The sequence below is a fragment of the Terrabacter aerolatus genome, from assembly GCF_007991735.1.
GTDB classification, from domain to species: Bacteria; Actinomycetota; Actinomycetes; order Actinomycetales; family Dermatophilaceae; genus Terrabacter; species Terrabacter aerolatus.
Genome location: NZ_BJYX01000006.1, coordinates 115344 through 173014 on the forward strand (window position 1 = coordinate 115344; position 57671 = coordinate 173014).

A 57671-nucleotide genomic window follows, 5' to 3' on the forward strand; every position below is an offset into this window, starting at 1 on the left:
GCGACGCCCCTCGGACGCCTGGCCCTGTCCAAGGCGCGGATGGACTGGCTCAAGGCCTCCCCCGAGGCGGCCCTGACCTTCGCGCTCATCTCGGTCATCGGCCGCTTCCCTGCGGCGTTGGAGCGCAGGGTCGTCGACTTCTTCGCGGACAAGGCGATCGGGGTCACGACCAACGTCGCCGGCCCGCGGGAGGTGCGCCTCCTCGCGGGGGTGCCCGTGACCGGCGTGCTCGGCTGGGTGCCCGGATCGGGCCGGCACACGCTCGGCTTCTGCATCGTCACCTACGACGACGCCGTCCGCGTCGGGATCATGGCCGACGAGTCGGTCGTCCCCGACCCGGAGTCGCTTCTGGTCGCCCTCGAGGACGAGGTCGCGCTGCTCGTGCGCATCGGAGCAGCGGGCCCCACCACCCCGAGACGCAGGCGACGCCGGACGTAGGCTGGCGAGCATGATCCGAGCGACCAGCGTCTTCGTCTCCGAGCCCGGCGACCGCAGCGTCCTGCAGGTCCGTGACCACGACCTCCCCGACCCGGCCGAGGGCGAGGTGCAGGTCGAGGTGGCCGCCGCGGGCGTCAACTTCATCGACGTCTACAAGCGGCAGGGCGTCTATCCCGTCCAGACGCCGTTCGTCCTCGGCGAGGAGGGCGCCGGCACCGTCACGGCGCTCGGTGCCGGAGTCTCCGGCCTCTCCGTGGGCGACCGCGTCGCCTGGTGCCAGTCGTCGGGCAGCGAGTCCACGGTCGTCAACAAGCCCGCACGGCTCCTCGTCCCCGTCCCCGACGGCGTCGACCTCGAGATCGCCGCCGCAGCCATGCTGCAGGGCCTGACCGCCCACTACCTCGTCACGAGCACGTATGCCGTGGGCCCGGGGACCGTCGCCCTCGTGCACGCCGCGGCGGGCGGGGTCGGACAGCTGCTCGTGCAGATGGTCACGGCTCGTGGCGGCGTCGTCGTCGCGACGGCCGGCTCCGACGAGAAGCTCGAGATCGCCAAGGCGCTCGGCGCGCAGCGCCTCATCAACTACTCGGAGGTCGACGACCTGGCCGGCGCCGTCCGCGACGCGGCCGGACGGGGCGTCGACGTGGCCTACGACGGCGTCGGCAGGTCGACGTTCGACGCCTCGCTCGCCTCGCTGCGCCCGCGCGGGATGATGGTCCTCTTCGGCGGCGCGAGCGGGCAGGTGCCGCCCTTCGACATCCAGCGGCTCAACAGCGGCGGGTCGCTCTTCCTGACCCGTCCGACCCTGGCGAACTACGTCGCGGAGCGCGAGGAGTACGAGTGGCGCGCCGGTCAGGTGCTCGGCGCCGTGGCCGACGGCTCGCTGAAGATCGAGGTGGGCGGCCGCTACCCGCTCGCCGAGGCGCCAGCGGCCTACGAGGCCCTCGAAGGGCGCCGGACCACGGGCAAGCTCATCCTGGTGCCCACCGCATGAGCCGCACGCTCCTGCGTCACGAGCGCATCTGGACCGGCGACACCGAGAACCCGTGGACCGACGCCCTGCTCGTGCAGGACGGTCGGATCGTCGCGGTCGGCTCCGACGCGGTCGAGGCGGCCGGGGCCTCCGGTGACGCGGACGCCGTCCGCCTGCCCGGTGCGGTCGTCATGCCGGGGTTGCACGACGCCCACATCCACACCGAGTGGCTCGCGCGCGACCTCTCGTCGGTCGACCTGCGCGAGGCGCGGTCGCTCGAGGAGACGCTGGAGCTCGTGCGGGCGCACGCCCAGGGGCTGCCCGAGGGAGAGTGGCTGCACAGCGGGCGCTGGAACCACAACCGGTGGGCCGTGCCCGCGCAGCCCGACCGGCATGCGCTCGACACCGTGTCGGCAGGTCGCGTCGCCGCGCTGTCGAGCGTCGACGGGCACACGATCTGGGCCAACTCCCTTGCGCTGCAACGGGCGGGTATCAACCGCGACACCCCGGACCCCGTCGGCGGCGAGATCGTCAGGGACGCCGACGGCGAGCCCACCGGCATCCTGCGCGAGTCGGCTCAGGAGCTGCTCGACGTCATCCCCCGGGAGGAGTCCCCGCTGCGCCCGTGGCTCGAGCGGTGCCAGGACTGGCTCCTGTCGGTCGGCCTGACGAGCATCACCGACATCGACGGCGAGGACGCCAGGGCGGCCTACGCCGAGATGCACGCCGACGGGGCGCTGCGCCTCCGCGTCACCAAGTGCACCCGCGACCCCGACCTCGAGCTCGCGATCTCCGAGGGCCGCCGGTCGGGCCAGGGCGACGACGTCTTCCGTGCCGGGCCGGTCAAGTTCTTCAGCGACGGCGCGCTCGGGTCGCACACGGCCCACATGACCGAGCCCTTCATCGGCCACGAGGGCTGCGGCATCGCCGCCATGCCCTACGAGGTGCTCCTCGAACGCACCCTCCTCGCCGCCCGCAACGGCCTCGACGTCGTGACCCACGCCATCGGCGACGAGGCCAACCGCCTCGTGCTCGGGACGTTCGAGGCCGTGCGCGCCGACGGGCTCGACACGCGGCTGCGGGTCGAGCACGCGCAGCACGTGCTGCCGGTCGACATCCCCCGTTTCCGGGCCCTCGACGTCGTCGCCTCCATGCAGCCGACGCACTGCACCGCCGACCTCGAGCTCGCCGACGAGATCATCGGCCCGCGCCGGCTCGCGTCCTACGCCTGGCGCAGCTTCCTCGACGCCGGCGTGCGCGTGGCGTTCGGTTCCGACGCGCCCGTCGAGGACCCCAACCCCTTCTACGGGCTCCACGCCGCGGTGACGCGTCAGCGACCCGACGGTCAGCCCATCGGCGGATGGCGGCCCGAGGAGCGTGTCACCCTCAGCGAGGCCGTCCACGCCTTCACGGTGGTCGCGCACGAGTCGGTGGGCCGGACCGACGTCGGCCGCCTCGTGCCCGGTCAGCTGGCCGACCTCGTGGCGGTCGACCGCGACCTGTGGGCCCTGGAGGAGTCCTCCCCCGCCGACATCCGGGGCGCCGTCGTGATCCAGACCTGGGTCGGCGGCGACCTGGCCTACGAGCGGTCCTGAGGCACACGGCATACGCCCTCGGGTGTCCGACGTGCCGAGGGACGACCGTTGGCCCTCGACCCACGGCGACACGCCACGGGGACACGCCGCGGGCTCGGTCATCGGCCACCAACGGTCGTCCGTCGGCGGAGCGGTCCACGGCGGCCCAGCAGCTCGCCTCCCAGCGTGACGTCCTGCAGGGTCGCCGCGCGGCTCAGGACGGACGCGACCCATTCCTGGTCGAACATCGCCTGCACCCACGACACCCGGATGACCAGCCAACCGTCGAGGACGAGCTCGTCGTAGCGCCAGCAGTCGGCGTCGATGGCCCGCGCACTCGTGTGGAACTCGTGGCTGTCGCCCTCGACGACGAGCCGGAGCTCGCGGTCGACGAGGTCGGGACGGATCCGGCGCCCTCCGACACGGAGTCTCACCTGGGGCCGCAGGCGCAGGCCGGGCACGTCGATCGAGATCGCCCGGATCACGGACTCGAAGGCGTTGGCCGGGCGGTCGCTGGCGAACCAGGCCACCTCGAGCGCGGCATCACGCCCGCGTCCGGGCAGACGGTCGGCGGCGCGCATGAGCTCGGGGTGAGTGACCCGTCCCGACCTCAGCGCCGAGTCGGCCACGGCGAGCGCCTCGTCGAAGGGAAGGGTCGTGGCACAGTCCATGACCGTTCGCAGCGGTGTCGTGCGCCAGCCGTCGACCTCGCGGGGCAGGAGTCGCTGCCATCTGATCCGCGTCGACTGCTGGTCGTCGACCCTCACCTTGCGGCCCCGCGGCACGACGAGCTCCGGTCGGTCGGGAAGGGTCTTGAGTGACCAGCCGTACGAGGCCGCCGCGCTCCGGAGCCCGGCGACGGCGGTCAGGCGATGGGCCTGCACCCGGGCGTCGTCCACCACGTCCGGGAGCACGTAGCGGCCCCGCGCCACCCGCCGGACCTGGCCGGTCCGCAACGCATGGTCCAGCGCCGCCCGTCCGGTGGCAGCCTTGAGCTGGCCATGGTCGGCGACCCCACCCAGCCGATGCATCGCCGTGATGATGTCCACCCCGGCAGCGTGCCCCGGGCAGGGCCGCCTGCGCAGACGCCATCCACAGCCGCGCGACGACCGTTGGTCCCCGACCCGCGACGACGCGCCGTGGAGACACGCGTGACGTAGCTGGCTGCGGCGACCAACGGTCGTCCGTCGGCGATCGGCAACGAGCGGCAGGTCAGCCGGGGACGACGGCGAGGAGCAGCGTCGCGAACCAGGTCAGCCCGCCGACGACGAGCAGGAAGATGCCGATGACGGCCATGTTGCCGGCGCCGTCGGCACGCGACACACGGCGCCGCCGGCGACCGACCACGACGAGGGTGAGGCCGACGACGAGCCACACGAGCCCGATGAGCAGACCGGCGAGGACGCCTGCGTCCCAACGCATCTCAGTCGCTCTCGCCCGAGTGTGACGTCACCAGATGGCGGCGACGAGGACGTTGACGACCGCGGCCCCACCGGCGATGTCGAGCAGGTTGCCGGTGTCCTTGCCCTTGCGGCCCCGTGCGGCGCCCATCTCGGCGGCGGCCAGCACGACGATCGCCACGACGAGCTTCACGGCGATCTTCGCGTGGTTGACGGTGTGGTCGGCGTCGTTGATCGCCTCGGCGATGCCCACGAGGGCCAGCCCGGTGACCAGCTGCGCCCGTGCGCCCCAGACGATCGGCGCGATGACGGTGCGGCCGCTGCGGACGGCGATCCAGCCTCCGACGACCGCGGCCATGCCGAGCAGGTGCAGGGCGACGAGGAGGTTGTAGACGAAGTCCATGGCCGACATCCTACGGAGCGTCGTACATCCCGGGACGACGCCCCTCCGGCTCAGGCCTCGGACGGCGGCACGAGGGCGTGGAGCGCGGCGAGGTGCCGCCAGGACGAGCTGAGCCGGTAGTCGGGAACCTGCTCGACCGGCACCCACCGGGCGTCGGACGTCGTGCCACCCACGTCGTGGATGACGACCTCGGTCGGCTCGGGACAGGTCGCCCCGTAGACGATCCGGACCGCGTGGAAGTCCTCGAGCACACCCGACGGGGCACGTCCCACCCAGTGCTGGGACTGCACCGCGAGGAGGTCGCCGAGCTCGATCCGCTGCCCCGTCTCCTCCCACACCTCGCGATGCACCCCGTCGACCGGCGACTCACCGTCGTCGAGGCCACCACCCGGCAGGCCCCAGTCGCCGACGACGTGGGTCTGCGAGCTGAACTGGGTCAGCAGCACCCCGCGCACGCTCGTCACGACGGCGTAGGCCGCGACCCGCTGGAACGGCTCCCCCACCTCGTGCTCACCGACGCCGTCGTCCCGCGGGACCCTCTCGAGCCGAGGGCGTATGCCGTCGAGCCGGCGCACGCGGTAGGCGACCTCGAGCGTCCCGTCGTCACGCAGGCCGGTGGAGACCGGTGACTCGATGATCCACCCGGCGGCTCCGAGCACGACGTCCGGGTGCTCGCCGTGGCCGAGTGGCGCCTCGGTCAGACGACGCCCGTTCGCGTCGAGGGCGACGACGACGAGGCCGCCGGGCACGTTGGTCCTCATCGCGTCATCACCTTCGCCAGGTCGATGGCGCGGTCGTACTCCGCCACGGCGAGCGCGGCGACCTGTGACCACTCCTGCGCCGGCGGGTTGGCGAGGTTCCATGCCCTCATCCGGGCGACGTCGTCCGGAGCTTTGACCAGACGTGCGATTGCGGACGACATCTGCGAGTCACTCGACACGACAAGACCGTTCACGCCGTCGATCACGAACTCACCCACACCGGAACCAGATCGGCCGATCACCGGCAGCCCGACGGTCCGCGCCTCGAGGGCTGCGATCCCGAACGACTCGAGACGCGCCGGTGACAGGTAGACGTCGGCTGCGGCATACAGCCCGCGCAGCTCGTCGCGGGGCACCCGGCCCGGCAGGGACACCCAGTCGAGCCGGCGATCGCGCACCAGCGCCTCGACCTTGCGCCGGTCGGGCCCGTCCCCGAGCACCGTCAGCGAGACCAACCCCGGGCCGGCGGCCCGCTCGGCCTCGGCCACGAGCTCGACGAGCGCCGCGGGACGTTTGCGGGCCGCGAGACGCATCGCGGTGACGAGGCGCAGCGGCCCGGGCTCGCGCACGGCCGGCTCGACGGACCAGCGCGTCACGTCGATGCCGTTCGGGAGCACGCCGACGCAGGCTCCGGGTCCGACCAGCCCGCGCAAGGGCTCGGCCGCGACGTCGGAGACGGCCGACATGGCCACCCCTCGCGACGCCCACCCGCGCACGAAGCGGGCCGCCCGGAAGACGGGCGTGACCCCGGCGAGCATGCAGTGCCACGTCATCGCCGTCGGCAGGCCGAGACCGACGGTGACCCGGGTGCTGTCCCAGGCGAACGGCGAGACCACCCCGGTCTGGACGTGGGCCACGTCGAACCGGCCGGCGACCAGTCGGCGCCGCAGCTCCGTCGGAGCGAACGGGTTGACGGGGAGCTCCCACGGCATCCGGGCCGCGAGCCGGTGCACGGGCACGCCGTCGACGACCGTGACGGCTCCGTGCATCTCGCCCGCGGCGCCCCGCGTGGCCGTGAAGACCTCGACGTCGTGGCCGGCGGCGACGAGGTGCTGCGCGAGGTCGTGCGTCTGGACCTCGATCCCGCCCAGCCGGGGCAGGTAACAGTCCGAGAGCAGCGCCACCTTCACGGAAGACACTGTGCCATGGGACAAGATGGGTGACTGTGCCCCACACCCTGCTCGCCTTCCATGCGCACCCTGACGACGAGGCCCTCCTGACCTCGGGCACCATGGCGCGCGCCGCCGCGGAGGGCCACCGGGTCATCGTCGTCGTCGCCACCGACGGCGAGCTCGGTCTGGCCGCGAGCGAGTTCACCGGCGAGGGCGCCCTGGCGGCCACCCGGATGCACGAGCTGCGCGCGAGCGCAGCGGCCCTCGGCGTCTCGCGGGTCGAGCACCTCGGCTACGCCGACAGCGGTCTCGGCCCCGAGGTGGCGCCCGACCCTCCGGGGGCCACGCGGTTCGTGCGCGCCGACGTCGAGGAGGCGGCCCGACGGCTCGCCGCGATCCTGCGCGAGGAGCAGGTCGACGTGCTCCTGCACTACGAGCCCAACGGCGGCTACGGCCACCCGGACCACCGTCAGGTGCACCGGGTGGGCCAGCGAGCAGCCGAGCTCGCCGGGACCCCGAAGGTCCTGGAGGCGACGGTCCCCCGCGACACGATCTGCCGCGCGATCGACCTCGCCGCGCGGGTCTACCGGTTCCCTCCCGAGTTCGACCGGTCGAGCTTCGACGGTGCCTTCTCGGCGCGGAGCGAGATCACGCACCGCATCGGCGTGCGTCGCCACATCACGGCGAAGCGGGCCTCGATGCGCGCCCACGCGTCACAGGCCACGGCCGACGGCGGCGCGGACCGCACCCTCGCCGCCTTCCTGCGCATCCCTCGCCCGCTCTACGACCTCGTCTTCGGGCGCGAGTGGTTCGTCGACCGGTCGTTGCCGCCGGGGTCACCGATCCGCCGCGACGTCTTCGACGGGCTCGCCTGAGCCCGTTCGTGGCCTCGACGGTTCCTCGCGGGCCGTTCGTGGCCTCTCGCCGGGTGGGCTGTGATGCCGGTCCCCAACGTCGTCCGCCCGGTCCGCAGGGGCGGATGATGAGGGTGTGACCTGGTGGCGCGGCCGCTCACCGGCGGTGTTCTTCGTCGCCTCGGCCGTCCTGCTGGCCGGTGGCGCGATCGCCGCCGTCTCGGGTGCCGATGCCGTGTCGCGGGCCCTCTGGGTCGCCGCGACCGTGCTCGGTCTGGGGCTCTCGCTCCTGTGGACCGTGCGGTCCGTGGCCGAGCGCCGCGCGAGCGTCGACGTCATCGCCGTCCTCGCGCTGGCCGGCGCCCTGTGGGTCGGTGAGGAGTTCGCCGGCGCGATGGTGACCCTGATGCTGGCGAGCGGACGGCTGCTCGAGGACCGGGCCGCCGCCCGCGCCGACCGGGAGCTGCGGCTGCTCGTCGAACGCACCCCGCGCACGGCCCGACGCCGCACCGGCGACCGGGTCGACGGCATACCGGTCGAGGCGGTCTCTCCCGGAGACGTGCTCGTCGTCGGCACCGGTGAGGTCGTCCCCGTCGACGGGCGGCTGCTCGCGACCGGGACCTTCGACGAGTCGGCACTCACCGGCGAGCCGATGCCCGTCGAACGCCCGAGTGGCGACGACGTGCGCAGCGGAGTGGTCAACGCCGGACCGCCGGTCGACCTCGTGGCCACCTCGTCGGCGTCGGAGTCGACCTACGCCAACGTCGTCCGTCTCGTCGAGCAGGCCCAGGCGACGTCGGCGCCGTTCGTGCGGACCGCCGACCGCTTCGCGGTGCTCTTCGTGCCGCTGACGCTCGTGCTGGCCGGACTCGCCTGGGCCCTGGCGGGATCCCCGGTCCGCGCCGTCGCGGTGCTCGTCGTCGCGACCCCGTGCCCACTGCTGCTCGCCGCTCCGGTCGCGATCATGTCCGGCCTGTCACGCGCCTCCCGCATCGGCGTCGTCGTCAAGGGTGGGGCGGCGCTCGAGGCCCTGGCCGCCGGCGAGGTCGTGCTCTTCGACAAGACCGGCACGCTCACGCACGGCCGGCCGGAGCTCGCCTCGGTGGTCACCGCACCGGGCGCACCACCCGCGCAGGACGTCCTGCGCCTCGCAGCATCCCTGAACCAGGTCTCGCCCCACCCGCTCGCGAGCGCGCTCGTCGGGGCCGCGCGCCGCCGCGACCTGGACCTCGAGCTGCCGACCGGCGTTCGCGAGGTCCACGGCTACGGCCTCGAAGGCCTCGTCGGCGACGTCGTGGTCCGGCTCGGCAAGGCGCGCTGGATCGTCGGCGACGACGACCCCACGTGGCTCCGACAGGTGCGCCGTCGCGCCGCGCTCGACGGTTGCCTGACGGTCTTCGTCGCCGTCGCCGGGCGACCGGCCGGCGCCTTCCTCCTCGAGGATCCCGTGCGGCCCGACGCACCGCGCATGCTCGCCGCCCTCAAGGAGGTCGGCATCCGCCGCACCGTCCTGCTCACCGGCGACCGGGCGGACATCGCCGAGACCGTGGGGCGCATCGTCGGCGTCGACGCCGTGCTGGCCGACCGCGACCCCGCCGACAAGCTGGCCGCGATCCGCGACGAGTCGGCGGCGGCGCGCACGATCATGGTCGGCGACGGCGTCAACGACGCCCCCGCCCTCGCGGCGGCGGGGGTGGGGGTCGCCCTGGCGGCGCGCGGGGCGACCGCCTCGTCGGAGGCCGCGGACGTCGTGCTCACCGTCGACCGGGTCGACGCGATCGCCGACGCGATCCTCATCGCCCGGCGCTCGCGGCGGATCGCCCTCGAGGCGGTGCTCGTCGGCATGGGCCTCTCGCTCGTCGCCATGCTCGCGGCAGCCGCAGGGCTGCTCCCGCCGGCGGCTGGTGCGGTGCTCCAGGAGGGCATCGACGTGCTCGCCATCGGGATCGCGCTGCGGGCCCTGCTGCCCAGCCGCCTGCACTCCGTGCCCATGTCGCAGGAGGACGTCGCCACGGCACGTCGTCTCCGCAGCGGTCACGACGTCGCCATCGCCGCCGTCGAGCAGATCCGCACCGTGGCCGACGACCTGCGCACGCGCGACTGCCGCCTCGAGCCCGTGCGCACGCTGCTGTCCCGTCTCGAGGAGGACCTCATCCCGCACGAGAGGGACGACGAGGAGGAGCTGATGCCCCTCGTGGCCCGGGCGCTCGGTGGTGCGGCCACCGCGACCATGCGCCGGACCCACGCCGAGATCGAGCACCAGGTCTCTCGGCTGCATCGTCTCCTCGACGGCATCGACCCGGAGCACGTGGCACCCGAGGACGTCACGGAGCTGCGCCGGCTGCTCTACGGCCTCTACGCCGTGTGCCGCCTGCACAACAGCCAGGAGGAGGAAGGCGCGTTCGCGCTCGTCCCCGCCGGACCCTCCCCGACGCGCAGGAGCGGCAGGCGTCGTGCGCCCGGCTGACCTCGCCCGGTGCGTATGCCGTGTCGTGCCGACGCTGCCGCCGGGCCACGGGTGCCCCGCGGTCCCGCGAGGGAGCAGCCGGGACACCTGCCCCGTCCCCACCGCCATACTGGGCGTGCCGCACCACGCGGCGTCAGCAGACCGGCGACGGAGGCTCGGATGACGGCTGAGCTGGAGCACACGTGGGTGGCCCACTACGCCAAGGGGGTGCCCGCCGAGATCGATCCGCCCACCGAGTCGCTCGTGGACCTGCTGGACACGGCCGTCGCCACCCACGGCCCCCGCCCGGCGCTCGAGTTCTTCGGCGCCGAGGTGACCTACACCGAGCTGGGGCGGCGCGTCGGGCTGGCGGCGGAGGGGCTGCGACGCCTCGGGGTGGAGGCGGGCGACCGCGTGGCCCTCGTGCTGCCCAACTGCCCCGACCACATCGTGGCGTTCCACGCCGTGCTCCGGCTCGGGGCCGTCGTCGTCGAGCACAACCCGCTCTACACGCCCACGGAGATGGCCCACCAGTTCGGTGACCACGGGGCGCGCGTCGCCATCGCGTGGGACAGGGTCGCCGGTGCGGTCGCCGGTCTGCCGGGAGTCGAGCACGTGGTCGCCGTCGACCTGACGGCCTCGATGCCGTGGACGAAGCGGATCGCCCTGCGGCTGCCGGTGCGCCGTGCCCGCGAGCTGCGGGCCCAGCTCACCGCGCCCGCACCGGGGACGACCCCTTGGGCCGACCTGGTCGCGCACGGCTCCCTCGACCCGGAGGCGCCCCGCCCGGTCGTCACAGACCTCGCCGCCATCCAGTACACGAGCGGCACGACCGGCCATCCCAAGGGCGCCATGCTCAGCCACCGCAACCTCATGGCCAACGCCGCACAGGGGCGCGCCTGGGTGCCCGGCATGCGGCCCGGCCGGGAGGTCGTCTACGCGGTGCTGCCGATGTTCCATGCCTACGGCCTCACCCTCTGCCTCACCTTCGCCATGAGCGCGGGCGCGCGGCTCGTGCTCTTCCCGCGGTTCGACGTCGACCTCGTCCTCACCGCCGCCGAGAAGCACCCGCCGACGTTCCTGCCGGCCGTGCCACCGATCTACGAACGACTCGCCAGAGCTGCGCGTGACCGTGGGATCGACCTGACGGCAACCCGATTCGCGATCTCCGGCGCCATGGCACTGCCTCGCGAGACCCTCGAGCTGTGGGAGGAGGTGACCGGCGGCCTGCTCGTCGAGGGCTACGGCCTCACCGAGACCTCGCCCATCGTGATCGGCAACCCCATCGGCAGCGAGCGACGCCCCGGCGCCGTCGGGGTGCCATTCCCGAGCACCGACATCCGCGTCGTCGACCCCGACGACCCCACCCGGGACCGGCCGGCCGGCGAGCGGGGTGAGCTGCTCGTCCGGGGCCCACAGGTCTTCGCGGGCTACTGGGACAAGCCCGAGGAGACGGCCGTGGCCCTGCTCGACGGCGGCTGGTTCCGCACCGGCGACATCGTCGTCGTCGACGCCGACGGTTTCGTCTCGGTCGTCGACCGGATCAAGGAGCTCATCGTCACCGGCGGCTTCAACGTCATGCCCTCGGAGGTCGAGGCCGTCGTGCGCACCGTCCCCGGCGTCACCGACGCCGCCGTCGTCGGGCTGCCCCGGTCCGACGGCAGCGAGGACGTCGTCGCCGTCGTGACGACCGAGCCGGGCGCAGACGTCGACGTCGAGGTCGTGCGAGCGCGGTGCCGGACCGACCTCGCCGCCTACAAGGTGCCCCGCCGCGTCGTCGTCGACGAGCTGCCGCGCTCCCAGATCGGCAAGGTGCTGCGCAAGCAGGTGCGCCAGTCACTCACCGAGGAGTGAGGCCGGCTCCGGGAGCGGGTGACGGCACCCCGGCTCCGCGCGCTGCCCGTGGGAGGGACGTCACGGCATACGCGAAGAGCCTTCAGGCGGAGGGCGTCTCGAAGACGACGGCCATCGGCGTCTGCTCCGAACCCTGCCCCAGCGGGTTGTCCGCGAACATCAGCTCGTACCGCTCCCTGGTGCCCGGCGCGTCCTTGCCGAGGACGTTGCGGCCGATGTCGTTGGCGTCCATGACGACGGTGCCGCCGAAAGTCTCACGGTAGGCCGCGGGCACGCGAGCGCGGATGCCCGCCGACAGGTGCGCAGCGACGACGTCGGGGTCCTTGGGGCCGAGCTTCGCCGACACGTTGGCGGGATAGACGGAGTACTCGGTGGGACCGTCGATGGCGCGGATGTCGCCCCCGACGAGGTCGTAGAAGAGCCCGCGCCTGCCGAGCACCTTGCCCACGGCGCCTCCGGCCGACGCGAAGAGCACGCGTGGGAGCCCGGCCTCCTCGATGGCCAGCTGCATGGTGAAGGGCGAGCCGAGGCCGATGCCGGCCGGCGTGCGCGTGACGTAGCGGCTCAGCAGCCGCGCGGGCCGGCCCACCTTGATGTCCCAGATGAAGTACGAGCGTCCCTGGGTGATGGCGACGATCTTCTCGGAGATGAAGAAGTACCAGCGGCCCCCGGTGGCGGCGGCGTGCTCGGTCCCGGCGTCCGGCAGACCGTCGAAGAAGCGTTCGACGTAGCCGAGCGTCTTGGCCTCGAGGTCGTCCTCGCGGGCGTAGAGGTCGGTCCGGAGCGGGTAGCGGCGGACGGCGGTCCCGTCGGCGGTCACGAGGTCGAGCTGCTTGCGGGCGTTGGGCTCGTAGTCGGTCTTGACCGGTTCGACGTGGTCGGGGTCCTCGGGAGCACGCTCGTCGAAGAACTCCTGGAGCCACAGCTCGAGGTTGAGCATGCGCCAGACGGTCATCGAGTCGATCGAGCTCGTGCCCTTGATCCAGCCCTCGAACATGTGGAGCACGGCGGTCTGGTCGAAGTAGGGGCGGCCCGCGAAGGACTCGGAGAGGAACTCCCCGTAGATGTGGTTCTTGAGGCGCATGAACCACTCGCTCTGCGGCGTGGTGGCGCCCACCTTGTCGCGGCGGTCGACGACCGAGTCCGGGAGCAGACCACGCATCGCGTCGCGCAGGACGCGCTTGCCGACGCCGTCCTTGACGAGGGCGTCGTCGCTCAGGCCGAAGACGAAGCGCACGAGGTCACGGTCGACGAAGGGCAGCCGCACGGCGACCCCGAACCGGCGGGCGTTCTTGTCCGTGTAGCGCAGCCGGGCCGGCAGCGAGCCGGCGAAGACGTCGTCGACGAGGCGGGCGCGCAGGTCGGACGTCTCGACGTCGTAGGACTCGGAGGCGTGCTCCCGCGCGAAGTCGTCGGCGAGCAGCGAGGTGACCGGGACGTCCTTGCGGCCGTGGAGACGGTCGCCGATGAGGGGCCGACCGCGGCGGTAGAGCACGTCGAGCGAGTGCCCCAGCTCGGTGACGGCGCCCATGGCGTTGCGGCTGCGCAGCTCGCGCAGGTGGATGAGGTGGTGGGGGCCGAAGCCGGCGAGAGTCTCGTCACCGCCGTGGCCGTCGAGCACGACGGCGTCACGCCCCGCCGCCTCGCGCAGGACGCGGTACTGCGTGTAGGCGCCGGTGGAGACGAGTGGCTCCTCCTGGGTGCGCACGAGGTCGCGCAGGTCCTGCTTGAACTCCGTCGGGGTCGGCTCGACCCGGTGCTGTCGCACGCGGTCCCCCAGCGCTGCGACCACCGCGTCGACGTGCCGGCTCTCGTCGTTGTGCGACCCGGGGTAGACGGCTGACCAGGTGTCCTGCGCGCCGTCCGCGGTCGATCGACCGGGCTCGTGCTCGACGACGTCGAGGAGCGCGGCGACGGCGGCCGAGTCGAGGCCGCCGGACAGGGCCGTCCCCACGGGGCCGGACGAGCTCGAGCGGCGGCGCACCGCGGCCGTCAGCAGCTCGCGGAACTCGGCGGCATCGGCCGGGGAGTAGGCCCGGGGCGTGCGGGCGAGCGCCGTGAGCTCCTCGCGCAGCCGGGAGTACGGGTGGCGCTCGACGCCCTGGGGCAGGTCGGCGCCGAGGGTGACGACCTCTCCCGCGCCCACGCGCTCGATGCCGGCGAAGAAGGTGGCCGGCCCGTCGTCGTGGACCCGGAACTGGAGGTAGCGGTAGATGGTGCGGTCGTCGGGACGGCGCTCGTGCACCCCGCTGTCGAGGATGCCGCGGATCTCGCTCGCGACGAGCCAGCCGTCACCGGCCCGGGCCACGTAGAGCGGACGCACCCCGAACGGGTCGCGCGCCAGCATGAGACGCCGGGTGTCGCGGTCCCAGACGACGATCGCGAAGGCGCCGTCGAGGCGGTCGAGCCCGTCGGTGCCCCACTCGGTGAAGGCTGCGAGCACGACCTCCGCGTCGCTGCCCACCCCGAAGTCGTGGCCGAGCGTCTCGAGGTCGGCGCGCAGCTCGGCGCGGTTGTAGAGCTCACCGTCGAGGGCCAGCGTGAACCGTCCGCCACGGGAGACCGAGAGCCGCGCGACGCCTGCGTCGGGGTGGTCCCCGGCGTGCTCCGGCCGTCCCTCGCGGACCGCGAGGCCGGCGTCACCGTCGCGGGACGTCGCGGCGGCACCCGCGCCGGGGTGCGTCGCCAGCAGTCGGTCGAGCAGGGCCTCGTCGGCCTCGAACCCGCAGTAGGCCGCGATTCCACACATGGCGACAACCCTAACGGGCCGTCGGTGGCCCCTCGTCCTGCCACTGCGCGCCGACGACCCGCCCGAGACGCAGCGGCCACCGGAGCAGCAGCCACAGCACGAGGGACCCCAGCAGGAGCGACGCCACGACGTCGCTGACCCAGTGGAAGTGCAGCCACAGGAGAGACGCCACCACGAGCCCGGTCCACACCAGGGCGGCGGCCCACGCCATCGCCTTGCGGGGCGGCCACAGTCGCGACACCAGCACGGCGGCGACGCTTGCACACACGAACGCGGTCGCAGTGTGGCCGGACGGGTAGGAACCGTCGCCGCCTGCCATGTCGGAGACATTGGGCAGTGTGCGGTCGATGTGGGCCTTGCCCAGGAGCACGGTCGTCGCCATCATCACGATCGCGGGTCCGGCGAGCCACAAGGGGGTCCAACGCCCCGTCCGGAGGCAGACAGCCATCGTGACCGCGCCCACCACGGCGACGGAGAGCACCGGAGTCGCCAGCTGCACGACGGCTCGGGCCAGCAGATCCGGGACCACCGGACCGTTCCCCCTGCCCGGGGTCAGGGCCAGCACGCGATCGTCGAGCCGGATGGCCGCCCCGCCCCGTTCCACGCTCAGCGTGAGGACCACGAGTCCGGCGAGGAGCAACAGGGCCACCAGCGGGCCGGTCAGGCGACGCCACGAACCCCCTGGAGCAGCCGCGGAGAGGTACCCGGCTGACGTCGGCGGCTCCTCCCGGACCGGGCGCATGCTGGAGCGGTGCGTCATGACGACCACGGTAACGGGGAGATCTGTGTCGGACCTGCCGCATCCGTGACAGCGGTCTGAACCCACGCGGCTGAACCCACGGGTCTGAACTCACTGGGGTGTCACCGACGTCTTCGCAGGAGGGGCCCTCCACCGTGCCCACCACGACCACTCCGCCACCGCGGTCCCGACCACCACCCAGGAGCACGACCATGCACGCGATCTCCCGAACCGCAGCCTTCCTCGCCGGCGCCGTCATCGGCGTCTCCGCCCTCGCCGCCACGTCGAGCGCGTCAGCCGACAGCGGCGGCGGGCAGCGCAGCGACCTCCTGCGCGCCCCGCTGCAGGGCAGCCAGCTCGCCGACCCACCCCTCTTCGGGCTCGTCCGGGGCGGCGCCCCGTGGGTGATCTCGGAGGGCACCGCCCGGCTGCGCGCCGACGGCCGCCTCTCGGTCGAGGTCCAGGGACTCATCATCCCGGCTCGCGGGAACAACCCGCTGGCCACCCTCTCCGCCACCGTCGTCTGCAACGGCAGGGACCTGCGCATGACGGCGGCCGTGCCGTTCAGCGCCACCGGCGCCGCGCAGATCGAGACCCGCGTCGACCTGCCCGCCCGCTGCCTGGCGCCGGCGGTCCTGCTCAACCCGCTCAGTAACGCCGGCACCTACATCGCCGCGACCGGACGCTGAGCGCCCGCCGGCCACCCGAAGGGCCGTATGCCGCGTGGCCCGCCACGCGGCACACGCCCGCATCACGCGGGTGGGGTCACTCCCACTCGATGGTGCCCGGCGGCTTGCTCGTGACGTCGAGCACGACCCGGTTGACCTCTTCGACCTCGTTGGTGATGCGGGTCGAGATCGTGGCGAGCACGTCGTAGGGCACCCGGGCCCAGTCGGCCGTCATCGCGTCCTCGGAGGCAACCGGTCGCAGCACGACCGGGTGGCCGTAGGTGCGCCCGTCGCCCTGGACGCCCACCGAGCGGACGTCGGCGAGCAGCACGACGGGGCACTGCCAGATGTCGCGGTCGAGGCCGGCCCGGGTCAGCTCCTCACGGGCGATGGCGTCGGCCCGGCGCAGGATCTCGAGGCGCTCGGCGTCGACGGCCCCGATGATGCGGATGCCGAGGCCCGGGCCCGGGAAGGGCTGGCGCCACACGATGACCTCGGGCACGCCGAGCTCGAGGCCGACCTGTCGCACCTCGTCCTTGAAGAGGGTGCGCAGCGGCTCGATGAGGGAGAACTGCAGGTCGTCGGGCAGGCCGCCGACGTTGTGGTGGCTCTTGATGTTGGCCGCGCCCTCGCCGCCGCCGGACTCGACGACGTCGGGGTAGAGCGTGCCCTGGACGAGCCACTTGACGGGGTGCTCGACGTCGCCACGGTCCTCGACGACGTCGCGCGCCGCCTGCTCGAAGACCCGGATGAACTGCTCGCCGATGATCTTGCGCTTCGTCTCGGGGTCGGTGACGCCGGCGAGCGCCTCGAGGAAGCGCTCGCGGGCGTCGACGACGACGAGGTCGACGCCGGTCGCCTCGACGAAGTTCTGCTCGACCTGCTCGGCCTCACCCTCGCGGAGCAGCCCGTGGTCGACGAAGACACAGGTGAGCTGGCTGCCGATCGCCTTCTGCACCAAGGCCGCTGCCACGGACGAGTCCACACCGCCGGAGAGGGCGCAGAGGACCCGGTCCTCGCCGACCTGCTCACGGATCGCCGTGACGAGGTCGTCGACGACGTGGCCGGGGGTCCAGTCGGGCGCGATGCCCGCGCCCTTCCAGAGGAAGTTCTCGAGGACCCGCTGGCCCTGCTCGGAGTGGAGGACCTCCGGGTGCCACTGCACGCCGTAGAGGCGACGCTCGTCGTCCTCGAAGGCGGCGACCGGCGTCCCGGCGGTCGTGGCGGTGACGGCGAAGCCCTCGGGAGCGGCGCTGACGGAGTCGCCGTGCGACATCCACACCGTCTGGCTCGGCGGCTGGCCGGCGAAGAGCGTCGACTCGACGTCGCTGATGGCGGCGTCGGTCTTGCCGTACTCGCGGGCGCCGGTGCGGGCGACGGTGCCGCCGAGGGCCTGGGCCATCGACTGGAAGCCATAGCACATGCCGAAGACGGGCACACCGGCCTCGAGCAGCGCCGGGTCGAGGCGCGGGGCGCCGTCCTCGTAGACCGAGCTCGGCCCACCGGACAGGATGATCGCCGCGGGCTCCTTGGCGAGGATGTCGGCCGCCGTCATCGAGTGCGGCACGACCTCGCTGTAGACCTGCGCCTCACGCACGCGCCGCGCGATCAGCTGGGCGTACTGCGCGCCGAAGTCGACGACGAGGACGGGGTGGCTCTGCAGGTCGGTCGGGTGCGCTTCGCTCACGGGCGCCAGCCTATCGGCCCTGCAGGTGCTCCTCGGACGACGTCCCGTCGCCGGCGGCGTAGGCCCGGGAGAGCAGCGCCTCGGTCTGGGCGGTGTTGCGCCGCTCGGCGATCCACGGCACGACGGGGACGAACCCGGCGAGGAGGTTCTTGACGATGCGGAGCGGGCCCCACGCGGCCTTGAGGCCGAGGTTGGCGACCGACACGGCATACGCGAAGTAGATGATCCCGTGGATCGGGCTCCAGTACTGCGTCAGCAGGTTGGTCTGCTTGAAGCCGTACTTCATCACCATCTCGAGGATGAGGACGAAGAGCGCGATGCCGGCGACGGTCGCGAGGACGCGGTAGGTCGACAGGGCGGACCTGATCTGCTGCGGCTTGGCCAGGGTCTGGGGATACGTGCTCACGTCGTCGCGCCTTCTCTCGGTGCAGCGACGGAGTCGTCCGCCTGCTGCGCTGCGTGCTGTGGTGCCTGCTGGTGCGCCGACTCGTCGGCGAGCTCGTCGGCCTGCTGCTCTGCTCGGAACATCTTCCACCACATCCAGATCGCGAAGATCCCGAAGACCCACCACTGGACGGCGTAGGCGGCGTTGCGCAGGTTGAGGGGGGCGTCGAGGCCGGGCGGCGGCACCCGGGTCAGGCCCGCGGCCGGCCCGGTGGACTCTCCCGAGGCCAGCACGACGACGTTGTAGAGGTCGCCCGGCCACTCGTTGACGAGGGAGGCGAGGTCGATCGACCGCACCTGGGGCGCGGGCAGCGGAGCGCCGTCGCGCGGCGACTCCCCCGGGCCCAGCGTGCCCGTCACCGTGACGACGCCCGTCGGCGGCCGGGGCACGGCCGAGGGTGTCCCGTCGACGAAGCCGCGCAGCACGGGGACCGTGCCGCCCTGCGTCTCGAGCGGCGTCACGACCCACGACCCGACGCGGCCGCCCAGCCTGCGGTCGACGACGAGGACGGTGCGCTCGGCGGCATACGTCCCCGTGACGGTGACGGCGCGGTTGGAGTAGTCGGCCTCGAAGTCGTGGTGCGGCGCCGTCACCTGCTGCAGCGGTGCTCGCGCGAGGGTGGCGGCGGCGGACACGGCATCCTGGCGACCGGAGTCGCGGGCCACGCCGAGCTGCCACAGGCCGAGCAGGACGCACGCCACGACGACGACCACCAGGCCGGCGAACATCCCGACCCAGCGAGGGGTGAGCAGGCGCCGGAACACCTCCCAAGGGTAGGTCACCCCGCCCTCTCCGACCTGACCCGGGGGCGCCGCCCGTGCCAGAATCGCTCGCCATGCGACCGATGTCACCGACGCCTCCCTCGCGTCGACGCCGATCAGGTATGCCGTGTCGCGCCGTCGTCGTCCTGACGGCCGCCGCCGTGGTCGGCCTCCTCGCCTCCTGCGGCGCGACCGACATCCCGGCCCCACGCCGCACCGTGACGGTGACCGTGGACGCGCCGGGCTCGACCTCCTCGCAGGCCGTCCCCACCACCACGGCACCGGCACCCACCACGACACCGCCCGCCGTCCCCACGGCCCTGGCGGCCGGCAAGCAGCGGGGGGCCCCGAAGTCCTTCGCCGAGGCGAAGAGCCGCATCGACGCGGCGGCCCCGGCGGCTGCCGTGAGCGCAGGCTTCCGCAGCCCCACGGGCAACATCGTCTGCCGGCGCGGGGCCGGCTCCGCGGTCGCCTGCGAGGTGAAGCAGGGACGCATCCCGCCGCCCCTGCCCACGATCTGCCCGCCGGGCGGCGCGAAGGACATCGGCCGGATCGAGCTCGGCACGGGCGGCGCGCGCCCGGTTTGCAACACCGACAGCATCGGCACCGGCTCCGAGCCCGTGCTCGGCTACGGCGCGCGCACCCAGCCGTCGGGCACGACTGCGTGCCTCAGCGAGTCGACCGGGGTGACGTGCATCGAGCTCACCGGTCGGCACGGCTTCTTCCTGGCCCGCAGCACCTTCGTCACCTTCTGACCCTCCGGTCGATGGTCTGCGGTGGCCTTCGCTGCACCTAGAATCGAGCCACGACCTGAACCGATGTGGACCGAGCTCAACTCACCCGACGACCGAAGGGCCGCCGTGGCGCAACTTCTGCTCCTGCACCTGCTCGCCGCCGCCCTCGCGCCGTGGCTCGCAAAGGTCCTGCGCACCAAGGCCTTCCTCGTCCTCGCCCTGGCGCCCGCGGTCTCGTTCGGCTGGCTCGTGTCCGTCTCGAACGACGTTCGCGCGGGCAACCTTCCGACACAACGGATCTCATGGGTCCCTGGCCTCGGCATCGATCTCGACTTCCGGGTCACGACGCTCTCCTGGGTGCTGGGCCTGCTCGTCACCGGTGTCGGCGCGCTCGTCCTGCTCTACTGCACGTGGTACTTCACCGACCGCGACCCGACGCTGTGGCGCTTCACGTCGGTCTTCACGGCGTTCGCCGGCGCGATGCTCGGGCTGGTCCTCACCGACAACTTCCTCGTGCTCTACGTCTTCTGGGAGCTGACGACGGTCTTCTCCTACCTGCTCATCGGGCACAACCCGGCGAGCTCGACCAACCGGCGAGCCGCGATGCAGGCCCTCATCGTCACGACGTTCGGCGGCCTCGCGATGCTCGTCGGCATCATCGCGCTCGGCGTGCACCACACGTACTCGATCTCCGGGCTGCTCGCCGACCCGCCGCCGCTCGACGCGGTCACGGTGGCGTCGGTCGTGCTGCTCCTCGTCGGGGCCCTGTCGAAGTCGGCGCTCGTGCCGTTCCACTTCTGGCTGCCGGGGGCGATGGCCGCACCGACGCCGGTCAGCGCCTACCTCCACGCCGCCGCGATGGTCAAGGCCGGCATCTACCTCGTCGCACTGCTCGCCCCCGTCTTCGCCGGCGCGCCGGCGTGGCACGCGCTGACCATGGGCCTCGGCCTGCTCACCATGCTCGTCGGCGGCTGGCGCGCCCTGCGCCAGCACGACATCAAGCTGCTCCTCGCCTACGGCACGGTGAGCCAGCTCGGCTTCATCGTCGCCGTCGCGGGCCTCGGCACCAAGCAGGCGGCGCTGTCGGCGCTCGCCCTCGTCGTCGCCCACGCCCTCTTCAAATCGACGCTGTTCCTCACGGTCGGGGTCGTCGACAAGTGCACGGGCACGCGCGACCTGCGTCAGCTCTCCGGCGTCGGACGTCGGCTCCTGCCGGTCGCCGTGCCCGCCACGCTCGCCGGGCTCTCGATGGCCGGCATCGTGCCGCTCGCCGGTTTCGTGTCCAAGGAGAGCGCCCTCGAGTCGCTGTGGGAGGACGTCCACACCTCGGCCCCGCTGACCGCGCCGTGGAGCTGGCTCGCGATCGTGGGCGTCGTGGCCGGCTCGGCCCTCACGGTGGCCTACACGGCACGCTTCCTCTGGGGCGCGTTCGCGACCAAGCCCGGCGTCGCCCCGACGCCGGTCAAGGCCGCCCACCCGGGCTTCGTGCTCGCGCCGCTGCTGCTGGGGGTCACGAGCCTGCTGCTGGGTCTGCTCGCCCCGCTCGAGTCGCCGTGGCTGCAGCCGTATGCCGTGGGCTTCCCCGTCGGTGCGGAGCCGCAGACGCTCGCGCTGTGGCACGGCGTCACCGTGCCGCTCATGCTCTCGCTCGTGTCCGTGGCCGTAGGCCTCGTGCTCTTCGCGCAGCGCGACCTCGTCGCCCGGCTGCAGTCCACCGTCCCAGCCCTCGTCGACGGGGAGCGTGGCTTCTCCCGCACCCTGCGCTGGGTCGACCGCGGGGCCGTCGAGACGACCGCCGTGACGCAGCGCGGTTCGCTGCCGATCTACCTCGCCAGCATCCTCATCGTCTTCGTCTCGCTCCCGGGCCTCGCAGCGGCGACGCAGGGCACCTTCCCCGAGGTCCGGCTCTGGGACAACCCGGGCCAGGCCGTCGTGGGGGTCGTCGTCGTCGCGGCCGCGGTGCTCGTGCTCGTCACCCGTCGCCGCCTCACCGCGGTGATGCTCGTGGGCGCCACGGGCTACGGCGTCTCGCTCCTCTTCATCCTCCACGGGGCGCCCGACCTCGCCATCACCCAGATGCTCGTCGAGACGGTGTCGCTCGTCGTCTTCGTGCTCGCGCTGCGCCGGCTGCCGACGAAGTTCACCCGTCACCCGCACTCCCCCTCGCGCACCTGGCGGATCGCGCTCGGGGTGGCCGTGGGGGCCTCCGTCGGCGCCATCGCGCTCGTCGCGTCTGGTGGTCGCACCGCAGAGCCGGTGTCGGCCGGATTCCCCACGGAGGCCTACGCTTTCGGCCACGGCAAGAACATCGTCAACGTCACGCTCGTCGACATCCGAGCCTGGGACACCCTGGGTGAGGTGTCGGTGCTCGTGGCCGCGGCGACCGGCATCGCCAGCCTCATCTTCGTGCGCACCCGCAACACCCGCCTGTCGCGCGCGACCTCGAAGTCGCTCCCGTCGAGCACCCCCGGCCGCGGCACGTGGCTGCACGGTGGTCGGACGATGCGCACCGAGAAGCGCTCGGTGATCTTCGAGGTCGTGACGCGGCTCGTCTTCCACATCATGCTGGCGGCCTCGCTCTTCCTGCTCTTCGCCGGACACAACCAGCCCGGCGGCGGTTTCGCCGGCGGCCTGGTCGCGGGGCTCGCCCTCGTCGTGCGCTACCTCGCCGGGGGCCGCTACGAGCTCGACGAGGCGGCGCCCTTCGACGCCGGCCTGCTCGTCGGGCTCGGGCTGCTCGTCGCCGTCGGCTCGGCGCTGGCACCGCTCGCGTTCGGCGGCACCATCCTCGAGACGACGACCGTCGACTTCACCCTGCCCCCGTGGGGCGAGGTGCACGTCGTGACCTCCCTCGCCTTCGACATCGGCGTCTACCTCATCGTCGTCGGCATGATGCTCGACATCGTGCGGAGCCTCGGCACGGGCATCGACCGCCAGATCGCCGAGGAGTCCGAGGACGCCGGCGGCGCCGGCGACACCGGCGCCCCGGGCGAGCAGGACGAGGTGGTGCGGTCATGACGACCCTCGCACCCGCGCTCATCGAGCCGACCCTCCAGCCGAACATGACGCTCGTCCTCGTCACCGTCGGCCTCGTGGCCGCCGGCACCGCGCTCGCGCTGGACCGGAGCCTCGTGCGCGTCCTGCTCGGCATGGTGCTCATCGGCAACGGCATCGCGGTCCTCTACCTCGTCATCAGCGGACGAGCGGGACGTGCGCCCTTCGTCGGCGAGGACCCGGCCGCCATCAGCGACCCGCTGCCCCAGGCCATGGTCCTGACCGCCATCGTCATCTCGCTCGCGACGATCGGCTTCCTGCTCGCCCTGTCCTACCGGCTCTGGCAGATCTCGGGCACCGACGACGTGCCCGACGACGCCGAGGACGCCCGCATCCAGCGGCCGGCCCTCGAGGACCAGACCTCCTCGACCTACGACCCCTCCGAGGCGTCGACGACCACCTCCGACGAGCTCGCCCACGGCGACGGGAGCCCGTGACGCCATGAACCTGACCGATGTCCCCGTGCCCGACCTCGTGCCGCTGCCCGTGCTGCTGCCGCTGCTCGGCGCCGCCCTGGCGCTCGCCTTCCGACGCTCCCCGCGGCTGCAGCGCATCGTCAGCCTCGCGGCCCTTGCCGCGGTCGTCGTCGTGGCCGGCATCCTCGTCTGGCAGACCGACGCCCAGGGGCCGCAGGTGCTCTGGCTCGGCGCCTGGCAGGAGCCCCTCGGCATCTCCCTCGTCGCCGACCGCCTCAGCGCGCTCATGCTGCTCGTCTCGGCCATCGTCACCCTGCTCGTGCTCGTCTTCGCCATCGGGCAGGGCCAGGCCGACAGCGACGACGAGACGGAGAGCGAGACCCCGCTGACGATCTTCCACCCGACCTACCTCGTCCTCGCGGCCGGCGTGTCCAACGCGTTCCTCGCCGGTGACCTCTTCAACCTCTTCGTCGGCTTCGAGATCCTCCTCTTCAGCTCCTACGTCCTCATCACGCTCGGCGGGGCGGCCGCACGCATCCACGCGGGCACGACCTACGTCGTCGTCAGCCTCCTCAGCTCCGCGCTCTTCCTCGTCGGCATCGCCGCGGTGTATGCCGCCACGGGCACCGTCAACCTCGCCCAGCTCGCGATCCGGATCGGCGACCTGTCCCCCGGCGTGGCACTCGTCCTCCAGCTCTCGCTGCTCACGGCCTTCGCCATCAAGGCGGCCGTCTTCCCCATGTCGGCGTGGCTGCCCGACAGCTACCCCACGGCCCCCGCGCCGGTCACGGCGGTCTTCGCCGGCCTGCTGACCAAGGTCGGCGTCTACGCGATCATCCGCACCCAGACCCTGCTCTTCCCCGACTCGCCGCTGCAGGGCCTGCTCATGTGGGCCGCCCTGCTGACCATGGTCATCGGCATCCTCGGCGCCGTGTCGCAGTCGGGGCTCAAGCGGATCCTGTCCTTCACGCTCGTCAGCCACATCGGCTACATGATCTTCGGCATCGCCCTGGCGACGCCGCAGGGCACGGCAGGCGCCATCTTCTACGTCGCGCACCACATCACGATCCAGACCGCGCTCTTCCTCATCACCGGCCTCGTCGAGCGCCTCGGCGGCACGACCTCGCTCGACCGCCTCGGTGGCCTCGCCGTCGCCTCCCCCGTGCTCGCGACGCTCTTCTTCGTCTCGGCGATGAACCTCTCCGGCATCCCGCCGCTCTCGGGATTCCTCGCCAAGGTCGGCCTGCTCGACGCCGGGATCGCCGTCGGCACCCCGCTCGCCTGGCTGCTCGTCGTGGGCGGCATCGTCACGAGCCTGCTGACGCTCTACGCCCTCGCCAAGGTCTGGAGCCAGGCCTTCTGGCGCACCCTCGCCGACGCCCCACGGTCCACCGAGACCGCGGCCGCCCTGCAGGACGGCACCCTCGACGTCGAGCCGGCGTCCGACCCGGCAACGGCCGTCCTCGTCGACACGAGCCCGCGGGCGCTGCCCCGCACGATGCTCGGGGCGACGGCCGCCATGACGCTCGTCGGCCTGCTCCTCACCGTCGTCGCCGGGCCCCTCTACGCCTACACACAACGGGCCGCCGGCGACCTCGCGAGGCGTCAGCCCTACATCACGAGCGTCCTGCCGGTGGAGGTCCGGCGATGAGCGAGGTCCGGATGGCCACCGCGCCGCGCGGCCCCGAGACGCCGCGCCGTCGGCGCCGGGTGCTGCAGCCCCGCGCCGTCGCGACCATCGCGCTCGCCTGGGTGCTGCTGTGGGACCGCGTCACCTGGGGCAACGTCGTCAACGGCGTCCTCGTCGGGCTCCTCGTGACGTACGCGTTCCCCCTGCCCTCCATCGAGTTCTCGGGACGCCTGCGCCCGCACCGGGTGCTGCTGCTCGTCGGCCACTTCCTCGTCGACCTCGTCGGCGCCTCGTGGCAGGTCATGCGGCTCGCGTTCGGTCGGCGCAGCCCCCGCAACGCCGTCATCGAGGTGCAGCTGCGCTCGCGCTCCGACTTCTACCTCACCCTGACGGCCGAGCTCGTCGCCCTCGTGCCGGGCTCGGTCGTCATCGACGCACGGCGCTCCACCTCGGTGCTCTACCTGCACCTGCTCGACGTCGAGCACGAGGGCCGCATCGAGGCCCAGCGCGCCCACGTGCTGGCGGTCGAGCGACGGGTCGTGCGCGCCCTCGGCTCGCGCGAGGAGATCGCTGCCATCGAGACCGGCGGCCCGTGGCCCACCGTCCCCGGCGCCGAGACCCGCACCGACACCACCGCCGACACCACCGCCGACACCACCGCCCACTGCGACGAGGAGGAGCACTCGTGACCATCGTCCTCGGCATCTCGCTCGCCATGCTCGGCGCCGCCGCGGCCCTCGTGCTCGTGCGCCTCTTCACCGGGCCGAGCAACCTCGACCGGATCGTGGCCGCCGAGATCCTGCTCGTCATCGTCATCGCCGGCGTCGCCCTCGAGTCCGCGCGCCAGCACACGACGACCTACCTGCCCCTCCTGATGATCCTCGGGCTGGTGGGCTTCGTCGGCGGCGTCGCCGTCACCCGCTTCCTGTCCCGTGACTCCGACGAGCCCGACGCCGTCGTGGCCGAGCACCCGGAACCGCGCCGGCACCCCGAGGCGTGGGAGCAGTCGTGATCTGGACGTCGCTGCTCGACGCCGCCGGTGCCGTCTGCCTCCTGCTCGGGTCGTTCCTGTGCCTCGCCGGGGCCATCGGCCTCATCCGCTTCCCCGACACGCTGTCGCGGCTGCACGCCGCCACGAAGCCGCAGACCCTCGGACTCATCCTCATCCTCACGGGGCTCGCCCTGACCCTGCGCACGTGGGCTGCGGTCACGACGCTCGTGCTCCTCGCGGCGACGCAGTTCTTCACCTCCCCCGTCTCGGCGCACCTCGTGGGCCGCGCCGCCTACCGCAACCGGTGCGTCGACTCCGAGACCCTCGAGATCGACGAGCTGTCCGAGGCGCTCGCGGGCGCGGACGCCGGTGACGGCTCCGAGGCCGACCCGACCCCGTGAACCCGTCGGTGCACACGGCATACGCCGACAGCGTTTGACCTCAAGCCTGCTCGAGCTCCTACCGTCGGGCCGTGAGCCGCCCGGAAAATGACGTGAGACGCATCTGCGCCGAACGTACGATGAACCAAGTGATCCCGCTGCCCCACGCCGACCCAGGCACCCCTGACCTGACCAGCCCCACGGCGTACCTCCGGTGGGTCGGCAGGGGCCAGTGGCGCACCCTCGTGGTCGCCATCGCCTTCGGCATCGTGTGGCTCGTCAGCCAGGCGCTCTTCCCCGCCGCGATGGGCAAGGCCATCGACGAGGGCATCATCGGCGGCGACGCGGGCTCGCTCGTGCTGTGGTGCGGCATCCTTGTCGGCCTCGTGACGATCAGCGCCCTGTCCGGCGCCATGCGCCACCGGTACGCCGTCGCCAACTGGATGCAGGGCGCCTTCCGCTCGGCCCAGCTCATCGGCCACAAGGCTGCCGACACCGGTGAGGCGCTCTCGCGCGCCGTCCCGACGGGCGACGTCGTCGCCACGGTCAGCTCCGACGCCATGCGGATCGGTGGGCTCTACGACGTGACGGCACGGTTCGCGGGTGCGGTCGTGTCCTACGTCGTCGTCGCCCTCATCCTGCTGAGCGCGTCGACCCCCCTCGGTCTCGTCGTCCTCATCGGCGTACCGGTCCTCGTCGCGTGCCTCACCTTCATCGTCCGCCCCCTCCAGGCGCGGCAGCTGGCGCAGCGCGAGGAGTCCGGCAAGCTCATCGGGCTCGGTGCCGACACCGTCGCCGGCCTGCGCGTGCTGCGCGGCATCGGCGGCGAGCACACCTTCCTGAAGCGGTATGCCGTGCAGTCGCAGTCCGTGCGCCGGGTGGGCAACCACGTCGCCGGCTACCAGGCCGCCCTCGACGCGGCGCAGGTGCTGCTGCCCGGGCTCTTCGTCCTCGTCGTCGTGTGGCTCGGCGCGCGATTCGCCATCGCCGGCGAGATCACGGCCGGTCAGCTCGTCGCCTTCTACGGCTACACCGCCTTCCTCGTCATCCCGCTGCGCACCGCGACCGAGATGGTCGACCGGGCGACCCGCGCGCACATCGGTGCCCGCAAGCTGACGACGATCCTGCGCGTCGAGCCGGACGCCGTCGAGACGCCGGACGCGCAGCCCCTGCCCGCCGGCCCCGCACGCCTCCACGACCCGCGCAGCGGTGTCACCATCGAGCCGGGTCGCTTCACCGTCGTCGTGTCCGCGCGACCCGAGGACTCCGCGGCGCTCGCCGACCGGCTCGGTCGCTTCGGCGCCGACGAGACCGACGTGCGGCTCGACGGCACCCGCCTCGCGGACGCCTCGCTCGCAGCGGTGCGTCGGCGCATCGTCGTGTCCGAGACCGACCCGCGCCTCTTCACGGGGTCGCTCCGCGACGAGCTCGACCCGTGGGGCGGCCACGACGACGCGGCGATCCTCGAGGCCCTCTCGGTCGCGAGCGGCGACGACGTGCTCGAGGCGCTGCCCGGCGGCCTGGACAACGAGGTCGAGGAGCGCGGCAGGGCCTTCTCCGGAGGGCAGCGCCAGCGGCTCGCCCTGACCCGCGCCCTGCTGACCGATGCCGACACCCTCGTGCTCGTCGAGCCGACGAGCGCCGTCGACGCCCATACCGAGGCCCGCATCGCCGGACGCCTCACCGCGGCCCGCGCCGGGCGCACGACGGTCGTCATGTCGGCGAGCCCCCTCATCCTCGACCAGGCCGACGACGTCGTCTTCCTGCGAGACGGTGCGGTGGCTGCCACGGGGACCCACAGCCGGTTGATGGCCGACGAACCCGACTACCGACGCACCGTCGTCCGAGGAGAGGAGGACTGATGTCACTGACACCGGCGCCGACCACGCGCACCCTTCCCGTGGCCGACATGGACTCGGTCGAGGAGCACACCCGCGGGCTGCTCCGCCGGCACCGCAGCAGCCTGCTGCGGGTCATCGGCCTGCACGCCGTCGCCGCCTGCGCCGCCCTCGTCGCGCCGCGCGTCATCGGCCTGCTCGTCGACGAGATCAGCCACGGCCGCTCCCTCGAGGTCGTCGACCGGCTCGCGCTCTGGATCGCCGGAGCCGTGGTCGTGCAGACGGTCGTGACGTGGTTCGCCCGGCGGGCCTCCTTCGTCATGGGCGAGACGATCTTCGCCGAGCTGCGCGAGCAGTTCATGGAGCAGGTCGTCGAGCTGCCGCTCTCGACCGTCGAGCGAGCCGGCACCGGCGACCTCGTCTCGCGCACGACCAACGACGTCGAGGCGCTCTCGCAGGTCATCCGCTTCGGCATCCCGTCGATCTTCGTCGGGGCCGTCACGACGACGATCACGGTCGGCGCCGCCTTCCTCACCGGCTGGCAGGTCGCGCTGGCGATCGTCGTCGGCGTGCCCATCCTCGTGCTCTCGACCCGTCGCTACCTGCGCGACGCCCCCGCGGGCTACCTCCGTGAGCGGGCGACGTATGCCGTCCTCAACGGCGTCGTCACCGAGTCCGCCGACGGCACCCGCACCGTCGACGCCCTCGGCCTCGGCGCTCGCCGCCGGCGGCGCATGGACGACGCGCTGCACGACTGCTACGACGCCGAGCTCTACACGCTGAAGCTGCGCATGCGGTGGTTCCCGTCGGTCGAGTTCGCGTTCTTCGCACCCGTGGCCGTCACGCTGCTCTGGGGCGGCTTCCTCATCTCCCGAGACGTCGCGACGGCCGGCACGGTCACCGCCGTGGCGCTCTACGTCCAGCAGATGGCCGGTCCTCTCGACGAGCTCATCTCCTGGCTCGACGAGATCCAGGTCGGCGCGACGTCGCTCGCGCGGGTCATCGGCATCGCCGACGTGCCGGCCGACCGCGCCGCCACCGGTGAGCAGCCGGCGGACGACCACCTCGAGGTGGACGACGTGCACTACTCCTACCGGGCCGGACGCGACGTGCTGCGCGGGGTCTCGCTCGACCTCCGGCAGGGCGAGCGGCTCGCCATCGTCGGCCCCTCGGGCGCGGGCAAGTCGACGTTGGGCCGGCTCATGGCCGGCATCGACGGGCCCCGCCGGGGCCGCGTCGACGTCGGTGGCGTCCGCCTCGTCGACCTCGAGCTCGCCCAGCTCCGTGGTCAGGTCGCGCTCGTGACGCAGGAGCACCACGTCTTCGTCGGCTCGCTCGAGGACAACCTTCGCCTCGCCCGACCGGAGGCCTCTCGCGACCAGCTGCTCGAGGCCCTCGCAGCCGTCGACGCCCGCGGCTGGGCGCTCGGTCTCCCCGACGGGCTCGACACGGTCGTCGGCTCCGGGGGTCACCGCCTGACCGAGCCGCAGTCCCAGCAGCTGGCACTGGCCCGGCTCGTGCTCGCCGACCCGCACACGCTCGTCCTCGACGAGGCGACCTCGCTCCTCGACCCCCGCGCCGCCCGGCACCTCGAGCGGTCGCTGGCAGCCGTCGTCGAGGGACGCACCGTCGTCGCCATCGCGCACCGCCTCATGACCGCGCACGACGCCGACCGCGTCTGCGTCGTCGAGGACGGCCGGATCAGCGAGATCGGCTCCCACGAGGAGCTGCTCGAGTCCGACGGGGCGTACGCCGCCCTGTGGCGCTCGTGGCGCGACGAGCCCCAGCCCGCCCGCTGACCCGGGCCACGCCAACCGGTCGGCACCTGCGACGACGGGGCCACTCGACCACCGCGTCGAGCGGCCCCAGTCGCCACCCGGCCGGCGTCCGGACGACGACTTCGGCAAAGAATCGACAGGACCCGTAACCCGGTCCCGACTGCCTCGTTGTCAGCGCGGTGCCGGGCTGTTTCTCGACCGGTTGCTAGCCCGCACCGCCGGGTGGGGCCGTCTCTGAGGGGTGACGGCCTCACCCTCCCTCTTCCACGGCCGATCTCCAGGCCGATCTCCAGGCCGATCTCCAGGCCGATCTCCAGGCCGATCTCCAGGCCGATCTCCAGGCCGATATCCAGGCCGATCTCCAGGCCGATCTCCAGGCCGATCTCGATGGCCGATCCTGTGCCCTCTCCCCGGTGGGTCACAGGCTCGGTGCCTACCGTCGGACCATGAACGGCGCCCCCCGTCTCATCACGACCCTCGGTGCGTGCCTCGTCCTCGCCGCCTGCTCGTCGCCGAGCGCGCCGACCTCGGGCACGGTGGCGTCCACGGCCGCCGCCGGCGCCACCTCGACGTCGGTTCCCACCTCGTCGGCCGCATCGACGCCTCCTGCCTCGGTCCCGACGGCCGCACCGCCGAGCCCGACTCGGACCTCGCCCGCCACGCCCGGCCCACGCGCCTCCCAGCCGTCCACCGGTGGCGGGCCCGCACCTACCTCCTACCGGACCACAGTCGTCCACCGCAGCACCGACCACCCCGACGACCTGGTCCTCGACGCGTCGGGACGCCTGCTCTACAGCGACTACACGAACGGCACCATCAGCCGGCTCGAGCCGGACGGCAGGGCCACCGTCGTGCACCGGGGCCTCGACGGTCCCGAGGGAATGGTGCTCTTCGCGGACGGGACCCTCGTCGTCGCCGAGGAGAACACGAACCGGGTGCTCGCCTACGCACCGGGCGCCACGAGCCCGCACGTCCTGGCGGTGCTGCCCGGCCGGGCCGTCGAGGTCACCTGCCACGAGGGGGTCGACGGGATCGCCTGGGACGCGACGACGCACACCCTCGTCGTGCCGGACCCGGTCACCGGCACCATCTACCGGATGGCCCCGGACGGCTCGAACCGCACCCGGCTCTCGGGCGGCTTCGTGCACCCCGTCGGTGCCGCGGTCGGGCCCGACGGCGCCGTCTACGTCGCCGACGAGTGCGGCGGCGACGTCTGGCGCCTCGGTGCCGGAGGCGCTCACATCCGCGTAGCCCGCGCCTCGATGCCCGACGACGTCACCCTCGACGGTCACGGCAACCTGCTCGTGACCGACGTCCGGCACGTCAACCACGACGTGCGCCGCTGGTCGCTCTCCGGTGGCGGCTCCACCCTCCTCGCCCGTTCCGGGCTCATCGAGCCGCAGGGTCTGCTCGTCGACGCCACCGGCCGCATCTACCTCTCGGACGACAAGAGCAACGTCATCCTGCGCCTGACGCCCGTCGCCTGACCCGGCCCGCCGGAGTGCCGGCCCGCAACAGGGTCTCCCGTGTGCAGCAGTCGGTGCCCCACCCACGCCCGGTGCACTCGGCGCCGGCCGTGGGGAGTGCGGACGAGCTCAGGCGTCGACGAGGCGGTAGGCCTCGCCCTGGGCCGGTCGCCGGTCCGTCTCGCCGCGCGCGGGCCACAGCGACACGGCCCGCTCCGCCTGCGCGGTGATGGTCAGGCTCGGGTTGACCCCGAGGTTGGCCGACACCGCCGACCCGTCGAGCACGTGGAGGCCGGGGTAGCCCCACACCCGCTGGTACGGGTCGATGACCCCGTGCTCCGGAGAGTCCGAGATGACCGCGCCGCCGAGGAAGTGCGCCGTCATGGGGATGTCGAAGACCTCGCCGACCGACGACCCCGGCCACGCCCGCTCCCCCGTCGTGCGCTCGAGCCGCGACGCCATCGCGCGCACCGCCACGTTGCCCTCGGGGATGTACGTCGGGTTGGGCTCGCCGTGACCCTGGGACGAGGTCAGGTGCCACCCGAGCAGACCGCGCCGGCGCCGCACCTTGATCGAGTTGTCGCTGCTCTGCATGACGAGGGCGATGACGGTGCGCTCGCTCCAGCGCCGGCTCGACAGCGACCGGGCGAAGACGAGGGGGTGGCGCGCGGCGGTGCCGGCGAACCGCAACCACCGGGGTATACCGCCACCGCCGTCGACCTGCATGACCGCGAGCGCTCCCATCAGGTTGGAGCCCTTGCCGTAGCGGCAGTTCTCGACGTGCGTCATCTCGTCGACGTGGAAGCTCGAGGTGATGGCGACGCCCTTGGTGAGGTCGACGCCGTCGGGCACCCGGGCCGTCATGGCCCCACCGAGGGCCTCGGAGTTCGTCCGCGTCAGCTCCCCGAGCGCGTCGGACAGGCGGGGCAGGCCCTGCCCCTCCGGCTCGGCCTTCATCGCGTGCAGCAGCTGGGCCGTGCCCCACGCCCCGGCGGCGACGACCACCTGGGCGGCGGTCACGGTGCGCTCCCCCGCCCGGCGCCGGCCCCACGACCCGCTGCGGACGGTCGTCACGGCATACCCCTGCTCCGGCGCAGCCGGGTCGAGCGGACGCACCCGTGTCACGGTGCGGAGCGGCTCGATGGTGACGCCGCGGCGCTCGGCGAGCGCGAGGTAGTTCTTGACGAGGGTGTTCTTGGCGCCGACCCGACAGCCGACCATGCAGTTGCCGCACTCGGTGCACCCGGTGCGCGCGGGTCCCTCACCGCCGAAGTAGGGGTCCGGGACGCGCTTGCCCGGCTCGCCGAAGAAGACCCCGACGGGGGTCTTGCGGAAGCTGTCGCCGACGCCGAGGTCCGTGGCCGTGTCGCGCATCAGCTGCTCGACGGGACCCTCGCACGGGTTGACCGTGACCCCGAGCATGCGCTGCGCGGTCGCGTAGTGCGGCGTCAGCTCGGCCTGCCAGTCGGTGATGTGCCCCCACTGCCGGTCACGGAAGAACGGCGCCGGCGGCACGTAGAGGGTGTTGGCATAGTTGAGCGACCCCCCACCCACGCCGGCGCCGGCGAGCACGAGGCAGTCGGGCAGCCGGTGGATGCGCTGGACGCCGAAGAGACCGAGCCGCGGCGCCCACAGGTAGCGGCGCACGTCCCAGCTCGTGCGGGCGAAGTCCTCGTCCTCGAAGCGGCGACCCGCCTCGTAGACGTGGACGCGGTAGCCCTTCTCGGCGAGCCGCAGCGCGGCGACGGAGCCGCCGAAGCCGGACCCGATGACGACGACGTCGTGGTCGAACTCCATGTGCCCACCCTAGGCAGCGCGGCGACGCAAGGCTACTGGCAGTAACCTTTGCCACACGCCACCGGTGACGAGGCGCCGCTCAGTTACCGAGGTAGGGCGAGACGACGACCTCGACGCGCTGGAACTCCTTGACGTCGGAGTAGCCCGTCGTGGCCATGGCGCGCTTGAGGGCGCCGATGACGTTGGTCGCGCCGTCGGCCTGGCGACCCGGCCCGAAGAGGACCTCCTCGAGCGAGGCCTGGCCGCCGAGGGCGATGCGCTCGCCCCGCGGCAGCTGCTGGTGGTGGGCCTCCGGGCCCCAGTGGTAGCCACCGCCCGGGGCATCGGTCGCCCGGGCCAGCGCCGCACCCAGCATGACGGCGTCGGCGCCGCACGCGACGGCCTTGACGATGTCGCCCGACGTGCCCACGCCACCGTCGGCGATGACGTGGACGTAGCGGCCGCCCGACTCGTCGAGGTAGTCACGGCGGGCCGCGGCGACGTCGGCGACGGCCGAGGCCATGGGGGCGTGGATGCCGAGCGCCGTGCGCGTCGTGTGCGCGGCGCCACCGCCGAAGCCGACGAGCACGCCCGCGGCCCCGGTGCGCATGAGGTGCAGGGCCGCCGTGTAGGTCGCCGCACCGCCGACGATGACCGGCACGTCGAGCTCGTAGATGAAACGCTTGAGGTTGAGCGGCTCGGCGCGGCCCGACACGTGCTCGGCCGAGACGGTCGTGCCGCGGATGACGAAGAGGTCGACGCCGGCCTCCACGACGGTCTTCCAGTGCTGCTGGGTGCGCTGGGGCGACAGCGCCCCGGCGACCGTCACGCCCGCCTCACGCAGTTGGCGCAGACGCTCGGTGATGAGCTCGGGCTTGATCGGCTCGGCGTAGATCTCCTGCATGCGGGCCGTCGCGGCGCCGTCGTCGAGGGCCGCGATCTCGGCCAGCTGCTGCGTCGGGTCGTCGTAACGCGTCCAGAGGCCCTCGAGGTCGAGGACGGGCAGGGCGCCGAGCTTGCCGAGCGCGATGGCGGTCTCGGGCGAGACGACCGAGTCCATCGGGGCCGCCATGACCGGGATGTCGAAGTGGTAGGCGTCGATCTGCCACGACACCGAGACCTCCTCGGGGTCACGCGTGCGCCGCGAGGGCACGACGGCGATGTCGTCGAAGGAGTAGGCGCGCCGTCCGCGCTTGCCTCGGCCAATCTCGATCTCGGTCACCGGGCGATCCTACCGACCCGGCCACGAGCGGACGTATGCCGTCCCGCGGGCTCCGCGGGACGGCATACGTCATCGGGTGGGTCGCGAGAAGGCGGTCAGCCCACCGTGTAGTTGGGGGCCTCGACGATGCCCTGGATGTCGTGCGGGTGGCTCTCCTTGAGCGAGGCCGAGGTGATGCGCACGAACTGGCCCTTCTCCTGCAGCTCGGGCACCGTGCGCGCGCCGACGTAGAACATCGACTGGCGCAGGCCACCGAGCATCTGGTGGGCGACGGCCGAGAGCGGGCCACGATAGGCGACGCGCCCCTCGATTCCCTCGGGGACGATCAGGTCGTCGGACTCGACCTCGGCCTGGAAGTAGCGGTCCTTGGAGTAGGACTTCTTGCCGCGGCTGCTCATGGCCCCGAGCGAGCCCATGCCGCGGTAGCTCTTGAACTGCTTGCCCGCGACGAAGATGAGGTCGCCCGGGCTCTCCTCGCAGCCGGCGAGGAGCGAGCCCACCATGACCGAGTCGGCGCCGGCGACGATGGCCTTGGCGATGTCGCCGGAGTACTGCAGGCCGCCGTCGGCAATGACCGGCACCCCGGCAGGCTTGCACGCCTGGGCGGCGGCGTGGACCGCGGTGATCTGCGGCGCGCCCACGCCCGTGACGATGCGCGTCGTGCAGATCGAGCCCGGCCCCACGCCGACCTTGACGGCGTCGGCCCCGGCGTCGACGAACGCCTGGGCGCCCTCACGGGTCGCGACGTTGCCGCCGATGACCTGCACGTGACGGGTCGCCGGGTCGCTCTTGAGCCGGGCGACCATCTCGATGAGCAGGCGCACGTGGCCGTGGGCGGTGTCGGCGACGAGCACGTCGACGCCGGCCTCGATGAGGGTCGTCGCACGCTCCCACGCGTCGCCGAAGTAGCCGATGGCCGCGCCGACCATGAGACGGCCGTCGGCGTCGTTGCTCGCGTCGGGGAACTGCTCGCCCTTGACGAAGTCCTTGACCGTGATGAGCCCCGCGAGGTGGCCGTCGGCGTCGACGATCGGCAGGCGCTCGCGCTTGTGCTGGCGCAGGAGGGCCGTCGCCTCGTCACGCGTGATGCCGACGGGACCGGTGATGAGCGGCATCGGGGTCATGACGTCGCGCACCAGCGTGGTGGCCCACTCGGCGACGGGCGTGAAGCGCAGGTCGCGGTTGGTCACCATGCCGATGAGCTTCTTGTCCTCGCCGATGACCGGCAGGCCCGAGACGCGGTACTCGCCACAGATCGCGTCGAGCTCCTCGAGGGTGCGGTCGGGGCCGATGGTGATCGGGTTGGAGATCATCCCGGTCTGGGTGCGCTTGACGAGGTCGACCTGGTAGGCCTGGTCCTGGATGGAGAGGTTGCGGTGCAGCACGCCGAGACCGCCTTGACGGGCCATGGCGATGGCCATCCGCGCCTCGGTCACCGTGTCCATCGCCGCCGAGATGAGCGGGGACCTGATCGACAGCTCGCGCGTCAGGCGCGTGGAGGTGTCGATGTCGTTGGGGGCGAGGTCGCTGTAGCCCGGCAGGAGCAGGACGTCGTCGTACGTCAGGCCCATCGGGGCGAAAGCAGCGGGCACGTCAGACGATCCGAGGCTCATTGCCCGATTCTACGGGCTCGCGCGAGCCCCTCCGAACGGGTGTCAGGACCCGGCGTTCGCGGCCGACCCGGGGGCCAGGGTCGCGGCCGCGCCCGACACGGCGGTGCCGACGACACCGTCGACGGCTGCGCCCACTCCCGTGACGGCGCCCGACGGGCTCGAGGGCGCCGGCTTGCTCCGGTGCGGCTTGGTCGCGCCGGGCCTGGTGGTGCGCGCCTGCGACGTCGGGGTAGCTGCCGGGGCGAGCGTCGTCTGCGGGACCACCGTGTCCGTCGCCGACGCCGTGGTCGTCGGGGTCGGGGTGGGGGTGACCTTCTTGCCGCCCTTGCTGCCGGCGGTCGGCTTCTTGCCGTGGTTCGTCGCCGGCGGGGTCACGGCTTGGCTGTCGGCCCCTGATGCGCCGCCCTGCACTTTGCCGCCCTGCCCGTTGCCGGTCACGGCCTTCGTGCCATGGGTGCCCTGCCCGTTGCCGGTCGCGGCCTTGCTGCCCTTGGCGTCCTGGCCGTTGCCGTCCTGGCCGTTGCCGGACGCCTCGGCGCCGGCCGCCCCGGGCGCCTCGGCCGTGGGGCGCCCCGTCGTCGCCCGCGCGGCTGGCAGCAGCACGATGGTGCCGTCGGCGCGACGGGCGAGGACGAGGCCCGCGGCCTGGGTCGTGCCCACCGTCTGCGGGATCCCGAGCCGCGTCAGCAGCCCGCTCGGCGCACTGCTGCGGGCGCTGTCGTCCATCAACGTGACGATGCGGGCACGGTCGGCCTGGCTCGGCCCGTTGGCGGGCAGGGTGACGGCTGCGGCGACGCCAGCGCCCGAGGCGGCCACCACGAGCGCGGCGAACGCGCCGAAGTAGCGGTGCTTGTTCGCGATCCGGCGCCGCCCCGTCCGCGAGGGGAGGGGGGTGTCCGCCTGCGTGGCGAGCGCGCCGAGCAGCCCGGCGAGGGGATCGGGCCCCGCGTCGACGCGGCCGGCGAGGCGGTCGAGGAAGAGGTCGTCGGCGATGAGCTCGCTCATGGGAGACAGGTCGTTCACGCCACGTCACCCGCCCCGGCCTGGGCGAGCATGGCCCGCAGCTTGGTCAGGGCGCGGTGCTGGGCGACGCGGACCGCACCGGCTGACATCCCGAGCGCGGCGGCGGTCTCGTCGGTGCTCATCCCGACGGCGACGCGCAGGGTGAGGATCTCGCGCTGCTGCGCGGGCAGCCGCTGCATGAGCGTCATCGCCGTCGCAGCGTCGTCGCGCATGACGGCCAGCGACTCCGGGGACGGTCCCTCGTCCGGTCCGTCGGGCACCTCCGCCACCGGTGCCGGACCGCGCATCGCGGCCCGCTGCACGTCGGCGAGCTTGCGAGAGGTGATCGTGTAGACGAAGGCCTCGAAGGGCAGCCCGCGCTCCTCATAGGTCGCCAGGGCGGTCACGACGGCCATGCACACCTCCTGGGCGACGTCCTGGGCTGTGTCCTCGGCGCCGAAACGACCGAGGCGGACGCGGGAGTAGCGCAGGGCCATGTCCCTGACGCGCGCCAGCAGCACGTCGCGGGTGTGGGGATCACGCACGGCGAGCGCGGCAAGCTCACGAAGCGATGGAGCGTCCACCCGCTCCATCGCGCCGACACCACCGGGCGTTACGCCCGTGTGTGTGGACCACCCAAGACCCATGAGAGTCGACGTCCCCCGAACTGTCGTCTGTGCTGGTGACGCCATCGTCTGCGCTCCGGTCGACCCTCGCCCGGAGCGCAGCCATGCTAGTGCTGTGCCCGCTTCTCGGACGAGCGCGACGGCGCCGTCCGACCTCGAGGACGAGCATGCCATCAGGATGGCAAGTCTTGAACAAGTCCTTAAGATTCCGCTCTTTATCCGTGATCGCGTGCCCGGTTAGCGTCGATTCCGCGGTCCCGCACCTCACCTCATGCACCGAGCGGGCCGGTACGACACGGCGGCAACCCCGCCCCACCGAGAGACGAGTTCATGGCCGAGATCACCCGCCTGCCCGGACCGGTTGCCGACCTCTGGGACTGGCAGCTGGACGGAGCCTGCCGGGGCGTCAGTCCCGAGGTCTTCTTCCACCCCGAGGGCGAGCGCGGACCGCGCCGCCGCAACCGTGACGCCGAGGCCAAGGCCGTGTGCGGCGCGTGCCCGGTGCTGACCCAGTGCCGCTCGCACGCGCTCGAGGTCCGCGAGCCCTACGGCGTCTGGGGCGGCCTGACCGAGGCCGAGCGCGAGGTCCTCTACGACGGCATCCCACAGGCCTCGTGACCACCTGACGTCCGCCGGCACACGTCGCCGGCGGCACGAGCCCCTCGGCCCACCCGCGAGTCACGACGGGGTCGCGGAGGTCGAGCAGCAGCAAGGGCCGCTCCCCTGGGGGAGCGGCCCTTGCTGCTGTCGTGCCCGGCTCAGACGCGGGAACCCTCAGACCCCCGCGCCGTATGCCGTGTGGCGGCCCTCGTCAGTGACCGTGACCGTGCCCGTGGCCACCGGCCTCCGGCTCCTCCTCGGGCTTGTCGACGACGAGCGTGTCGGTCGTGAGGATCATCGACGCGATGGACTCGGCGTTGCGCAGCGCGGACCGCGTCACCTTGACGGGGTCGATGACGCCGGCGGCGATGAGGTCGCCGTACTCGCCCGTGGCCGCGTTGAGGCCCTGGCCGAGGGGCAGCTCGGCCACCTTGGAGGTGACGACGTAGCCCTGCAGGCCGGCGTTCTCGGCGATCCAGCGCAGCGGCTCGGCGACGGCCTTGCGCACGATGGAGGCACCCGTGGCCTCGTCACCGGTGAGCTCGAGGGCGTCGATGGCCGAGGCGGCGTGGATGAGGGCGGTGCCGCCACCGGCGACGATGCCCTCCTCGATGGCCGCACGCGTCGCGGAGATGGCGTCCTCGATGCGGTGCTTCTTCTCCTTGAGCTCGACCTCCGTGTGGGCGCCGACCTTGATGACGCAGACGCCACCGGCGAGCTTGGCGAGACGCTCCTGGAGCTTCTCCTTGTCCCAGTCGGAGTCGGTGCGCTCGATCTCGGCCTTGATCTGGTGGACGCGGCCGGAGACCTCGCCCTCCTCGCCGTTGCCGTCGATGATCGTCGTGTTGTCCTTGGTGAGGACGACGCGGCGGGCCTGGCCGAGGACGGTCAGGTCGGCCTGGTCGAGGCTGAGCCCGACCTCGGGCGCGATGACCTGGCCACCGGTGAGGATGGCGATGTCCTGGAGCATGGCCTTGCGGCGGTCGCCGAAGCCGGGAGCCTTGACGGCCGCGACGTTGAACGTGCCGCGGATCTTGTTGACGACGAGCGTCGAGAGGGCCTCGCCGTCGACGTCCTCGGCGATGATGAGCAGCGGCTTGCCCGACTGCACGACCTTCTCGAGGATGGGGAGGACCTCGGCGACCGAGGAGATCTTGCCCTGGTTGATGAGCACGTAGGCGTCCTCGAGGACGGTCTCCATGCGCTCGGTGTCGGTGACGAAGTACGCCGAGAGGTAGCCCTTGTCGAACTGCATGCCCTCGGTGAACTCGAGCTCGGTGGCGGTCGTCGAGGACTCCTCGACGGTGATGACGCCGTCCTTGCCGACCTTGTCGAACGCCTCGCCGATGAGGCCACCGAGAGTGGCGTCCTGGGCCGAGAGCGTGGCGACGGAGGCGATCTCGTCCTTGCCGTCGACCTCGCGGGCGTTCTCGAGGAGGCGGTCGTTGACCGCCGTCACGGCCTTGTCCATGCCGCGCTTGAGCGCGGCCGGGGCGGCGCCGGCGGCGACGTTGCGCAGGCCCTCCTTGACCATGGCCTGGGCGAGCACGGTCGCGGTGGTCGTGCCGTCACCGGCGACGTCGTTGGTCTTGGTCGCGACCTCCTTGGCGAGCTGGGCGCCGAGGTTCTCGTAGGCGTCCTCGAGCTCGATCTCGCGGGCGATGGTCACGCCGTCGTTCGTGATCGTGGGGGCGCCCCACTTCTTGTCGATGACGACGTTGCGGCCCTTCGGGCCGAGCGTCACCTTGACGGCGTTGGCGAGCGCGTCAACGCCGCGCTCGAGCGACTTGCGGGCGGAGTCGTCGAACTCCAGCTGCTTGGCCATGGTGTTCCTTTGGCTCGGGTTGCTTAGCGGTTCTGGGTGCTCCGGGTGGCGGTGGCCGGGCCCGGGTGAAACGGGACGCACCCCGGTGAGGCCCCAGCGGGGCTCACCGGGGTGCGGTCACGGCATACGGCTGAGTCAGCCGACGATGGCGAGGACGTCGCGGGCGGAGAGGATGAGGTACTCCTCGCCGCCGTACTTGACCTCGGTGCCGCCGTACTTGCTGTAGATGACCTTGTCGCCGACCTTGACGTCGAGCGGGACGCGCTCGGTGCCGTTGTCGTTGAAGCGGCCGGGGCCCACGGCGAGGACCTCGCCCTCCTGGGGCTTCTCCTTGGCCGTGTCCGGGATGACGAGGCCGGAGGCAGTGGTCTGCTCGGCCTCGAGGGACTTGACGACGATGCGGTCTTCGAGCGGCTTGATGGAAACCGACACGGTGGTGACCTTCCCTTCGGGACAGTCGGAAAACTGACGACGGACTGTGGGCTCTTCGAGGCTGGCCGCCGTCGCGGGGGTCGGCCTCCCTCGAGGAGGGCGCTGGCACTTTCAGGTCGAGAGTGCCAACAAGAAGAAATCTAGGTTTGCCATTAGCACTCGGTCAAGTCGAGTGCCAGAATTCCCGGCGCGTCACGCTCGGGGCGGGCGCTGGCAGGATGAGGTCATGGACGCCGCGATGGTCGACCGCTTGTCAGCGGGTGAGGGCTGGGCGCTGCTGCAGTCGCTGCCGCCCTACGACGAGAACGGGTCGCTGCACCTGCAGGGACGCCTGCGCGAGGCGGGTTTCGCGCCCGACCTCGTCGCGGCCGCCATGACGCAGTCGCGGCTGCGGGCCCGGGGCGTGGAGAAGTTCGGCGACTTCGCCGCGGGGATGCTCTTCACCCCCGACGGGCTCGAGCAGTCGACACGGCTCGCGATCGCCGCCCGCCATGCCCACCGGTATGCCGCTGCGGGCGTCCGCGACGTCTACGACCTCGGCTGCGGACTGGGCGCCGACGCCATGGCCTTCGCCGGCCTCGACCTGACGGTCCACGCCGTCGACGCCGACGACACGACCGCCCGGATCGCGGCCGTGAACCTCAGGCACTGGCCGTCGGCGCGCGTGACGCACGCCCTCGCCGAGGACGTGCGCCTGCCGCAGGGCGAGGGGCGGCGCCACGTCGGCCTGTGGCTCGACCCCGCCCGCCGCGTCTCCGGCGTCGCCGACATCACCGGCCGCACCAAGCGGGTCTTCTCCCTCGACGCCATCTCGCCGTCGTGGTCGCAGGTGCTGTCCCTGGCCGAGCAGGTCCCGGCCACGGGTGCCAAGCTCTCCCCCGCCTTCCCGCACGGCTCCGTGCCGCGCGGGAGCGAGGCGCAGTGGACGTCGTGGCACGGTGAGGTCCTCGAGTGCGCCGTCTGGTGGGGTCCTCTCGTCGCGACGCCCGGCCGGACCGCTGCCGTGTGCACCGATTCCTCGACGTCGGTCGTCACCGAGGCCGACGCCGCCGAGGGAGGGCAGGCACCCGGGCTCGGCTCGCTCGACGACGTGGAGGACTGGCTCTACGAGCCGGACCGCGCCGTCATCCGGGCCGGCCTCACGGGTGCGCTCGTCGCGGCGGTCGACGGAACCGAGCTCGCGGCGGGGGTCGGCTACGTGACGAGCAGCAGGGCCGCCGACCTTCCCTGGGCGCGCCGCTACCGCGTCGTCGAGGCGATGCCGCTGTCGACGAAGCGCCTGGCCCGCTGGCTGCGCGACCACGGCCACGACCGGGTGACGATCAAGAAGCGCGGCGTCACGCTGGACGCCGACCAGCTCCGCCGCCAGCTGAAGATGACCGGGCGCGGCAAGGGTGGGTCGGAGGCCACCCTCGTGCTGACCCGTGTCGGAGGCAGCCAGGTGGCGCTCGTCGTCACCCCCGCCTGACGCCCCCAAGGATGACAGGCGGGCATGGTGCGCCGAATGGTGCTGCGTTCGGTGGGGTCATGACTCCACCGAACGCAGCACCATCGGCAGGTTCACCGCTGATGGGGTCCCCTCAGAGCGCGGCGTCCGGCTGCGCCCCGACCCACCGCACCGCGGCCGCGCCGGCGGCGTTGGCAGCCTCCAGCGCCCGCTGGCCGCCGGCTCCGCTCGCGAGCGCTGCGGCGAGCGCCCCGCAGAAGGCGTCGCCCGCACCGACGGTGTCGCGCAGGTCCGACGGGTGGACCGGCATGCCGTCGACGCCGTCGGTGCCCCAGCGGGCGCCCGCGGCGCCGAAGGTCACGAGGAGCGACTCCGGCACGAGGTCGGAGTCGGCGAGCAGCCGCATCTCCGACTCGTTGACGACGACGGGGTCGGCGAGCCCGATGACGTCGTGCGGCAGGGCGGCATACGGGGCGAGGTTGAGCACGACCCGGGCGCCGGAGGCGTGCGCGGCGCGGGCCGCGTCGGCCACCGTGCCGAGGTCGACCTCGAGCGAGCAGAGCAGGACGTCGCCGGGTCCGAGGCGGCCGGCCTCGTCGACGAGCGCGCGGTCCGGCTCGCCGTTGGCCCCCGCGACGACGATGATCGAGTTCTCCCCCGCCTCGTCGACGGTGATGAGGGCCGTGCCCGTCGGCGCCGTGGTGCTCGTCGACACCGCGGACGTGTCGATGCCGAGCGCGGCGAGACGCGCGACGTAGGTGGCGCCGGCCTCGTCGGCGCCGACGCGCGCGAGCATCTGCACGTGGCCCGCCCCGGCACGTGCGGCGGCCGCGGCCTGGTTGCCGCCCTTGCCACCGGCCAAACGGCCCCCGGACCGGCCGAGCACCGTCTCACCCGGCGAGGGATGCCGCTCGACGAGGGTCACGACGTCGACGTTGAGCGAGCCGAGGACCGTGACCCGGCCCATCAGCGCTCCCCCGCACGCCCGAGCAACGTGTCGGCCCAGAGACCGGCGTAGCGCGGACCGTCGACGCCGAGCGCGACCTCGAGGCGGACCGGGGCCTCGCCGTGCGGGTCGTGCGCCATGTCCCCGCTCCAGTCCCTGCGGTCGACGATCGTCCGGCCGCGCGACCACGTGCCCGCGAGCTCGACCCGTAACGGCAGCGTCTCGGTCGTCAGGCCCGCCCGGTCGATGACCGCGCACACGGCTCCCGCGTCACCGATCGTCGACGCGTCCCGGCCGAAGCGCGCGTTCTGGAAGGCGAGCAGCCGTCCGCCGAGCTCGGCGGGACCCCGACCCCCCACGGCGATCAGCTCCTCGACGACGTCGGACCGTACGACCGGCTCGTAGAAGACGTCGAGGCCGTACATCGTCACCGGGATGCCGAGGTCGGCAGCCGCGTCGAGCGTGACGGCAGCCGCCTCGGGGTCGTGGAACACGTTGAACTCCGCAGACGCCGTCGCGTTGCCGACGTTGGCGGCCCCACCCATGAAGACGATCTCCGAGATGCCCTGCGCCGCATCGGGATACGTGCGCAGCAGGAGCGCGATGTTGGTCAGCGGCGCGAGCGGCACGAGCGTCACGGGCCGCTCGCGCTCGGCGGCCTCGCGACACACGTCCCGCAGCAGCTCGACCGCGTGCCGGGGGTCGGCGGTGACGGCGGCCGGTGCCCAGCCCAGGTCGGCCATGCCGTCGTCGCCGTGCACGTGCCGGGCGTCCACGGGCACCTCCAGCAGGGGTCGTTCGGCGCCTCGGGCCACCGGGACGTCGCCCCGCCCTGCCGTCTCGAGGACGAGCAGGGTGTTGCGCACGACGTCGTCGACGGGCGCGTTGCCGCCGACGCAGGAGACGGCGCGCAGGTCGAGGGAGGGGTGGAGGGCTGCGAGGAGCAGGGCGCACGCGTCGTCGACACCGGTGTCGACGTCGAGCACGACGGGAGTGGGATCGGTCGTCACAGCGGCAACGTACCTGCTCGGCCGGTCGGGCACCGCGAGTGCGGGCTCGTGGGCCCGACGGGGATAGTCTCGAACGATGCGCACGAGTCGGATTCGACGCCCCTCCTCGGTGGGCTGGACCGTGCTCGCCGCGACGGTGACCGTGGTCGCGGCGGCCTGCTCGGCAGCACCACCCACGGCTGGGCCGTCCTCATCCACGACCTCGACGACCCCGTCCGCCTCACCCCCACCTGTCTCGACCACGGCGCCCCCGACGAGCGCCCCTCCCACGACCACCTCCACTCCCCCGGCCACCGCCTCGCCCACCCCGACAGCGACCAGGCCCGTGGCACCGACCTCGTGCGCCGCCTCGATCGTCGCGCGCATGGGTGCCGTCGAACGAGCCGGACAGCTGCTCATGGTGGGCCTCGACAGCGGCGCGAGCCGCACGAGCCTCGACGCGCTCGTGGCCCGCCGCCACCTCGGTGGGGTCATCCTGCTCGGCGGGTGGACCGGTGGCACCGAAGGGGTGCGCGCGACGACCCGCCACCTCTCCGCGCTCGCATCGGCCGAGGACACCGCGGGTCTGGGCCTGCTCGTCGCCGCCGACCAGGAGGGTGGCGCCGTCCAGCAGCTGCGGGGGGACGGCTTCAGTCGTATGCCGTCCGCCCGCGTCCAGGACCAGGGCTCGCCGGGTGCCCTGACCGCGAACGCGACCCGTTGGGCCGAGCAGCTGCGAGCCGCGGGCATCAACGTCAACCTCGCTCCGGTGGCCGACACGGTGCCGACGTCGATCGGCCGCGCCAACGGACCCATCGGGCAGTACGACCGGCAGTTCTCCAGCAACCCCGACCGGGTCGCCCGGATGGTCGGCGCGTTCATCGCCGGCATGCGGGCCGGTGGGGTCGCGGCCACCGTCAAGCACTTCCCCGGCATCGGGCGCATCACCGGCAACACCGACGTCACGGCGAGCGGCATCACCGACCGGACGACGACGACGGACGACGCCTTCCTCGAGCCGTTCCGGGCCGGCATCAGGGACGGGGTCGGGCTCGTCATGGTCGGCTCGGCCATCTACAGCCGCATCGACCCGGGCACCAACGCGGTCTTCTCCCGGCCGATCGTCACCGGCCTGCTGCGCGACCGCCTCGCCTACGACGGGGTCGTCATCACCGACGACGTCGGCAAGGCCAGGGCCGTGGCCGCGGTGCCGGTCGGCGAGCGTGCCACCCGCTTCATCGAGGCCGGGGGTGACATCACCCTGACCGCCCGCGCGAGCACCGTCCCCGCCATGCACGACGCCATCACCGGCAAGGCCGAGGCCGACCCCGCCTTCGCCAAGCAGGTCCAGGCCGCCGCCACCCGAGTCGTCGCCCTCAAGCTGCGAATGGGCCTCGCCCACTGCCCCTGACCGACCGAGCGTGGTTGCGCTCAGCAACCCGGCACGTGACCGTCAACAGCCCCCACCGACACCCCTACCTCCCGGGCGCGCCAGCCGACGACCGAGCGGGGCGCAGTTCGCGCGGGGTCGGTCACAAGCAGCCAGGACGAGAGCCGAGCGCTGGGTCGAGAAGGAGGGCGCGCGTGCGCCCGAGCGGCATCGGCAGCCGGCAACCGGCGTATGCAGGCCAGGGTGGGCTGGTAGGGCCGGCTGACGCTCCACGCCGCGAGGGCGTGCGCGCGCCCGACGACCCCAGCCACGCGGGCCTGGGAGCGACCTAAGCCTGAACGAGCGTGACCGGCATCGACGAGTCAGTGGGAAGACCGAGGTCGCTCGGCTCGCGCCCCTTCGCCACCATCTGCGCCCCGAGAGCCGCCACCATCGCCCCGTTGTCGGTGCACAGTCCGGGCCGCGGTACGCGCAGCGTGACACCGGCCTTGTCGGACCGTTCCTGCGCGAGCGCGCGCAGCCGGGAGTTGGCCGCGACGCCGCCACCGATGAGCAGGTGGTCGACGTCGTGCTCCTTGCAGGCGAGCAGGGCCTTGCGGGTCAGCACGTCGACGACGGCCTCCTGGAAGCTCGCGGCGACGTCGGCGACCGGCACGGTCTCACCGGCACGCTGACGCGTCTCGACCCAGCGCGCGACGGCGGTCTTGAGGCCCGAGAACGAGAAGTCGAAGCGGTGACGCTCCATGTCGCGACCGGTCGTCAGACCGCGCGGGAAGTCGATGGCGATCCGGTTGCCCTCTCGCGCAGCGCGATCCACGTGGGGTCCGCCGGGGAAGGGCAGTCCGAGGACGCGCGCGACCTTGTCGAACGCCTCACCGGCGGCATCGTCCATCGTCGCGCCGAGTGAGCGCACGTCGTTCGTCACGTCGGGCACGAGCAGGAGCGAGGAATGGCCGCCGGAAACGAGCATCGCCATGGTGGGCTCGGGCAGCGGGCCGTGCTCGACGATGTCGACGGCGACGTGCGAGGCGAGGTGGTTGACGCCGTAGATCGGCTTGCCGAGCGCGAGCGCGAGCGCCTTGGCCGAGGCGACCCCGACGAGCAGGGCACCGGCCAGCCCGGGTCCGGACGTCACCGAGATGGCGTCGAGGTCGCGCAGCTGCACGCCGGCCTCGCGGCAGGCGCGCTCGATGGTCGGCACCATCGCCTCGAGGTGGGCGCGGCTCGCGACCTCGGGCACGACGCCGCCGAAGCGCGCGTGCTCCTCGACGCTGCTCGCGACGGTGTCGACGAGCAGGGTCTGACCGCGGACGATCCCGACGCCGGTCTCGTCGCAGGACGTCTCGATGCCGAGGACGAGGGGCTCCTCGCTCATGCGTCTCCCTTCGTGACGAGCAGGCGCATGACGAGCGCGTCCACATCGCCGGGTTGGTAGTAGCGGCGGCGCACCGAGATGACCTCGAAGCCGGCCCGGTCGTAGAGGCGTCGCGCCGCGTCGTTGTCGGCGCGCACCTCGAGGAGCAGCGCCTCGACGCCGTGCGACGTGGCTCGTCGAACGAGCTCGTCGAGCAGCACGCGTCCGGTCCCACGCCCCTGGTGGCCGGGCGCCGTGGCGATGGTCATGACGTCGGCGACGTCCCCAGAGACGTCGAGGCCGGCATACCCGGCGATCGTCCCGTCGGCGGTCGTCGCGACGACGTAGTCACGGCGGGGCCGGCCGGCGAGCTCGCTCCACCACGTCGCCTCGGCCCACGCGTCGTCGGCGAAGAGCTGCTGCTCGAGCTCGGCGAGGCGCGCGAGGTCGGTCCACTCGAGGTCGCGCAGGACGACCCCCTCGGCCGGGTTCGCCTGCTGCTGCGCCACGGTCATCCCAACGTCGACTTCGTCGACGGCGGGGCGGGCGCCGCGTCGGGGCGCCGGAGGTAGAGGGGCTCGAGCCCGTCGAACCCGTGGCCCGGCTCGACCCACTGCAGCTGACCCGTCGGTGCCGGAGCGGTCTCTCGCAGTCGTCGGGCCGCGAGGTCGGCCAGCACTCCCCCGCTGACGTCGAGGGGCGACACCGCGGTGGGCAGGGCGTCGGCGTAGAGCGACGGACCGCGGCCGGCAGCCGGGTAGGCCCGCAGCTCGGCAGGCAGGTCGGCAGCACGCGCGACCACGGGCTCGCTCACGCGCTCGGCCCGGGTGTCCCCGAGGACGTAGGCGGCGGCATACACCTCCTTGCGTCGGGCGTCGGTCGCGACGAGGAGGTCGCCGCGACGACCACCGAGCCACGCCTCGTGGGCGACGGCGTCGAGGCTGGTGAGCCCCCGGACGGGCAGTCCGAGGGCGAAGGCGAAGGTGCGCCCGGTGACGATCCCGACGCGGAGGCCGGTGAAGGGCCCGGGGCCGATGCCCACGACGACGTCCGTGACGTCCCCCGGCTCGGCGCCCACCGAGGCGAGCGCGGCGCGGATGTTCGGTGCGAGGTGCTCGGCGTGGGCGCGCGCGTCGAGGGTCGTGGACTCCGCGACGACCGAGGCGCCGTCGTGCAGGCCGACGGTGATGGCGGTCGTGGAGGTGTCGATCGCGAGCAGGAGCACGTCGGTCAGGCTATCCGAGCGTGCGCGGGCTTCCCGAACCCGAGGTCGTATGCCGGGTGGAGGCCCGGTCGCAGCCCGTGCCCGCGGCCACGGGGCGAGGCGAGGTCAGCCGGCAGAGCCGGACGGGGCGAGCGCGTCGAGGACGTCGTCCCAGCGGCCGCCGACCCCGACGAGGTGGGCGGTGCGCACGTCGTCGCCGGTGATGGTCAGCTCGAGTCGGGTCTCGCTCAGCTGCTCGGCGAGTCCGGCGCCCCACTCGACGATGGTGACGCTGGCGTCGAGGTCGGCGTCGAGGTCGAGGTCGTCGAGCTCGAGCGAGCTGCCGAGGCGGTAGGCGTCGACGTGGACGAGCTCAGGGCCGCCGACGAGCGACGGGTGCACCCGGGCGATGACGAAGGTCGGCGACGTGATCGGGCCACGCACCCCGAGCCCCTCGGCGATGCCCTGGGTCAGCGTGGTCTTGCCCGCCCCGAGGTCGCCGGTGAGGACGAGCACGTCGCCGCCGTGCAGGAGTCCCCCGAGACGGCGGCCGAAGGCCTGGGTGTCGTCGGCGGTCGCCCACCGCACCGAGCGCTCCATGCCGGTCAGGCCCCCTTGCTGCGGGTCTGCCTGGTGCGCGGCTGCTTGGCGCGGCGCGAGCGGGCGAGGGCGGCAGCCTCCTTCTCGAGGCTGCGCTGGCGGCGGTTCTTGGCGACGTCGGTGACGATGCGGCGCACGCGCGGCTGCTTGTCGACCTCGATCTGCTCGGCGCGGGCCCGGGCGGACTGGTCGACGAGCTGGACGAGGTGGGCGTCCAGCAGGTCCGGGTGCTCGAGCATGATGACGTGCCCGGCGTCGTTGACGACGATGTGCTCCGCGCCGGGGATCCCCTCGACGATGAGCTCGCTGTGCGACGGCGGCGTGAGGATGTCGTCGCGGCCGTTGAAGACGAGGACGACGGCGTGCCGGAACTCGAGCAGCGCGGGCCGCTTGTCGAACCCGTCGAACGTCTGGAGGTAGTCGTTGACGACGTCGAGCGGGGTGCTGAGCAGGATGTCTGCCGTGTAGCGCACGACCGAGCGCGGCACCGGCGAGGCGAACGAGTTCTGCTCGACCATGAAGTGCTCGATGTCGCGGCCGACCCGGCGGATGCGGGTGAACAGGTCGGGTCGGTTGCTCAGCGGTCCGAGCACCCCGGGCCCGAGGCGCTCGAGCATGAGCCGGCCGAACGTGGCGACGCGTCCACCGTTGGCGAGCATGATGCCGCCGGGGCTCGTGGCCACGAAGCCGGCCCCGACGACGCGCTCGACGACGAAGCGGGGCTGCTGCTCGCCCAGGGCGAGCATCGTCATGCCTCCCATCGAGTGCCCGACGAGCACGATGTCGCCCTCGGGCACCAGCTGCTCGAGGACGGTGTGGAGGTCCTGACCGAGCCGGTCGATGGTGTAGCTGTCCTTCTCACCGCGCCCCGAGCGGCCGTGACCGCGCTGGTCCCAGCTGACGACGCGGTAGCCGGCCTCCTTGAGGGCCCGGCGCTGGTAGACCCAGCAGCGCAGGCTGAGGCAGTAGCCGTGGGTCAGCACGACGGTCGGCAGCTCGTCAGGACGGCCGTGGCGGGTCGTGCCGTCAGCCGCCTCGCGGGCCGCCGACGCGGTCGGGATGTCGATCTCGGCGTGCAGCGGGACGCCGTCGTCGGTGAGCACGACGTGCTCCTCGTCGGGCGTGATGTCGAGCAGCTCCGGGGTCTCGAGGGCCTCCATGGCGGCGCGGTGCTTGCCGGCCCGGTCGGCGGCGATGCCCGCGGCCACACCGGCCGCGACCCCGAGGGTGGCGGCCGCGATGCCGATGACCGGGTTGCGACGTGCGCTCATGCGTCGCCTCCGGCCGCACCCACGTAGAGCCTCGGGACCCGCGCCCCGAGCCGGGTGACGATCTCGTAGCTGATGGTGCCGGTCGCGTCGGCCCACTCCTGGGCGGTGGGCTCACCGGGCGCGCCCCCGAAGAGGGTGACGACGTCACCGGCCCGGGCCTGCGAGGCCGGTCCGAGGTCGACGACGAACTGGTCCATGCAGACCCGGCCCGCGATCGTCGTGCGACGCCCCTCGACGAGGACGGGTCCGACGTTGGTCGCGTTGCGCGGCACGCCGTCGGCGTAGCCGGCCGGCACGAGCCCGACGACGGTGTCGACGTCGGGCACGTAGGCATGGCCGTAGCTGACGCCCTGCCCCGCGGGCAGCGCCTTGACGAGCGCGAGCCGCGCCCGCAGCGTCATGACGGGCCGCAGCCCGAAGTCGTCGTCGACCTGCGGCACCGGTGTCAGGCCGTACATCGCGATACCCGGTCGCACGAGGTCGGCGTGCGCCGACGGGTGCACGAGCGTCGCCGCCGAGTTGGCGAGATGGCGCACCTCCGGGCGCAGGCCGGCCCGCTCGGCCTCGGTGACGGCCTCGAAGAAGCGCTCCTGCTGGGCGAGCACCGTGGGGTGCTCGGGCGAGTCGGCGTGGGCGAAGTGGGTCCAGATGCCGACGACGGCGACCGAGCCCCGGGACTCGAGGCGCCGCGCGTGCTCGACGAGCGTCGTCCAGTCGGCGCCGTAGGCACCACCACGGCCCAGTCCCGTGTCGACCTTGAGGTGCACGCGGGCGGTGCGGCCCAGCTCCGAGGCCGCAGCGGCGATCTCGTCGAGCACCCACGGGGCCGAGGCGGAGAGGTCGATGTCGCGGGCGACGGCGCCGGCGAAGTCCGCGCCGGGCACGCTGAGCCAGGTCAGCAGCCGCGTCGTGAGGCCCGCGTCGCGCAGCGCGAACGCCTCGGCGAACTGGGCGACGCCCAGCCACGTGGCGCCGCCCCGCACCGCGGCGCGGGCGACCGGCAGGAGGCCGTGACCGTAGGCGTCGGCCTTGACGACGGCCATGAACTCGGACGCCCGTGCGAGGGCCCGCAGCGTGCGGACGTTGGCCTCGAGCGCCGCGAGGTCGATCTCGGCCCACACGGTCAGGCCGTGGGTCTCCGGGATGGGCGTCGCGGTCCGTTCGGCGTCGGAGGCGTCGATCTGGCTCATGCGTGAAGTCTCGCAGGTCGTCGGGATGGTCCGGGTCGGGGTCGGCGCGGGCGGGCGGTGGGGTCCGTCGCGAGCCGGTCAGCCAGGTCAGCCGGGTCAGCCGGGGGCCGACCGTCCCCGGGCCAGCAGGTCACGCACGGTCGGACGGATGCCGTGGGCCACCGCGAGCGCCCGCAGCGGGCCGCCGCCGGACACCCGGTCAGCGGTGACGCCGTGCACGAGGGCACCGAGCGAGGCCGCGTCGTGCGGGGTCAGTCCTGCCGCGAGGAGAGCGCCGATGACGCCGGAGAGCACGTCTCCGGCTCCCGCCGTGGCGAGCCACGGCGGGGCGTCGGCCTGGGAGCGCACCGGCTCGCCGTCGGTGACGACGAGTGTCGTGGCGCCCTTGAGCAGCACGGTGGCGCCGGTCAGCGCGACGAGACGTCGGGCGTGCCCGAGCGGGTCGCCCTTGACGTCGTCGGCAGTGACCTCGTGCCGGTCGCCCTCGTCGCCGTCGGCGGGACCGGTGACGGGACGTCGGCCGCGGCTCTCGCCTGCAGAGGTCACGGGAGCGCCGTGGTTCCCGTCAGCCGTACCGGCGGACCGGGTCTCGAGACGGTTCAGGAGTCGCGCGAGCTCCCCGGCGTGCGGCGTCAGGACGGTCGGGGCGGTTCGCCGACCCTCGACGAGCGCGAGTCCACCGGCGTCGACGACGACGGGCAGGTCGCTCGCGAGGGCCGCCCGTGCGGCCTCGAGCTGGGCTCGGGAACGCTCGTCGTCGGCCTCGGTGTCGAGCCCCGGTCCGACGGCCCAGGCCTGCACTCGGCCGTCGCCCACGACCGCCTCGGGCACCGCCTGGTGCACGAGACCGACGGGCGTGGGGGTGCCGACGTAGCGGAGCATCCCGACGCCGGCCTCGGCGGCCGAGGTCGTGCAGAGCACCGCGGCGCCCGGGTAGGCCTCGCTGCCGGCCACGACACCGAGGACGCCACGGGAGTACTTGTCGTCACCGCTGCCGGGGACCGGCCACAGGTCGACGACGTCGTCCCAGGTCAGCCGCTCGACGGCGGCCGGTGCCTCGGCCAGGTCGACGCCGATGTCGACGACGGTGAGCCGGCCCGTGGCCGCCTCGCCCGCCGGGAGCAGGTGGACCGGCTTCGGTGTGCCGAACGTGACGGTCTCGTCGGCCCACACGGCGTCGTCCTCGCCCTCCTCGCCGGCGGGGTCGAGCCCGCTCGCGAGGTCGACGGCGATGACCCAGGCGTCGTCGTCGACGGCGTCGACGAGTCGGGCGGCCTCGGGTCGCAGACCCGGACGGCCCCCGATGCCGACGATGCCGTCGAGGACGAGGTCGGCCTCGGCGACGACGTCGGCCGCAGCAGCGGCGCCGTCGGCGGCCACGTGGACCATGACCCCGGCCACCTCGGCGCTCTCGAGGCCCCCGACGTGCACCCCGGACCGCCCGGAGGGCGGCACGAGCACCACGGCGCAGGCGAAGCCCGTCTCGGCGAGGTGGGCGACGGCATACAACGTGTCGCCGCCGTTGTCGCCGGCCCCGACGAGCCCGACGACGGTCGTGCCCTCGGTGTCGGCGAGGCGGGCCGCGGCCACCTCGGCGAGGCCGAGCGCGGCGCGGGACATGAGCTCGCCCTCGGGCAGCTGCGCCATGGCGGCAGCCTCGGCGGCCCTGACGGTCTCGACGGAGTGCGCGCGGATCATCAGCCCTCCGCGATGACGACGGCCGACGCGACACCCGCGTCGTGGGACAGGGAGACGTGGAAGGAGTCGACGCCGAGGTCGTCGGCCCGCGCCTGCACGGTGCCGCCGATCTCGAGCGACGGGCGCCCGTCCTCGCCGGTCACGACGCGCGCGTCGGTCCAGTGCAGGCCGACCGGGGCACCGAGGGACTTGGCGAGCGCCTCCTTGGCGGCGAAGCGGGCCGCGAGCGAGGCGACGCCGAGGTGGCGCTCCTCGACCGTGAAGAGGCGCTCGCGCAGCGCGGGAGTGCGCTCGAGGGTGGCCTCGAAACGCGCGATGTCCACGACGTCGATCCCGACCCCGACGATCACGTCACTCGACCGTGACCGACTTGGCGAGGTTGCGCGGCTGGTCGACGTCGAGGCCCTTGGCGGTCGACAGCCAGAGGGCGAAGACCTGCAACGGCACGACCGTCAGCAGCGGCGCGAGCAGCGGCGACGTCGCGGGCACCCGGATGACCTCGTCGGCGAACGGCACGACGGCCTCGTCGCCCTCCTCGGCGATGACGAGGGTGCGGGCGCCGCGGGCGCGGATCTCCTGGATGTTGCTGACGACCTTGCCGTGCAGGCCGTGCTCGCTCGTCGGCGACGGCACGACGACGAAGACCGGCTGACCGGGCTCGATGAGCGCGATGGGGCCGTGCTTGAGCTCACCCGCCGCGAAGCCCTCGGCGTGGATGTAGGCGAGCTCCTTGAGCTTGAGCGCGCCCTCCATGGCGATCGGGTAACCGACGTGGCGGCCGAGGAAGAGCACCGAGCGGGTGTCGGCCATGAACCCCGCGATCTCCTTGACGCGGCCCATCTGGCCGAGGAGGGTCTCGATCTTGGCCGGGACGCCGCTCAGCTCCTTCATGACCGACTGCGCGTCGTCGGCGTAGGACCCGCCGCGCAGCTGGGCGAGGTAGAGGCCGAGGACGTAGCAGGCCGTGATCTGGGCGAGGAACGCCTTCGTCGACGCGACGGCGATCTCGGGGCCGGCGTGCGTGTAGAGCACGGCGTCGGACTCGCGCGGGATCGTCGAGCCGTGCGTGTTGCACACCGACACGGTGATCGCGCCGAGATGGCGGGCGTGCTTGACGGCCATGAGGGTGTCCATCGTCTCGCCCGACTGGCTGATCGAGACGACGAGGGTGCGCTCGTTGACGATGGGGTCGCAGTAGCGGAACTCGTGGGCCAGGGCGACCTCGACGGGGATCCTCGTCCAGTGCTCGATGGCGTACTTCGCGACCATGCCGGCATACGCGGCCGTGCCGCAGGCGACGATGGTGATGCGGTCGACGGCCTTGAGCTGCTCCTCCGAGATGCTCATCTCGTCGAGCACGAGGCGACCGTCGGCATCGGTGCGGCCGAGGAGGGTGTCGGCGACGGCGTGCGGCTGGTCGTGGATCTCCTTCTCCATGAACGTCGCGTAGCCGCCCTTCTCGGCGGCGGCGGCGTCCCACGTGACCTCGTAGGCCTTGCCCTCCGCGGGCGTGCCGTCGAAGTTGATGACGGACGCGCCGTCGGGCGTGATCGTGACGATCTGGTCCTGGGCGAGCTCGAGGGCGTGGCGGGTGTGGCCGATGAAGGCGGCGACGTCCGAGCCGAGGTAGTTGGCGTCGTCGCCGAGGCCGACGACGAGGGGGCTGTTGCGACGGGCGCCGACGACGACACCGGGCTGGTCGGCGTGGATCGCGAGGAGCGTGAAGGCGCCCTCGAGGTCGGCGACGACGGCGCGCATGGCGACGGTCAGGTCGTGCTCGCGGTCGTAGGCCGCGGCGACGAGGTGCGCGACGACCTCGGTGTCGGTCTCGCTCGTGAACTCGACACCGTCGGCCAGCAGGCCCTGCTTGAGGGCGTGGAAGTTCTCGATGATGCCGTTGTGGATCAGGGCGAGCTTGCCGTCCCTGCCGCCGCGGTGCGGGTGGGCGTTCTGGTCGGTCGGTCCGCCGTGCGTGGCCCAGCGGGTGTGGCCGATGCCCGTCGTCGACGGCGGCAGCGGGCTCGTCTCGAGCTCGGCCACGAGGTTGGCGAGCTTGCCGGACTTCTTGCGGGTCTCGACGTGGTCACCGTCGAGGAGCGCCACGCCGGCCGAGTCGTAGCCGCGGTACTCCAGGCGGGCCAGGCCCTCCATGACGACGTCGAGAGCCGTCCCGTCGTCCGACCGCCCCACGTAACCCACGATTCCACACATGAGAACCAGCCTAGGGGAACCCGGGAGGGGCCAACGCCACCCGGGGCCGGGGTGTCCGCAAGAATGTCCCCGTGTCGCAGCCATCCAGCGGTATCGACGGGAACGGCGGGGGCACCGCCGCGAACGGGACCGTCATCCCGTCGCCCTACGTCGAGTTCGACCGGGCCGCGTGGTCCCGGTTGCGCGAGAACCACCCGCTCAACCTCGACGACGCCGACCTCGCGCGGCTGCGCGGCCTCGGCGACCGCGTCGACCTCAACGAGGTCGAGGAGGTCTACCTCCCCCTCTCGCGCCTGCTCAACTTCTACGTCGGGGCGACCCGCCAGCTGCACCAGGTGACGAGCGACTTCCTCGGCGAGCGGCCGGCCAAGACGCCCTTCGTCATCGGGGTGGCCGGGTCCGTGGCCGTCGGCAAGTCCACGACCGCCCGCATCCTGCGCGAGATGCTCGCCCGCTGGCCCGACACCCCGCGCGTCGCCCTCGTCACGACCGACGGCTTCCTGCTGCCCAACGCCGAGCTCGAGGAGCGGGGACTCCTGCAGCGCAAGGGATTCCCGGAGTCCTACGACCGGCGGGCCCTGCTCCGCTTCGTCGCCGAGATCAAGTCCGGCCGGGCCGAGGTCACGGCGCCCGTCTACTCGCACCTGACCTACGACATCGTGCCCGGCGAGCGCATCGTCGTGCGCCAGCCCGACGTGCTCATCGTCGAGGGTCTCAACGTGCTGCAGGCGCCCCAGGTGCATCCCGTGCGCGGCACCGGCCTCGCGGTCAGCGACTTCTTCGACTTCTCCGTCTACGTCGACGCGTGGGTCGACGACGTGCGCAAGTGGTACGTCGAGCGTTTCCTGCGGCTGCGCGAGACGGCGTTCTCCGACCCCGACTCCTACTTCCACCGCTACGCCGTGCTCTCCGACGAGGAGGCCGTGGCGACCGCCAACCGGATCTGGCGCGAGATCAACGGGCCGAACCTCGTCGAGAACATCCTGCCGACGCGCTCGCGCGCGAGCCTCGTGCTGTCCAAGGGCGACAACCACGAGGTGCGACGGGTGCGCCTGCGCAAGATCTGAGCGCCTGCCGGGCAGTCAGCGCCGCCCGCGGAGCGCGTCCGAGAGCACGTATGCCGTGTGGCGGGCTCCCGGGGGAGCTCGCCACACGGCATACGCGAAGGTCAGGTCAGTACCAGTGCGGCGAGCGCGCCTGCCAGGTCGACCAGGCGTTGCACGGGTTGCCGTAGGACATCTCGATGTACCAGAGGCCCCACTTGATCTGGGTGAGCGGGTTGGTGCGGTAGTCGGCACCGAACTGCGACATCTTGCTCGCCGGCAGGGACTGCGGGATGCCGTACGCGCCGGAGCTGGCGTTCTCCGCGGACCAGCGCCAGCCGCTCTCGCCCGTCCACAGGTTGACGAGGCAGTTGTACTGCGCGTCGCTCGACCAGCCGTGGTCGGCCATGAGGATGCGGGCCGCCGACTGCGGGTCGCTCTGGGCGTTGTCGATGACGCGCTGACGCTCCTGGTCGCGCGCTGCCTTGGCGGCGGCCTGGCGGGCCAGCTCGGCCTGCTTTGCGGCCTCCTGCTTCTGCTTGGCCTCGAGCTCCTTGGCCGTGCGCAGACCGGTGGCGGCGATGGCGGTGCGTCGCTCGTTGCGCGAGACCGACGCGGCGGCGCGGTAGGTCGTGTCGACCGTGGAGGCGCGGGCCAGCTCGTCCGTCTGGGCCACGACGCCGTTGCCGACGACGAAGGCAGCCGCGTCGGAGCTGATGAGGTTCGTGGCCTTGGCGTAGGCGAAGCCGGAGGCGCCCAGGCCGAGGGCCAGGGCCCCCGCGAGGATCGGGCGGCCGACGTGCCGCCGGCGCGAGCTCGGCTTGGTGTGGCGGCTGCTCCGGGTGGGGTGCGGGCGCTCGGGCGCCGACGGGACCGCCGGGACGGCTCGGGTCGAGTCGACCGCTCGCCGAGCGCCGGGGGTCACCGGACGCGGGTCGCGGGAGACCGCCGGGACCTCCTCGCCTCGGGCCGCGCCGGACCGCACCGTGGAGGGGGTGGGGTTCGGGCGCGGAGCGGTCGAGGGGGCCGGTGCGTTGCGGTGCCGGCCTTCATACCGTGCCATGAACAGACGTCACGCCTTCCTGGGTTCGGGGGTGTGCCGGGCGTGGAGGTCTTCGGGCGATGGCCCGTCGACGGCTCCGCCCGACGTCAGTGCACGACCTCCGACCGACGCGCCCACACCCCGAGGTGAGCGTTATCGTTCCGAGATCTTCAACCAGACACGGTGCCAGCAGACCGTAACAGGTGCAAATCGGCGTCCACCCCCGGGGTCGCCACGGGCCGTGAATGGCGTGGCCCAGCGCACAGCGCCCCCGAGAACCGTGCTCGGGGACGCTGTGCGCAGTGTGACTCAGGTCACATCGATGCCTTCGAGCATGTCGGTGACGAGGGCCGCGATGGGACTGCGCTCGCTCCTCGTCAGGGTCACGTGGGCGAAGAGCGGGTGGCCCTTGAGCTTCTCGATGACGGCCGCCACGCCGTCGTGCCGGCCCACCCGGAGGTTGTCACGCTGGGCCACGTCGTGGGTGAGCACGACCTTGCTGTTCTGCCCGATGCGACTCAGCACGGTGAGCAGGACGTTGCGCTCGAGGGACTGCGCCTCGTCGACGATGACGAACGCGTCGTGCAGGGACCGGCCACGGATGTGGGTCAGGGGCAGGACCTCGAGCAGGCCGCGGTCCATGATCTCCTCGACGACCTCGGTCGACACGAGGGCGCTCAGCGTGTCGAAGACCGCCTGTCCCCACGGGTTCATCTTCTCGGCCTCGGTGCCGGGCAGGTAGCCGAGCTCCTGGCCGCCGACGGCGAAGAGGGGGCGGAAGACCAGCACCTTGCGCTGGATGCGACGCTCCATGACCGACTCGAGGCCGGCGCAGAGCGCGAGGGCCGACTTGCCGGTCCCGGCCCGGCCGCCGAGGCTGAGGATGCCGACGTCGGGGTCGAGGAGCAGGTCGAGGGCGATCCGCTGCTCGGCGCTGCGCCCGTGCAGGCCGAACGCGTCGCGGTCGCCCCGGACGAGCCGGATCTGCTTGTCGGCCCCGACGCGCCCGAGACCGCTTCCCCGCGGCGAGAGCAGGACG

At 72.9% G+C, this 57671-nt stretch carries 51 protein-coding genes (2 of these 51 cut by a window edge); 21 read left to right on the plus strand and 30 right to left on the minus strand.

Annotated elements, in window-relative coordinates:
• The 3 genes in view from TAE01_RS20850 to TAE01_RS07765 are tightly spaced (at most 10 nt apart) and all read left to right on the plus strand, a layout consistent with a single transcriptional unit that may run on beyond the window.
• Positions 1-438: the 3' portion of a WSD1 family O-acyltransferase gene (locus TAE01_RS20850; RefSeq protein WP_147065306.1), read on the plus strand. The gene continues 96 nt to the left of window position 1, outside the view; the window shows 438 of its 534 coding nt (coding positions 97-534); the start codon falls outside the window, past its left edge; it ends in the stop codon at positions 436-438.
• A gap of 10 nt (positions 439-448) precedes the next feature.
• Positions 449-1432, plus strand: coding sequence for a quinone oxidoreductase family protein (locus TAE01_RS07760; RefSeq protein WP_147065091.1), 984 nt, complete (start codon positions 449-451; stop codon positions 1430-1432).
• Positions 1429-3006: an amidohydrolase gene (locus tag TAE01_RS07765; protein ID WP_147065093.1), complete on the plus strand. Its 1578-nt coding sequence runs from the start codon at positions 1429-1431 to the stop codon at positions 3004-3006. The genes TAE01_RS07760 and TAE01_RS07765 overlap by 4 nt, the downstream gene beginning before the upstream one ends.
• Before the next feature lie 98 nt (positions 3007-3104).
• Here the strand turns inward: TAE01_RS07765 and TAE01_RS07770 are convergent, their stop codons facing one another.
• The 5 genes from TAE01_RS07770 to TAE01_RS07790 form a co-directional block, all read right to left on the minus strand.
• Positions 3105-4034 (minus strand): hypothetical protein, encoded by a 930-nt coding sequence (locus TAE01_RS07770; RefSeq protein ID WP_147065095.1) that lies wholly within the window; start codon positions 4032-4034, stop codon positions 3105-3107.
• 163 nt (positions 4035-4197) lie between these two features.
• The gene (locus TAE01_RS07775) at positions 4198-4407 is read right to left on the minus strand and encodes a hypothetical protein (RefSeq protein ID WP_147065097.1); all 210 of its coding nucleotides are present in this window, start codon (positions 4405-4407) and stop codon (positions 4198-4200) included.
• A gap of 27 nt (positions 4408-4434) precedes the next feature.
• Positions 4435-4788, minus strand: a complete 354-nt coding sequence (locus TAE01_RS07780) for a hypothetical protein (protein WP_147065099.1) — start codon at positions 4786-4788, stop codon at positions 4435-4437.
• 50 nt (positions 4789-4838) lie between these two features.
• On the minus strand, positions 4839-5549 hold the full coding sequence (locus TAE01_RS07785; RefSeq protein WP_147065101.1) for an NUDIX hydrolase: 711 nt from the start codon (positions 5547-5549) through the stop codon (positions 4839-4841).
• The gene (locus TAE01_RS07790) at positions 5546-6688 is read right to left on the minus strand and encodes a glycosyltransferase family 4 protein (RefSeq protein WP_307723831.1); all 1143 of its coding nucleotides are present in this window, start codon (positions 6686-6688) and stop codon (positions 5546-5548) included. The genes TAE01_RS07785 and TAE01_RS07790 overlap by 4 nt, the downstream gene beginning before the upstream one ends.
• Before the next feature lie 26 nt (positions 6689-6714).
• On the opposite strand from TAE01_RS07790, the gene TAE01_RS07795 reads away from it, so the two are divergent.
• The 3 genes from TAE01_RS07795 to TAE01_RS07805 all read left to right on the plus strand — a co-directional run bounded on the left by TAE01_RS07795 (position 6715) and on the right by TAE01_RS07805 (position 11815).
• Positions 6715-7536, plus strand: a complete 822-nt coding sequence (locus tag TAE01_RS07795; RefSeq protein WP_147065309.1) for a PIG-L deacetylase family protein — start codon at positions 6715-6717, stop codon at positions 7534-7536.
• A 115-nt stretch (positions 7537-7651) separates the two neighbouring features.
• Positions 7652-9982, plus strand: a complete 2331-nt coding sequence (locus TAE01_RS07800; protein ID WP_147065103.1) for a heavy metal translocating P-type ATPase — start codon at positions 7652-7654, stop codon at positions 9980-9982.
• Positions 9983-10141: 159 nt separating this feature from the next.
• A complete protein-coding gene (locus tag TAE01_RS07805; protein ID WP_147065105.1) occupies positions 10142-11815 on the plus strand; it encodes a long-chain-fatty-acid--CoA ligase in 1674 nt (557 codons plus the stop codon).
• Positions 11816-11897: 82 nt separating this feature from the next.
• Here the strand turns inward: TAE01_RS07805 and asnB are convergent, their stop codons facing one another.
• On the minus strand, positions 11898-14564 hold the full coding sequence (gene asnB / locus TAE01_RS07810) for an asparagine synthase (glutamine-hydrolyzing) (protein WP_147065107.1): 2667 nt from the start codon (positions 14562-14564) through the stop codon (positions 11898-11900).
• A 10-nt stretch (positions 14565-14574) separates the two neighbouring features.
• Positions 14575-15324: a phosphatase PAP2 family protein gene (locus TAE01_RS07815; RefSeq protein WP_147065109.1), complete on the minus strand. Its 750-nt coding sequence runs from the start codon at positions 15322-15324 to the stop codon at positions 14575-14577.
• Between the two features lie 191 nt (positions 15325-15515).
• On the opposite strand from TAE01_RS07815, the gene TAE01_RS07820 reads away from it, so the two are divergent.
• Complete coding sequence (locus TAE01_RS07820) at positions 15516-15992, plus strand: hypothetical protein (protein WP_147065111.1); 477 nt, start codon at positions 15516-15518, stop codon at positions 15990-15992.
• A 76-nt stretch (positions 15993-16068) separates the two neighbouring features.
• Here TAE01_RS07820 and guaA read toward each other — a convergent pair whose 3' ends face one another.
• Genes guaA through TAE01_RS07835 form a run of 3 tightly spaced genes read right to left on the minus strand, consistent with a single transcriptional unit; the run spans position 16069 to position 18867 of the window.
• Positions 16069-17658, minus strand: coding sequence for a glutamine-hydrolyzing GMP synthase (gene guaA, locus TAE01_RS07825; protein ID WP_147065113.1), 1590 nt, complete (start codon positions 17656-17658; stop codon positions 16069-16071).
• 10 nt (positions 17659-17668) lie between these two features.
• Positions 17669-18064, minus strand: a complete 396-nt coding sequence (locus tag TAE01_RS07830) for a DUF3817 domain-containing protein (protein WP_147065115.1) — start codon at positions 18062-18064, stop codon at positions 17669-17671.
• Complete coding sequence (locus TAE01_RS07835) at positions 18061-18867, minus strand: SURF1 family protein (RefSeq protein ID WP_246111213.1); 807 nt, start codon at positions 18865-18867, stop codon at positions 18061-18063. The genes TAE01_RS07830 and TAE01_RS07835 overlap by 4 nt, the downstream gene beginning before the upstream one ends.
• Before the next feature lie 71 nt (positions 18868-18938).
• On the opposite strand from TAE01_RS07835, the gene TAE01_RS07840 reads away from it, so the two are divergent.
• The 10 genes from TAE01_RS07840 to TAE01_RS07885 all read left to right on the plus strand — a co-directional run bounded on the left by TAE01_RS07840 (position 18939) and on the right by TAE01_RS07885 (position 31172).
• On the plus strand, positions 18939-19619 hold the full coding sequence (locus tag TAE01_RS07840) for a hypothetical protein (protein WP_147065119.1): 681 nt from the start codon (positions 18939-18941) through the stop codon (positions 19617-19619).
• A gap of 105 nt (positions 19620-19724) precedes the next feature.
• Entirely contained in the window at positions 19725-22616 is a 2892-nt protein-coding gene (locus tag TAE01_RS07845; protein ID WP_147065121.1) for a Na+/H+ antiporter subunit A, read from the plus strand.
• Complete coding sequence (locus TAE01_RS07850) at positions 22613-23089, plus strand: NADH-quinone oxidoreductase subunit K (RefSeq protein ID WP_147065123.1); 477 nt, start codon at positions 22613-22615, stop codon at positions 23087-23089. Before TAE01_RS07845 ends, TAE01_RS07850 begins: the two co-directional genes overlap by 4 nt.
• Positions 23090-23093: 4 nt before the next feature.
• Positions 23094-24719: a Na+/H+ antiporter subunit D gene (locus TAE01_RS07855; RefSeq protein WP_147065125.1), complete on the plus strand. Its 1626-nt coding sequence runs from the start codon at positions 23094-23096 to the stop codon at positions 24717-24719.
• Positions 24716-25387, plus strand: coding sequence for a Na+/H+ antiporter subunit E (locus TAE01_RS07860; RefSeq protein WP_147065126.1), 672 nt, complete (start codon positions 24716-24718; stop codon positions 25385-25387). The genes TAE01_RS07855 and TAE01_RS07860 overlap by 4 nt, the downstream gene beginning before the upstream one ends.
• The gene (locus TAE01_RS07865; protein WP_147065128.1) at positions 25384-25710 is read left to right on the plus strand and encodes an MrpF/PhaF family protein; all 327 of its coding nucleotides are present in this window, start codon (positions 25384-25386) and stop codon (positions 25708-25710) included. The genes TAE01_RS07860 and TAE01_RS07865 overlap by 4 nt, the downstream gene beginning before the upstream one ends.
• Positions 25707-26090: a monovalent cation/H(+) antiporter subunit G gene (gene mnhG / locus TAE01_RS07870; RefSeq protein ID WP_147065130.1), complete on the plus strand. Its 384-nt coding sequence runs from the start codon at positions 25707-25709 to the stop codon at positions 26088-26090. Before TAE01_RS07865 ends, mnhG begins: the two co-directional genes overlap by 4 nt.
• Before the next feature lie 119 nt (positions 26091-26209).
• Positions 26210-27931 carry an ABC transporter ATP-binding protein gene (locus TAE01_RS07875; protein WP_246111214.1) on the plus strand — a complete coding sequence of 574 codons (1722 nt, stop codon included), beginning with the start codon at positions 26210-26212 and terminating at the stop codon, positions 27929-27931.
• Positions 27931-29706, plus strand: coding sequence for an ABC transporter ATP-binding protein (locus TAE01_RS07880; protein ID WP_186815096.1), 1776 nt, complete (start codon positions 27931-27933; stop codon positions 29704-29706). The genes TAE01_RS07875 and TAE01_RS07880 overlap by 1 nt, the downstream gene beginning before the upstream one ends.
• A gap of 425 nt (positions 29707-30131) precedes the next feature.
• On the plus strand, positions 30132-31172 hold the full coding sequence (locus tag TAE01_RS07885) for an SMP-30/gluconolactonase/LRE family protein (protein WP_147065134.1): 1041 nt from the start codon (positions 30132-30134) through the stop codon (positions 31170-31172).
• Positions 31173-31280: 108 nt separating this feature from the next.
• Here the strand turns inward: TAE01_RS07885 and TAE01_RS07890 are convergent, their stop codons facing one another.
• From TAE01_RS07890 to TAE01_RS07910, 5 genes are all read right to left on the minus strand, one after another.
• Entirely contained in the window at positions 31281-32948 is a 1668-nt protein-coding gene (locus TAE01_RS07890) for a GMC oxidoreductase (RefSeq protein WP_147065136.1), read from the minus strand.
• Between the two features lie 79 nt (positions 32949-33027).
• Positions 33028-34149 carry a GuaB3 family IMP dehydrogenase-related protein gene (locus tag TAE01_RS07895; protein WP_147065138.1) on the minus strand — a complete coding sequence of 374 codons (1122 nt, stop codon included), beginning with the start codon at positions 34147-34149 and terminating at the stop codon, positions 33028-33030.
• 95 nt (positions 34150-34244) lie between these two features.
• Positions 34245-35762, minus strand: coding sequence for an IMP dehydrogenase (guaB, locus tag TAE01_RS07900; RefSeq protein WP_147065140.1), 1518 nt, complete (start codon positions 35760-35762; stop codon positions 34245-34247).
• 42 nt (positions 35763-35804) lie between these two features.
• Positions 35805-36767: a hypothetical protein gene (locus TAE01_RS07905; protein ID WP_147065142.1), complete on the minus strand. Its 963-nt coding sequence runs from the start codon at positions 36765-36767 to the stop codon at positions 35805-35807.
• A gap of 14 nt (positions 36768-36781) precedes the next feature.
• Positions 36782-37309 carry a sigma-70 family RNA polymerase sigma factor gene (locus tag TAE01_RS07910; RefSeq protein WP_246111215.1) on the minus strand — a complete coding sequence of 176 codons (528 nt, stop codon included), beginning with the start codon at positions 37307-37309 and terminating at the stop codon, positions 36782-36784.
• 411 nt (positions 37310-37720) lie between these two features.
• On the opposite strand from TAE01_RS07910, the gene TAE01_RS07915 reads away from it, so the two are divergent.
• Entirely contained in the window at positions 37721-38008 is a 288-nt protein-coding gene (locus tag TAE01_RS07915; protein WP_147065146.1) for a WhiB family transcriptional regulator, read from the plus strand.
• A gap of 193 nt (positions 38009-38201) precedes the next feature.
• Here TAE01_RS07915 and groL read toward each other — a convergent pair whose 3' ends face one another.
• A complete protein-coding gene (groL, locus tag TAE01_RS07920) occupies positions 38202-39815 on the minus strand; it encodes a chaperonin GroEL (RefSeq protein WP_147065148.1) in 1614 nt (537 codons plus the stop codon).
• A gap of 135 nt (positions 39816-39950) precedes the next feature.
• Positions 39951-40247: a co-chaperone GroES gene (gene groES / locus TAE01_RS07925; protein ID WP_076259712.1), complete on the minus strand. Its 297-nt coding sequence runs from the start codon at positions 40245-40247 to the stop codon at positions 39951-39953.
• A 226-nt stretch (positions 40248-40473) separates the two neighbouring features.
• On the opposite strand from groES, the gene TAE01_RS07930 reads away from it, so the two are divergent.
• Complete coding sequence (locus TAE01_RS07930; RefSeq protein ID WP_147065150.1) at positions 40474-41715, plus strand: class I SAM-dependent methyltransferase; 1242 nt, start codon at positions 40474-40476, stop codon at positions 41713-41715.
• A gap of 112 nt (positions 41716-41827) precedes the next feature.
• Here TAE01_RS07930 and TAE01_RS07935 read toward each other — a convergent pair whose 3' ends face one another.
• Both TAE01_RS07935 and TAE01_RS07940 read right to left on the minus strand, forming a co-directional pair.
• Positions 41828-42661, minus strand: a complete 834-nt coding sequence (locus TAE01_RS07935) for a PfkB family carbohydrate kinase (protein WP_147065152.1) — start codon at positions 42659-42661, stop codon at positions 41828-41830.
• A complete protein-coding gene (locus tag TAE01_RS07940; protein ID WP_246111216.1) occupies positions 42661-44016 on the minus strand; it encodes a nucleoside hydrolase in 1356 nt (451 codons plus the stop codon). The genes TAE01_RS07935 and TAE01_RS07940 overlap by 1 nt, the downstream gene beginning before the upstream one ends.
• Here TAE01_RS07940 and TAE01_RS07945 point away from each other — a divergent pair.
• A complete protein-coding gene (locus TAE01_RS07945; RefSeq protein WP_246111217.1) occupies positions 44015-45040 on the plus strand; it encodes a glycoside hydrolase family 3 N-terminal domain-containing protein in 1026 nt (341 codons plus the stop codon). The two genes, TAE01_RS07940 and TAE01_RS07945, sit on opposite strands and share 2 nt — an antisense overlap.
• 307 nt (positions 45041-45347) lie before the next feature.
• On the opposite strand, the gene tsaD is transcribed toward TAE01_RS07945, so the two are convergent.
• The 9 genes from tsaD to glmS form a co-directional block, all read right to left on the minus strand.
• A complete protein-coding gene (gene tsaD / locus TAE01_RS07950; protein WP_147065158.1) occupies positions 45348-46394 on the minus strand; it encodes a tRNA (adenosine(37)-N6)-threonylcarbamoyltransferase complex transferase subunit TsaD in 1047 nt (348 codons plus the stop codon).
• Positions 46391-46888 carry a ribosomal protein S18-alanine N-acetyltransferase gene (gene rimI, locus TAE01_RS07955; RefSeq protein ID WP_147065160.1) on the minus strand — a complete coding sequence of 166 codons (498 nt, stop codon included), beginning with the start codon at positions 46886-46888 and terminating at the stop codon, positions 46391-46393. Before rimI ends, tsaD begins: the two co-directional genes overlap by 4 nt.
• Positions 46885-47598, minus strand: coding sequence for a tRNA (adenosine(37)-N6)-threonylcarbamoyltransferase complex dimerization subunit type 1 TsaB (tsaB, locus tag TAE01_RS07960; protein ID WP_147065162.1), 714 nt, complete (start codon positions 47596-47598; stop codon positions 46885-46887). Before tsaB ends, rimI begins: the two co-directional genes overlap by 4 nt.
• Positions 47599-47703: 105 nt before the next feature.
• A complete protein-coding gene (tsaE, locus tag TAE01_RS07965) occupies positions 47704-48177 on the minus strand; it encodes a tRNA (adenosine(37)-N6)-threonylcarbamoyltransferase complex ATPase subunit type 1 TsaE (protein WP_147065164.1) in 474 nt (157 codons plus the stop codon).
• A gap of 5 nt (positions 48178-48182) precedes the next feature.
• On the minus strand, positions 48183-49448 hold the full coding sequence (locus TAE01_RS07970; RefSeq protein ID WP_147065166.1) for an alpha/beta fold hydrolase: 1266 nt from the start codon (positions 49446-49448) through the stop codon (positions 48183-48185).
• Complete coding sequence (gene alr, locus TAE01_RS07975; protein WP_147065168.1) at positions 49445-50638, minus strand: alanine racemase; 1194 nt, start codon at positions 50636-50638, stop codon at positions 49445-49447. The genes TAE01_RS07970 and alr overlap by 4 nt, the downstream gene beginning before the upstream one ends.
• 96 nt (positions 50639-50734) lie before the next feature.
• The gene (locus TAE01_RS07980; RefSeq protein WP_147065170.1) at positions 50735-52336 is read right to left on the minus strand and encodes a bifunctional ADP-dependent NAD(P)H-hydrate dehydratase/NAD(P)H-hydrate epimerase; all 1602 of its coding nucleotides are present in this window, start codon (positions 52334-52336) and stop codon (positions 50735-50737) included.
• Positions 52336-52686 (minus strand): holo-ACP synthase, encoded by a 351-nt coding sequence (locus tag TAE01_RS07985; RefSeq protein WP_147065172.1) that lies wholly within the window; start codon positions 52684-52686, stop codon positions 52336-52338. The genes TAE01_RS07980 and TAE01_RS07985 overlap by 1 nt, the downstream gene beginning before the upstream one ends.
• 1 nt (position 52687) lies before the next feature.
• Entirely contained in the window at positions 52688-54547 is a 1860-nt protein-coding gene (glmS, locus tag TAE01_RS07990; protein ID WP_147065174.1) for a glutamine--fructose-6-phosphate transaminase (isomerizing), read from the minus strand.
• A gap of 92 nt (positions 54548-54639) precedes the next feature.
• On the opposite strand from glmS, the gene coaA reads away from it, so the two are divergent.
• Positions 54640-55614, plus strand: a complete 975-nt coding sequence (gene coaA / locus TAE01_RS07995; RefSeq protein WP_147065313.1) for a type I pantothenate kinase — start codon at positions 54640-54642, stop codon at positions 55612-55614.
• A 106-nt stretch (positions 55615-55720) separates the two neighbouring features.
• Here the strand turns inward: coaA and TAE01_RS08000 are convergent, their stop codons facing one another.
• Positions 55721-56653 (minus strand): aggregation-promoting factor C-terminal-like domain-containing protein, encoded by a 933-nt coding sequence (locus TAE01_RS08000; RefSeq protein ID WP_147065176.1) that lies wholly within the window; start codon positions 56651-56653, stop codon positions 55721-55723.
• A 288-nt stretch (positions 56654-56941) separates the two neighbouring features.
• Positions 56942-57671: the 3' portion of an RNA 5'-3' helicase PhoH2 gene (gene phoH2 / locus TAE01_RS08005; protein ID WP_371860831.1), read on the minus strand. It continues 509 nt past the right edge of the window; the window shows 730 of its 1239 coding nt (coding positions 510-1239); its start codon lies off the right edge, out of view — the gene reads right to left on this strand; its stop codon occupies positions 56942-56944.

Coding starts and splice junctions, on each gene's coding strand:
- TAE01_RS07760 (WP_147065091.1), top strand. CDS start 449: ATGATCCGAGCGACCAGCGTCTTCGTCTCCGAGCCCGGCGACCGCAGC.
- TAE01_RS07765 (WP_147065093.1), top strand. CDS start 1,429: ATGAGCCGCACGCTCCTGCGTCACGAGCGCATCTGGACCGGCGACACC.
- TAE01_RS07775 (WP_147065097.1), bottom strand. CDS start 4,407: ATGCGTTGGGACGCAGGCGTCCTCGCCGGTCTGCTCATCGGGCTCGTG.
- TAE01_RS07780 (WP_147065099.1), bottom strand. CDS start 4,788: ATGGACTTCGTCTACAACCTCCTCGTCGCCCTGCACCTGCTCGGCATG.
- TAE01_RS07785 (WP_147065101.1), bottom strand. CDS start 5,549: ATGAGGACCAACGTGCCCGGCGGCCTCGTCGTCGTCGCCCTCGACGCG.
- TAE01_RS07805 (WP_147065105.1), top strand. CDS start 10,142: ATGACGGCTGAGCTGGAGCACACGTGGGTGGCCCACTACGCCAAGGGG.
- asnB (WP_147065107.1), bottom strand. CDS start 14,564: ATGTGTGGAATCGCGGCCTACTGCGGGTTCGAGGCCGACGAGGCCCTG.
- TAE01_RS07815 (WP_147065109.1), bottom strand. CDS start 15,324: ATGACGCACCGCTCCAGCATGCGCCCGGTCCGGGAGGAGCCGCCGACG.
- TAE01_RS07820 (WP_147065111.1), top strand. CDS start 15,516: ATGCACGCGATCTCCCGAACCGCAGCCTTCCTCGCCGGCGCCGTCATC.
- TAE01_RS07840 (WP_147065119.1), top strand. CDS start 18,939: ATGCGACCGATGTCACCGACGCCTCCCTCGCGTCGACGCCGATCAGGT.
- TAE01_RS07850 (WP_147065123.1), top strand. CDS start 22,613: ATGACGACCCTCGCACCCGCGCTCATCGAGCCGACCCTCCAGCCGAAC.
- TAE01_RS07855 (WP_147065125.1), top strand. CDS start 23,094: ATGAACCTGACCGATGTCCCCGTGCCCGACCTCGTGCCGCTGCCCGTG.
- TAE01_RS07860 (WP_147065126.1), top strand. CDS start 24,716: ATGAGCGAGGTCCGGATGGCCACCGCGCCGCGCGGCCCCGAGACGCCG.
- TAE01_RS07875 (WP_246111214.1), top strand. CDS start 26,210: ATGAACCAAGTGATCCCGCTGCCCCACGCCGACCCAGGCACCCCTGAC.
- TAE01_RS07880 (WP_186815096.1), top strand. CDS start 27,931: ATGTCACTGACACCGGCGCCGACCACGCGCACCCTTCCCGTGGCCGAC.
- TAE01_RS07885 (WP_147065134.1), top strand. CDS start 30,132: ATGAACGGCGCCCCCCGTCTCATCACGACCCTCGGTGCGTGCCTCGTC.
- TAE01_RS07890 (WP_147065136.1), bottom strand. CDS start 32,948: ATGGAGTTCGACCACGACGTCGTCGTCATCGGGTCCGGCTTCGGCGGC.
- guaB (WP_147065140.1), bottom strand. CDS start 35,762: ATGAGCCTCGGATCGTCTGACGTGCCCGCTGCTTTCGCCCCGATGGGC.
- TAE01_RS07905 (WP_147065142.1), bottom strand. CDS start 36,767: ATGAGCGAGCTCATCGCCGACGACCTCTTCCTCGACCGCCTCGCCGGC.
- TAE01_RS07915 (WP_147065146.1), top strand. CDS start 37,721: ATGGCCGAGATCACCCGCCTGCCCGGACCGGTTGCCGACCTCTGGGAC.
- groL (WP_147065148.1), bottom strand. CDS start 39,815: ATGGCCAAGCAGCTGGAGTTCGACGACTCCGCCCGCAAGTCGCTCGAG.
- TAE01_RS07930 (WP_147065150.1), top strand. CDS start 40,474: ATGGACGCCGCGATGGTCGACCGCTTGTCAGCGGGTGAGGGCTGGGCG.
- TAE01_RS07935 (WP_147065152.1), bottom strand. CDS start 42,661: ATGGGCCGGGTCACGGTCCTCGGCTCGCTCAACGTCGACGTCGTGACC.
- TAE01_RS07945 (WP_246111217.1), top strand. CDS start 44,015: ATGGGTGCCGTCGAACGAGCCGGACAGCTGCTCATGGTGGGCCTCGAC.
- TAE01_RS07940 (WP_246111216.1), bottom strand. CDS start 44,016: ATGCGCGCGACGATCGAGGCGGCGCACGAGGTCGGTGCCACGGGCCTG.
- tsaD (WP_147065158.1), bottom strand. CDS start 46,394: ATGAGCGAGGAGCCCCTCGTCCTCGGCATCGAGACGTCCTGCGACGAG.
- rimI (WP_147065160.1), bottom strand. CDS start 46,888: ATGACCGTGGCGCAGCAGCAGGCGAACCCGGCCGAGGGGGTCGTCCTG.
- tsaE (WP_147065164.1), bottom strand. CDS start 48,177: ATGGAGCGCTCGGTGCGGTGGGCGACCGCCGACGACACCCAGGCCTTC.
- TAE01_RS07970 (WP_147065166.1), bottom strand. CDS start 49,448: ATGAGCGCACGTCGCAACCCGGTCATCGGCATCGCGGCCGCCACCCTC.
- alr (WP_147065168.1), bottom strand. CDS start 50,638: ATGAGCCAGATCGACGCCTCCGACGCCGAACGGACCGCGACGCCCATC.
- TAE01_RS07980 (WP_147065170.1), bottom strand. CDS start 52,336: ATGATCCGCGCGCACTCCGTCGAGACCGTCAGGGCCGCCGAGGCTGCC.
- glmS (WP_147065174.1), bottom strand. CDS start 54,547: ATGTGTGGAATCGTGGGTTACGTGGGGCGGTCGGACGACGGGACGGCT.
- TAE01_RS08000 (WP_147065176.1), bottom strand. CDS start 56,653: ATGGCACGGTATGAAGGCCGGCACCGCAACGCACCGGCCCCCTCGACC.